The organism is Nocardioides sp. YIM B13467 (assembly GCF_042788075.1).
In the GTDB taxonomy this organism is placed as follows: Bacteria; Actinomycetota; Actinomycetes; order Propionibacteriales; family Nocardioidaceae; genus Nocardioides.
Map to the genome: position 1 here is coordinate 799,002 of NZ_JBHZPJ010000046.1, position 56,675 is coordinate 855,676.

Annotated in this window: 54 protein-coding genes and 1 pseudogene (2 of these 55 cut by a window edge); 21 read left to right on the plus strand and 34 right to left on the minus strand. The window is 69.5% G+C overall.

The features are described 5' to 3' along the window. The 7 genes from ACFX43_RS10970 to ACFX43_RS11000 all read right to left on the minus strand — a co-directional run. Positions 1-192 carry the beginning of an ExeM/NucH family extracellular endonuclease gene (locus ACFX43_RS10970; RefSeq protein ID WP_378820546.1) on the minus strand. It extends 1,746 nt beyond the left edge of the window, so only the first 192 of its 1,938 coding nucleotides appear in the window; the start codon lies at positions 190-192; the stop codon falls past the left edge of the window. 154 nt (positions 193-346) lie between these two features. Continuing rightward, positions 347-970 (minus strand): CDP-diacylglycerol--glycerol-3-phosphate 3-phosphatidyltransferase, encoded by a 624-nt coding sequence (gene pgsA / locus ACFX43_RS10975; RefSeq protein ID WP_378820548.1) that lies wholly within the window; start codon positions 968-970, stop codon positions 347-349. Positions 971-980: 10 nt separating this feature from the next. Next, on the minus strand, positions 981-2,408 hold the full coding sequence (gene rimO, locus ACFX43_RS10980) for a 30S ribosomal protein S12 methylthiotransferase RimO (RefSeq protein WP_378840839.1): 1,428 nt from the start codon (positions 2,406-2,408) through the stop codon (positions 981-983). A gap of 128 nt (positions 2,409-2,536) precedes the next feature. Continuing rightward, positions 2,537-2,959, minus strand: coding sequence for a universal stress protein (locus ACFX43_RS10985; RefSeq protein ID WP_378820550.1), 423 nt, complete (start codon positions 2,957-2,959; stop codon positions 2,537-2,539). After that, positions 2,959-4,482 carry a tripartite tricarboxylate transporter permease gene (locus ACFX43_RS10990; protein ID WP_378820553.1) on the minus strand — a complete coding sequence of 508 codons (1,524 nt, stop codon included), beginning with the start codon at positions 4,480-4,482 and terminating at the stop codon, positions 2,959-2,961. Before ACFX43_RS10990 ends, ACFX43_RS10985 begins: the two co-directional genes overlap by 1 nt. 10 nt (positions 4,483-4,492) lie before the next feature. Further along, positions 4,493-5,023, minus strand: coding sequence for a tripartite tricarboxylate transporter TctB family protein (locus ACFX43_RS10995; protein ID WP_378820555.1), 531 nt, complete (start codon positions 5,021-5,023; stop codon positions 4,493-4,495). Beyond that, a complete protein-coding gene (locus tag ACFX43_RS11000; protein WP_378820557.1) occupies positions 5,020-5,973 on the minus strand; it encodes a Bug family tripartite tricarboxylate transporter substrate binding protein in 954 nt (317 codons plus the stop codon). Before ACFX43_RS11000 ends, ACFX43_RS10995 begins: the two co-directional genes overlap by 4 nt. A 197-nt stretch (positions 5,974-6,170) precedes the next feature. Between ACFX43_RS11000 and ACFX43_RS11005 the strand changes: the two genes are divergently transcribed. Together ACFX43_RS11005 and ACFX43_RS11010 are read left to right on the plus strand one after the other, a co-directional pair. Then, the gene (locus ACFX43_RS11005) at positions 6,171-7,871 is read left to right on the plus strand and encodes an ATP-binding protein (protein ID WP_378820560.1); all 1,701 of its coding nucleotides are present in this window, start codon (positions 6,171-6,173) and stop codon (positions 7,869-7,871) included. After that, positions 7,868-8,593 (plus strand): response regulator, encoded by a 726-nt coding sequence (locus ACFX43_RS11010; protein ID WP_378820563.1) that lies wholly within the window; start codon positions 7,868-7,870, stop codon positions 8,591-8,593. The genes ACFX43_RS11005 and ACFX43_RS11010 overlap by 4 nt, the downstream gene beginning before the upstream one ends. Before the next feature lie 10 nt (positions 8,594-8,603). Here ACFX43_RS11010 and ACFX43_RS11015 read toward each other — a convergent pair whose 3' ends face one another. The 4 genes from ACFX43_RS11015 to ACFX43_RS11030 form a co-directional block, all read right to left on the minus strand. After that, the gene (locus tag ACFX43_RS11015) at positions 8,604-9,620 is read right to left on the minus strand and encodes a LacI family DNA-binding transcriptional regulator (protein WP_378820566.1); all 1,017 of its coding nucleotides are present in this window, start codon (positions 9,618-9,620) and stop codon (positions 8,604-8,606) included. Between the two features lie 23 nt (positions 9,621-9,643). Then, positions 9,644-11,014 (minus strand): glycoside hydrolase family 16 protein, encoded by a 1,371-nt coding sequence (locus ACFX43_RS11020; protein ID WP_378820568.1) that lies wholly within the window; start codon positions 11,012-11,014, stop codon positions 9,644-9,646. Between the two features lie 208 nt (positions 11,015-11,222). After that, positions 11,223-13,103: a helix-turn-helix domain-containing protein gene (locus ACFX43_RS11025; RefSeq protein WP_378820571.1), complete on the minus strand. Its 1,881-nt coding sequence runs from the start codon at positions 13,101-13,103 to the stop codon at positions 11,223-11,225. Continuing rightward, a complete protein-coding gene (locus ACFX43_RS11030; protein ID WP_378820575.1) occupies positions 13,100-15,772 on the minus strand; it encodes a DNA translocase FtsK 4TM domain-containing protein in 2,673 nt (890 codons plus the stop codon). Before ACFX43_RS11030 ends, ACFX43_RS11025 begins: the two co-directional genes overlap by 4 nt. A gap of 76 nt (positions 15,773-15,848) precedes the next feature. Here ACFX43_RS11030 and ACFX43_RS11035 point away from each other — a divergent pair, with 76 nt between their 5' ends. After that, a complete protein-coding gene (locus ACFX43_RS11035) occupies positions 15,849-16,514 on the plus strand; it encodes a lysoplasmalogenase (RefSeq protein ID WP_378820578.1) in 666 nt (221 codons plus the stop codon). Here the strand turns inward: ACFX43_RS11035 and ACFX43_RS11040 are convergent. The 8 genes from ACFX43_RS11040 to gcvT form a co-directional block, all read right to left on the minus strand. Further along, entirely contained in the window at positions 16,501-18,186 is a 1,686-nt protein-coding gene (locus ACFX43_RS11040; RefSeq protein WP_378820581.1) for a ribonuclease J, read from the minus strand. The genes ACFX43_RS11035 and ACFX43_RS11040 overlap by 14 nt on opposite strands. An 11-nt stretch (positions 18,187-18,197) precedes the next feature. After that, complete coding sequence (dapA, locus tag ACFX43_RS11045) at positions 18,198-19,085, minus strand: 4-hydroxy-tetrahydrodipicolinate synthase (protein WP_378820584.1); 888 nt, start codon at positions 19,083-19,085, stop codon at positions 18,198-18,200. Between the two features lie 16 nt (positions 19,086-19,101). After that, positions 19,102-20,040, minus strand: a complete 939-nt coding sequence (locus ACFX43_RS11050; RefSeq protein WP_378820587.1) for an LLM class F420-dependent oxidoreductase — start codon at positions 20,038-20,040, stop codon at positions 19,102-19,104. Positions 20,041-20,078: 38 nt separating this feature from the next. Continuing rightward, on the minus strand, positions 20,079-20,570 hold the full coding sequence (locus ACFX43_RS11055) for a dihydrofolate reductase (RefSeq protein WP_378820590.1): 492 nt from the start codon (positions 20,568-20,570) through the stop codon (positions 20,079-20,081). Then, the gene (locus ACFX43_RS11060; protein ID WP_378820592.1) at positions 20,560-21,354 is read right to left on the minus strand and encodes a thymidylate synthase; all 795 of its coding nucleotides are present in this window, start codon (positions 21,352-21,354) and stop codon (positions 20,560-20,562) included. The genes ACFX43_RS11055 and ACFX43_RS11060 overlap by 11 nt, the downstream gene beginning before the upstream one ends. A gap of 14 nt (positions 21,355-21,368) precedes the next feature. Further along, the gene (locus ACFX43_RS11065) at positions 21,369-22,199 is read right to left on the minus strand and encodes a PhzF family phenazine biosynthesis protein (protein WP_378820594.1); all 831 of its coding nucleotides are present in this window, start codon (positions 22,197-22,199) and stop codon (positions 21,369-21,371) included. Positions 22,200-22,229: 30 nt separating this feature from the next. Continuing rightward, complete coding sequence (locus ACFX43_RS11070) at positions 22,230-22,487, minus strand: hypothetical protein (protein WP_355022011.1); 258 nt, start codon at positions 22,485-22,487, stop codon at positions 22,230-22,232. Positions 22,488-22,569: 82 nt separating this feature from the next. Then, positions 22,570-23,712, minus strand: a complete 1,143-nt coding sequence (gene gcvT, locus ACFX43_RS11075) for a glycine cleavage system aminomethyltransferase GcvT (protein WP_378820597.1) — start codon at positions 23,710-23,712, stop codon at positions 22,570-22,572. 77 nt (positions 23,713-23,789) lie between these two features. Here gcvT and ACFX43_RS11080 point away from each other — a divergent pair, with 77 nt between their 5' ends. Together ACFX43_RS11080 and sucB are read left to right on the plus strand one after the other, a co-directional pair. Further along, the gene (locus ACFX43_RS11080; protein WP_378820600.1) at positions 23,790-25,316 is read left to right on the plus strand and encodes a leucyl aminopeptidase; all 1,527 of its coding nucleotides are present in this window, start codon (positions 23,790-23,792) and stop codon (positions 25,314-25,316) included. A 216-nt stretch (positions 25,317-25,532) separates the two neighbouring features. Then, positions 25,533-27,335: a 2-oxoglutarate dehydrogenase, E2 component, dihydrolipoamide succinyltransferase gene (sucB, locus tag ACFX43_RS11085; protein WP_378820602.1), complete on the plus strand. Its 1,803-nt coding sequence runs from the start codon at positions 25,533-25,535 to the stop codon at positions 27,333-27,335. Between the two features lie 68 nt (positions 27,336-27,403). Here the strand turns inward: sucB and ACFX43_RS11090 are convergent, their stop codons facing one another. Further along, positions 27,404-28,135 carry a hypothetical protein gene (locus ACFX43_RS11090; RefSeq protein ID WP_378820605.1) on the minus strand — a complete coding sequence of 244 codons (732 nt, stop codon included), beginning with the start codon at positions 28,133-28,135 and terminating at the stop codon, positions 27,404-27,406. A 197-nt stretch (positions 28,136-28,332) separates the two neighbouring features. Here ACFX43_RS11090 and lipB point away from each other — a divergent pair, with 197 nt between their 5' ends. The 3 genes from lipB (at position 28,333) to ACFX43_RS11105 (ending at position 30,838) form a co-directional block, all read left to right on the plus strand. Next, positions 28,333-29,070 carry a lipoyl(octanoyl) transferase LipB gene (gene lipB, locus ACFX43_RS11095; protein WP_378820607.1) on the plus strand — a complete coding sequence of 246 codons (738 nt, stop codon included), beginning with the start codon at positions 28,333-28,335 and terminating at the stop codon, positions 29,068-29,070. A gap of 81 nt (positions 29,071-29,151) precedes the next feature. After that, the gene (gene lipA / locus ACFX43_RS11100; RefSeq protein WP_091040837.1) at positions 29,152-30,096 is read left to right on the plus strand and encodes a lipoyl synthase; all 945 of its coding nucleotides are present in this window, start codon (positions 29,152-29,154) and stop codon (positions 30,094-30,096) included. Between the two features lie 31 nt (positions 30,097-30,127). After that, positions 30,128-30,838 (plus strand): DUF4191 domain-containing protein, encoded by a 711-nt coding sequence (locus ACFX43_RS11105; protein WP_378820610.1) that lies wholly within the window; start codon positions 30,128-30,130, stop codon positions 30,836-30,838. Positions 30,839-30,841: 3 nt separating this feature from the next. Here the strand turns inward: ACFX43_RS11105 and ACFX43_RS11110 are convergent, their stop codons facing one another. From ACFX43_RS11110 to ACFX43_RS11120, 3 genes are all read right to left on the minus strand, one after another. Next, positions 30,842-31,681 carry a class I SAM-dependent methyltransferase gene (locus ACFX43_RS11110; protein ID WP_378820613.1) on the minus strand — a complete coding sequence of 280 codons (840 nt, stop codon included), beginning with the start codon at positions 31,679-31,681 and terminating at the stop codon, positions 30,842-30,844. Between the two features lie 74 nt (positions 31,682-31,755). Further along, entirely contained in the window at positions 31,756-32,538 is a 783-nt protein-coding gene (locus ACFX43_RS11115) for a DUF6612 family protein (protein WP_378820616.1), read from the minus strand. 64 nt (positions 32,539-32,602) lie between these two features. Then, entirely contained in the window at positions 32,603-33,076 is a 474-nt protein-coding gene (locus tag ACFX43_RS11120) for an RDD family protein (RefSeq protein WP_378820619.1), read from the minus strand. Between the two features lie 212 nt (positions 33,077-33,288). Here ACFX43_RS11120 and glnA point away from each other — a divergent pair, with 212 nt between their 5' ends. After that, on the plus strand, positions 33,289-34,710 hold the full coding sequence (glnA, locus tag ACFX43_RS11125; RefSeq protein WP_160022394.1) for a type I glutamate--ammonia ligase: 1,422 nt from the start codon (positions 33,289-33,291) through the stop codon (positions 34,708-34,710). Between the two features lie 109 nt (positions 34,711-34,819). Here the strand turns inward: glnA and ACFX43_RS11130 are convergent. The 5 genes and pseudogenes from ACFX43_RS11130 to ACFX43_RS11150 form a co-directional block, all read right to left on the minus strand. After that, positions 34,820-35,119: pseudogene (locus tag ACFX43_RS11130) on the minus strand (putative quinol monooxygenase). Positions 35,120-35,605: 486 nt separating this feature from the next. After that, positions 35,606-36,280: an MBL fold metallo-hydrolase gene (locus ACFX43_RS11135; protein WP_378820623.1), complete on the minus strand. Its 675-nt coding sequence runs from the start codon at positions 36,278-36,280 to the stop codon at positions 35,606-35,608. Further along, entirely contained in the window at positions 36,280-37,047 is a 768-nt protein-coding gene (locus tag ACFX43_RS11140) for a zinc-binding dehydrogenase (RefSeq protein WP_378840842.1), read from the minus strand. The genes ACFX43_RS11135 and ACFX43_RS11140 overlap by 1 nt, the downstream gene beginning before the upstream one ends. Further along, positions 37,025-37,396 (minus strand): alcohol dehydrogenase catalytic domain-containing protein, encoded by a 372-nt coding sequence (locus ACFX43_RS11145; RefSeq protein WP_378820625.1) that lies wholly within the window; start codon positions 37,394-37,396, stop codon positions 37,025-37,027. Before ACFX43_RS11145 ends, ACFX43_RS11140 begins: the two co-directional genes overlap by 23 nt. 53 nt (positions 37,397-37,449) lie before the next feature. After that, entirely contained in the window at positions 37,450-37,953 is a 504-nt protein-coding gene (locus ACFX43_RS11150; protein WP_378820627.1) for a flavin reductase family protein, read from the minus strand. A gap of 345 nt (positions 37,954-38,298) precedes the next feature. Here ACFX43_RS11150 and ACFX43_RS11155 point away from each other — a divergent pair, with 345 nt between their 5' ends. The 9 genes from ACFX43_RS11155 to ACFX43_RS11195 all read left to right on the plus strand — a co-directional run bounded on the left by ACFX43_RS11155 (position 38,299) and on the right by ACFX43_RS11195 (position 45,545). Beyond that, entirely contained in the window at positions 38,299-38,823 is a 525-nt protein-coding gene (locus ACFX43_RS11155) for a DoxX family protein (RefSeq protein ID WP_378820629.1), read from the plus strand. A gap of 65 nt (positions 38,824-38,888) precedes the next feature. Next, on the plus strand, positions 38,889-39,464 hold the full coding sequence (locus tag ACFX43_RS11160; protein WP_378820632.1) for a nuclear transport factor 2 family protein: 576 nt from the start codon (positions 38,889-38,891) through the stop codon (positions 39,462-39,464). 105 nt (positions 39,465-39,569) lie between these two features. Further along, positions 39,570-41,057: a CoA-acylating methylmalonate-semialdehyde dehydrogenase gene (locus ACFX43_RS11165; protein WP_378820634.1), complete on the plus strand. Its 1,488-nt coding sequence runs from the start codon at positions 39,570-39,572 to the stop codon at positions 41,055-41,057. 28 nt (positions 41,058-41,085) lie between these two features. Beyond that, positions 41,086-41,916, plus strand: coding sequence for a fumarylacetoacetate hydrolase family protein (locus ACFX43_RS11170; RefSeq protein WP_378820637.1), 831 nt, complete (start codon positions 41,086-41,088; stop codon positions 41,914-41,916). Further along, positions 41,913-42,125 carry an acyl-CoA dehydrogenase family protein gene (locus ACFX43_RS11175; RefSeq protein WP_378820640.1) on the plus strand — a complete coding sequence of 71 codons (213 nt, stop codon included), beginning with the start codon at positions 41,913-41,915 and terminating at the stop codon, positions 42,123-42,125. Before ACFX43_RS11170 ends, ACFX43_RS11175 begins: the two co-directional genes overlap by 4 nt. Positions 42,126-42,189: 64 nt before the next feature. After that, entirely contained in the window at positions 42,190-43,425 is a 1,236-nt protein-coding gene (locus tag ACFX43_RS11180) for an acyl-CoA dehydrogenase family protein (protein ID WP_378820643.1), read from the plus strand. Between the two features lie 21 nt (positions 43,426-43,446). Then, positions 43,447-43,794, plus strand: a complete 348-nt coding sequence (locus tag ACFX43_RS11185; protein ID WP_378820647.1) for an ABC-2 family transporter protein — start codon at positions 43,447-43,449, stop codon at positions 43,792-43,794. Further along, positions 43,787-44,596 carry an ABC transporter permease gene (locus ACFX43_RS11190; protein WP_378820648.1) on the plus strand — a complete coding sequence of 270 codons (810 nt, stop codon included), beginning with the start codon at positions 43,787-43,789 and terminating at the stop codon, positions 44,594-44,596. Before ACFX43_RS11185 ends, ACFX43_RS11190 begins: the two co-directional genes overlap by 8 nt. Position 44,597: 1 nt before the next feature. Then, positions 44,598-45,545, plus strand: coding sequence for an ATP-binding cassette domain-containing protein (locus tag ACFX43_RS11195; protein ID WP_378820651.1), 948 nt, complete (start codon positions 44,598-44,600; stop codon positions 45,543-45,545). A gap of 12 nt (positions 45,546-45,557) precedes the next feature. Here ACFX43_RS11195 and ACFX43_RS11200 read toward each other — a convergent pair whose 3' ends face one another. From ACFX43_RS11200 to ACFX43_RS11210, 3 genes are read right to left on the minus strand one after another with little or no spacing between them, the layout of a single operon-like run. Beyond that, positions 45,558-46,931: a condensation domain-containing protein gene (locus ACFX43_RS11200; RefSeq protein WP_378820654.1), complete on the minus strand. Its 1,374-nt coding sequence runs from the start codon at positions 46,929-46,931 to the stop codon at positions 45,558-45,560. Next, the gene (locus tag ACFX43_RS11205; protein WP_378820657.1) at positions 46,912-48,354 is read right to left on the minus strand and encodes a condensation domain-containing protein; all 1,443 of its coding nucleotides are present in this window, start codon (positions 48,352-48,354) and stop codon (positions 46,912-46,914) included. The genes ACFX43_RS11200 and ACFX43_RS11205 overlap by 20 nt, the downstream gene beginning before the upstream one ends. Further along, the gene (locus tag ACFX43_RS11210) at positions 48,351-49,736 is read right to left on the minus strand and encodes a condensation domain-containing protein (RefSeq protein WP_378820660.1); all 1,386 of its coding nucleotides are present in this window, start codon (positions 49,734-49,736) and stop codon (positions 48,351-48,353) included. The genes ACFX43_RS11205 and ACFX43_RS11210 overlap by 4 nt, the downstream gene beginning before the upstream one ends. Positions 49,737-50,052: 316 nt before the next feature. Between ACFX43_RS11210 and ACFX43_RS11215 the strand changes: the two genes are divergently transcribed. The 3 genes from ACFX43_RS11215 to ACFX43_RS11225 are packed head-to-tail and all read left to right on the plus strand — an operon-like array spanning position 50,053 to position 53,773. Further along, on the plus strand, positions 50,053-51,402 hold the full coding sequence (locus ACFX43_RS11215; RefSeq protein ID WP_378820663.1) for a hypothetical protein: 1,350 nt from the start codon (positions 50,053-50,055) through the stop codon (positions 51,400-51,402). A 1-nt stretch (position 51,403) separates the two neighbouring features. Beyond that, the gene (locus ACFX43_RS11220) at positions 51,404-52,819 is read left to right on the plus strand and encodes a hypothetical protein (protein ID WP_378820666.1); all 1,416 of its coding nucleotides are present in this window, start codon (positions 51,404-51,406) and stop codon (positions 52,817-52,819) included. 12 nt (positions 52,820-52,831) lie between these two features. After that, positions 52,832-53,773, plus strand: a complete 942-nt coding sequence (locus ACFX43_RS11225) for an alpha/beta hydrolase (protein WP_378820668.1) — start codon at positions 52,832-52,834, stop codon at positions 53,771-53,773. 16 nt (positions 53,774-53,789) lie between these two features. Here ACFX43_RS11225 and ACFX43_RS11230 read toward each other — a convergent pair whose 3' ends face one another. The 3 genes in view from ACFX43_RS11230 to ACFX43_RS11240 are tightly spaced (at most 40 nt apart) and all read right to left on the minus strand, a layout consistent with a single transcriptional unit that may run on beyond the window. Further along, complete coding sequence (locus ACFX43_RS11230; RefSeq protein ID WP_378820670.1) at positions 53,790-55,319, minus strand: amino acid permease; 1,530 nt, start codon at positions 55,317-55,319, stop codon at positions 53,790-53,792. A gap of 40 nt (positions 55,320-55,359) precedes the next feature. Further along, positions 55,360-56,118, minus strand: coding sequence for an ethanolamine ammonia-lyase subunit EutC (gene eutC, locus ACFX43_RS11235; protein WP_378820673.1), 759 nt, complete (start codon positions 56,116-56,118; stop codon positions 55,360-55,362). Further along, positions 56,115-56,675: the 3' end of an ethanolamine ammonia-lyase subunit EutB gene (locus tag ACFX43_RS11240; RefSeq protein ID WP_378820675.1), read on the minus strand. Its footprint extends 840 nt past the window's final position; 561 of the gene's 1,401 nt are visible here — the last part of the coding sequence; its start codon lies beyond the right edge, outside the window; the stop codon is at positions 56,115-56,117. Before ACFX43_RS11240 ends, eutC begins: the two co-directional genes overlap by 4 nt.

Here is a 56,675-nt window from a genome sequence, read left to right on the forward strand (position 1 = left end):
GGTGACGATGCCGCTGGTCGTGACGGTCTGTCCGACGAGCGGGCTGGCGGTGCCGGTGCCCTGGATGTCGGCGATGGCGACGGCCTCGGCCGTCGTGGCGGCGCGCGCGGTCGGGATGGCGACCGCTCCGATGCCGGCGACGGCGGCCGTCAGGCCGACCACCGAACCGAGCACCTGACGTGCTGAGAACATGGATGACTCCCCGCATGGAAGTAGAAGGCGATGGGCGGTCTGCCCGATTCAGCACCGACCGAAACCACGCGACCATAACGCGGCGTACGCCCTCGCGGCGGGGATCTTGGATGAACGTCCGGTAACGGAGTTACAACTACCCGAAATTGGAGAACTACGAGGAGCGGAGCGCGGCGCGCTGCTTCCACACGCCGTGGAAGAACTGCGCACCCGACCACATCGTCAGCGCGACCGCGACCGCGAGGCAGATCTGGAAGGCGTAGAAGAGGAGCTCCCAGACCAGGGCGTCACCGAAGGCACCGCCGTGGGCCGAACCGTGCGGGAGCGGAAGCAGCAGGCCGCCGAGGGCGACCGCCTGCACCGTGGTCTTGATCTTGCCGAGCTGGTCGGCGGCGATCACGATCTTCTTGAGCACCGAGAGGCGCAGCAACGTGACGCTCCACTCACGCAGCAGCACGATGATCGTCACCCACCACCAGATGTCCCCGACGATCGAGAGGCCGATGAAGGCCATGCCGGTGACCGCCTTGTCGGCGATCGGGTCGGCGATCTTGCCGAAGTCGGTGATCAGGTTGTGCTTGCGAGCCAGGTCGCCGTCGATCTTGTCGGTGATCATCGCCAGCGCGAAGATCACGAAGGAGACCCAGCGCAGCGTCGGGTTGTCGCCGCCGTCCGCCAGCAGCGCCCACGCGAAGAACGGCACGGCGAGGATCCGCAGCGTGGTCAGCGCGTTGGGTACGTTCCAGTTGCTGGTCTTCTCGGCCGTCGTCTCGTTCACGGGCTGCACCTTAACCGTTCACCGACGCGACCAGGTCAACGCCTTCGGAGGCGATGACGGTCGCGTTCACGAGGTCGCCCGGACGTACGCCCTCGACGTCTCCTTCGAGGGAGGTCATCCCGTCGACCTCGGGCCCCTGGTGAGCGGCCCGGCCGAGGCGATGTGCTGAGCTTGTCGAAGTGATCTCGCCGTCCTCGACCTCCTCGACGAGCACGATGACCTGCTCGCCGATCCGCTCCTCGGCGCGCTGGGCGGTGAGCTCCTCGACGAGCTCGTTGACGTGCTCGACGCGGGCGCGGATCTCGTCTGCGTCCAGCTTGAGCGACTCGTCGAAGCCGGCGGCCTCGGTGCCCTCCTCGTCGGAGTAGCCGAAGACGCCGGTGACGTCCATGCGCGCGGCGACCAGGAAGTCGGTCAGGATCTCGAGGTCCTCCTCGGTCTCACCCGGGAAGCCGACGATGACGTTGGAGCGCACCCCGGCCTCGGGAGCGTAGCCGCGGATCTGCTCGAGCAGGCCGAGGAAGCTCTCCGGGTCGCCGAACCGCTTCATCCGGCGAAGGACGGCGTTGGAGGCGTGCTGGAAGCTCAGGTCGAAGTAGGGCGTCACGCCGGGCGTGGTGGCGATGACCTTCAGCAGGTCGGGCCGGGTCTCGGCGGGCTGCAGGTAGGAGACGCGTACGCGCTCGATGCCGTCGATGGCGGCCAGCTCCGGCAGGAGCGTCTCGAGCAGCCGGATGTCGCCGAGGTCCTTGCCGTAGGAGGTGGAGTTCTCCGAGACCAGGAAGAGCTCCTTGACCCCCTGCTGGGCCAGCCACTGGCCCTCGTGGAGCACGTCGGAGGGGCGCCGCGACACGAACGAGCCGCGGAACTGCGGGATCGCGCAGAAGGTGCAGCGCCGGTCGCAGCCGCTGGCGAGCTTCAGCGGCGCCCACGGGGCGTCATCTAGGCGGGTACGTCCCGCGAAACCGGGCACCTGGTCGACGGCGGCCATGCCGGGGACCGAGATGGCCGAGGCGTCGCGCTCGACCGGGGAGATCGGGAGCAGCAGGCGCCGGTCCTGCGGGGTGTGCGGGTGGTGGGCCTCGCCGCTGAGGATGGAGCGGAGCTTGGCGGCGATGTCGGGGTAGTCGTCGAAACCGAGCACCGCGTCGGCCTCGGGGAGCTCGGCGGCCAGGTCCTTGCCGTAGCGCTCGGCCATGCAGCCGACCGCGACGACGGCCTGCGCCTTGCCCGTCTCCTTGAGGTCGGCGGCCTCGAGCAGCGTGTCGACCGAGTCCTTCTTCGCCTGCTCGACGAAGCCGCAGGTGTTGACGACCACGGTGTCGGCCTCGTCCGGGTCGGCGACCAGGCGGAAGCCTCCCGCCGTCAGCCGGCCGGCGAGCTCCTCGGAGTCCACCTCGTTGCGGGTGCACCCGAGGGTCACCATGGCGACGGACACGAGTGGCTGGTCAGCCTGCTGGTCGGTCGGCGCGGTCTCGGCGGAGGGTTCGGTGGCAGTGCTCATCACCGTGAAGTATGACGGGCACACACCCCGGAGACCGAACCCTCGCGCCGGACCGGCGTGGATCACTCGGGCACGGAGCCCGGCTTCACGGAGAGGACCGGGCAGGACGCGCCGAGCAGGATCCGCTGCGCGACGCTGCCCATCAGCAGCTTGCCGACCGGCGTACGCCGCCGCAGACCGACCACGACCAGCTTGGCGTCGAGCTGCTCAGCGGCGTCGAGGACGGCGCCGGCGACGTCCGGGTCGATGGACTGCCGGATCTCGTGCGGCCGGCCCGACTCGGTGAGCCGGCGTTCGAGCTCGGCGACCTGCTCGTCGAGGGCGTAGCGGTCGTCGACCAGGGCGTCGCCCCGGGAGGCGTTGACGACCACGACGCCACGGTCACGACGCTCGGCGTCGGCCAGCGCCCAGTCGAGCGCGACCGCGCCGTAGACGTCGGGCGCCCACGCCACGACCACCCAGCCACCTGCGGGAGTCTCACTCATCAGTCCACCAGCTCCTTCTCGTCCTCGACGTCGGCCGACTGCTCGGCCCGTGCCCGGACCCGGGCGATGAACGGCCGGCCCAGGATGAACAACGCGATCAGGATGTAGATGACCACCGCGAGCGGCTCGCTCAGCAGCCCACGGTAGTCACCGCCCGAGATCGTCAGGGCCTCACGCAGCTTGCTCTCCATCAGCGGCCCCAGGATGACGCCCAGGATCAGCGGCAGCACGGGCAGGCCGAAGCGGCGCATCATCAGCCCGAGCAGACCGAAGGCGACCAGCAGCGCGATGTCGAACGGGTCCAGGTTGGTGGCGTACGCACCCAGGCAGGCGAAGAACAGGATGCCTGCGTAGAGCTGCGGTCTCGGGATCCGCAGCAGCCGGGCCCAGAGCGGCGCCAGCGGCAGGTTGAGCACCAGCAGCAGGGTGTTGCCGATCAGGAGGCTGGCCAGCAGCGTCCACACCAGGTCGGCGTGGTCGGTCATCAGCTGCGGGCCCGGGGTGATGCCGTAGCCCTGGAGCGCGGAGAGCATCACCGCGGCGGTGGCGGTCACCGGCAGGCCGAGGGCCAGCATCGGCACGAACATGCCGGCGGCCGAGGCGTTGTTGGCCGCCTCCGGCCCGGCGACACCCTCGATCGCGCCACGGCCGAAGTCGCCGCGCTTGGAGAGCTTCCGCTCGGTCAGGTACGAGAGGAACGTCGGGATCTCCGCGCCACCGGCAGGAAGCGCGCCGAACGGGAACCCGAAGGCGGTGCCGCGCAGCCACGGCTTCCAAGAGCGGCCCCAGTCGTCGCGTCCCATCCAGGGCCGGCCGACCGGAACCACGTGCGCCGGGCGTCGGCGCAGGTGGGCGGCCACCCACAGGGCCTCGCCGAGGGCGAAGATGCCGACCGCGACGACCACGATGTCGAGCCGGTCGACGAGCTGGGTCACCCCGAAGGTGAGCCGCGGCTGGCCGGTGTTGAGGTCGAGACCGACCAGGCCGATCGTCAGGCCGAGGAACAGCGCGGCGAAGCCGCGCAGGGCCGAGGTGCCGAGCACCGTCGTGGTCATGACCAGGGCCAGGACCATCAGCGCGAAGTATGAGGGCGCACCCAGGTTGACGGCCACGTCGGCAAGGGCCGGCGAGAAGAAGGCCACCAGGATGGTGCCGATGGTGCCGGCGACGAACGAGCCGACCGCGGCGGTGGCCAGCGCCTGCGCGCCACGCCCCGCTCTGGCCATCCGATTGCCTTCCAGCGCCGTCATCACCGAGGCGGACTCCCCCGGCGTGTTCAGCAGGATCGAGGTGGTGGAGCCGCCGTACATGCCGCCGTAGTAGAGGCCGGCGAACATGATGAACGCGCTGGTCGGCTCGAGCCGGTACGTCACGGGCAGCAGCAGCGCGATGGCCATCGCCGGCCCGATACCGGGCAGCACGCCGACGAAGGTGCCCAGCAGCACGCCGATGGCGGCGTAGAGCAGGTTCATCGGGGTCAGGGCGGACTCGAGTCCACCCATGAGAAGTTCGAAGTTCTCCATCAGTCAGTCCTCACAGGATCCCGTCGAGTACGCCAGGGGTGAGCGGGATGCCCAGACCGACGTAGAAGGCGTACCAGCTGGCGACCGAGAGGACGAGCCCGACGATCACGTCCCGCACGATCGTTCGGCTGCCGAGGCACCAGGCGGCGCCGGCGAACAGCGCCGCGCCCGAGATCGCCCAGCCGAGCAGGTTGACGGTCGCGACCGTGAACAGCAGGACCGCGACCAGCTTGAGGACCGTCAGCCAGTCGGCCGATGAGCTCAGGTCGACGTCCTCGCCCTCCTCGGGCTCCGGCTGGGAGCCACGGGCGGTGGCGACCGCCAGCAGCACACCGACGACGACAAGGCCGGCGCCGATGACGTACGGGAAGACGCGGGGGCCGACCGGGTCGGCGAAGCCGACCTCCAGGCCGGTGGCGTCGATGACGGTGTAGATCCCGACGACGACCAGGAACAGGGCCAGGCCGTACTGGGCGACGTCGACCCGGCGCGCGGGGCTCTTGGGCTCGGGGGGTTGGGTTTCGGTTTCGTGGACGCTCACAGCAGATCCAGCTCCTTCAGGGTCGAGGCGACGCGCTGGTCCTGCTCGACCAGCAGGTCGTCGAAGTCGTCGCCGGTGACGAAGGCGTCGGTCCAGCCGTTGTCCTTCAGCGCCTGCTGCCACTGCTTCGAGTCGTGCATCCGGGTGAGCAGGTCGATCAGCTCCTGCCGGCGCTCGTCGCTGATGCCCGGCGGGGCGAGTACGCCGCGCCAGTTGAGGAAGACCAGGTCGATGCCGCTCTCGGTCAGCGTGGGTGCGTCGGCGAAGACGCCGGTGCCGCGCTCGTCGCCCGAGACGGCCAGGACCCGCAGCTCGCCGGCCTCCACCTGCCCCTCGAACTCGGCGAGACCGGAGAAGCCGACCTCGATCTTGTGACCGAGCAGCGCGCTGGTGAGCGGACCACCACCGTCGTAGGGGACGTACTTGACCTCCTTCGGGTCGATGCCCGCGGCCTCGGCCAGCTGCATCGGGAAGAGGTGGTCGGGGCCACCGGGCGAGGAGCCGCCGCCGACCACGATGGACTCGGGGTCCTCGGCCCAGGCCTTCACCAGGTCGTCGATGGTCTTGAACGGCGAGTCGGCCGGAACCAGCACGCCCTCCTGCTCCTCGATGAGCTGGGCGATCGGGGTGGCGTCCTGGGGCCGGGCGTCCACGCCGAAGGAGTAGGTGGAGCCGACCACGCCCAGACCGATGGTCATGAGCAGGTTGCCGTTGCCCTCCTCACTCATCAGGCGGGACATCGCGACGGAACCGCCGGCGCCCAGGATGTTGGTCACCTGGATGTCGCCGCCGGTCATGTTGTCGCGGTCGAGGACCCCCACGGCCGCCCGGCCGGTCTGGTCGTAGCCGCCACCGGGGCTGTTCGGGATCCACATGTCGAGGTCACGGGACTGCTCGCCACTGGTCACGCCGCAGGCCGATGCCGCGGCGAGCAGGCAGGTCACGAGCACGACGGCGAGGGCACGGGTACGGCGTATGCTCGCTGCCCGGCCCCGCTGCGTCGGCAGCGGCGGTCGGGGCGGGGACTGCGATGTCGGCGTCGACAACGGCTGGCCTCCAGACTCAGGGGAAAGAAACGGTCAGTGGCGATGGTCACAGCCCGGGGTGACCGCCGTCACCATTGGGCAACCAAAGGAGGTTGTGTAACTTGTGGTCACAGGGACCGCGGCGCCACCTGTCGCTGGCCGGGCAGGTGCTGCTGCTGCAGCTCTCGGTGCTGCTGCTCGTCGTCGTGGCGACCAGCATCGTCTCCCTGCGGCAGAGCGACGCCGACTTCCGTGACTCCCGCGAGGACCGGCTGCGCGCCGCCGCGGAGAGCCTGGCCGGGATCGCGGCGGTCCAGGACGGGCTGACCAGCAGCACCCCCGACCGGCAGGCCCTGGGCTTCTACCTGCAGACCCGGGCCGCCGACGCGGGCGCCGACACCGCCTACCTCACCGCGCTCGACGGCACCGTCCTCGTTGCCACCGACCCCACCAGGGTCGGCGAGACCCTCGATCTGGGCAGGCGCGAGACGGGCCGGGCCTGGTCCGGCGACATCGACGACGCCGGCCGCCGGGCGATCGCCGCCCAGGTCCCGGTCTACGGCGGTGGCTCGACCGGTGCGGACGCCGAGGCGCCGCGTCCGGTCGGCGTGGTCGTGGTGACCGAGGACTATCCGCCGCTGACCGAGCGCCTCGCCCGCACCTGGGCCGACGCCCTCACGGTGCTGCTGGCCGGTCTTGCGCTCGGCGTTCTTGGGTCATGGCTACTGGCGCGGCTGATCAAGCGGCGTACGCGTGGGCTGGAGCCGCGCGACATCGCCGCCCTCGCCGACCACCGCGAGGGTCTGCTGCGCTCGATCCGCGAGGGGGTGCTGGCCGTGGGCGCCGACGGGCGGGTCAGCCTGATGAGTGACAGCGCCCGCGAGCTGCTCGGGCTGACCTCGGACCCGACCGGGCACCGGCTCGACGAGCTCGACCTGCCCGCCGAGACCCTCGCCCTGCTCAGCGGGCCCGAGGAGGTGCACGACGCGCCGCTGGTCGCCGGTGAGCGGGTGCTCGTGCTCAACCGCAACCGGGTCCACCACGACGGCCGCCCCGCCGGCACCGTCACCACGCTGCGCGACCGCACCGAGCTGGTGGCGCTGCAGAGCGAGCTCAACGCCCGCGAGAGCGTCACCGAGACCCTGCGGGCGCAGACCCACGAGTTCAGCAACCAGCTGCACACCATCACCGGGCTCCTCGAGCTGGAGGAGTACGCCGAGGTGGGCCAGTTCGTCACCGGGCTGACCGCCCGCCGGGCGGCGCTGAGCGACCACATCACCTCCCGGATCGACGACCCCGCGGTGGCCGCGCTGCTCATCGCCAAGGCCAGCCTGGCCGCCGAACGACGGGTCAGCATCGACCTGGAGACGTCGAGCGCGCTGCCGCGGCTCACCCCCGACGGCTCCGCCGACGTGGTCACCGTCCTCGGCAACCTGGTCGACAACGCCGTCGACGCGGCCGCGCTGGTCGGGCCGCTCGACGGTCGGGTCGGCGTACGCCTGACGGCCGAGGGCGAGACCGTGACCGTCCGCGTCTCCGACACCGGCGGCGGGGTGCCGGCCGAGCGTCTGCCCGAGATCTTCCGGCGCGGCTTCAGCACCAAGCCGCGCGACGCCAGCGGCCGCGGTGTCGGGCTCGCGCTGGTGCAGCTGGTGTGCCGTGCACGCGGCGGCGAGGTCGAGGTGGAGAATAGCGGGTCGGCGCTGCCGATCGCCTCTGGCTCCGCTTCGGCCGAGCGCCCCGGAGCGGTCTTCATCGCGACCCTGCCGGGCGCCGTGCCGCTCGCCCCACCCACCACCACCGCCCCCGAGGAGGCCCGATGACGTCCGCACCGGAGCTCACCGTGCTCGTGGTCGAGGACGACTTCATGGTGGCCTCGATCCACACCCGCTTCGTCGAGCGCGTCGAGGGGTTCCGGGTCGTCGGCGTGGCCGCCACCGGCTCCCAGGCGCTCGAGGAGACCGCCCGCCTCTCCCCCGACGTGCTGCTGCTCGACGTGCACCTTCCCGACTTCAGCGGCATCGAGCTGCTGCGCCGGCTGCGCGGACGAGGAGACGACGCCGACGTCATCGTCATCACCGCCGCCCGCGAGGCCGACACGGTGCGGGCCGCCGCGGCCGGTGGCGCCGCCCACTACGTGGTCAAGCCGTTCCCGTTCGAGGACCTGGCCGCCCGGCTGGATGACGTACGCCGCTCCCGCGAGGCGCTCGCCCGGATCGGGCAACGGGCCGAAGGAACCGAGGGTGCCGAGCACCGCGACGAGGTCCAGGCCGGCATCGACGAGGTCTTCAGCCACCAGGGCGCACGCGAGACTCGTGAGCGGCTGCCGAAGGGGCTCAGCGCGGAGACCGCCCGCGCCGTGCTGGCCGCGCTGCAGACCGCCGGTGAGCTCAGCGCCACCGAGTGCGCCGACGCGATCGGCGTCTCCCGGGTGAGCGCGCGCCGCTATCTCGAGCACTTCGCGAGCACGGGCCGGATCGGCGTACGTCTCAACTACGGCACCGCTGGGCGACCCGAGCGGCGCTACCGCGCGGGTGATGCCTGAGGCTGCTGCCTCAGGCGGACTCGCGGATCACCAGCCTCGTCGGGAGCACGACGGACGCCTCGACCTCCTCCCCCGCCACCAGGCGGAGGATCTGCTCGGCCAGGCGGGTGCCGATCTCGTGGATCGGCTGGTGCACCGTCGTCAGCGGCGGGTCGGTGAACCGGGCCGCCTCGACGTCGTCGAACCCGATCACCGCCACGTCGTCGGGCACCCGGCGGCCGAGCCGGCGCAGCGTACGCAGGGCGCCGTCGGCCATCAGGTCGGAGGCCGCGAAGACGGCGTCGATGCGGGGATCGCGCTCCAGCAGCCGCTCCATCGCGTCGATGCCGGACTGGCGCATGAAGTCGCCCTCCTCGACCAGCGGCACCGCCCCCGGCAGCGCCTCGAGACCGGTGAGGTAGCCGGCCAGGCGCTCGCGCCCGGCGACCATGTCCTGCGGCCCGGCGATGGTCGCGATCCGGCGCCGGCCGAGACCGACGAGGTGGTTCATCGCCGCTTCGACGCCGCTGGCGTGCTCGACGTCGATGAACGGCACCGTCGCCTCGCCCAGCGGCCGCCCGCTGGTGACGACCGGGACGCCTGCCGCCCGCAGCTCCTCGGGCAGAGTGTCGGCGCCATGCATCGATGCCAGCACGACACCGTCGACGGTGCGGCCGTGCACGTAGCGGAGGATCCGGTCGTGGCTCGACTGCGTCGAGGCGAGCAGCAGCACCAGCTGTTTGTCCGCCTTCTCCAGCGCCTCGCCGACACCGCGGATCACGCCGGGGAAGAAGGCGTCGTCGGAGAAGACCCGGGTCGCGGACTCCGGCAGGATCAGAGCGATGGAGTCCGTACGCTGCGTCACCAGGCTCCGCGCCGCCGGGTTCGGCACGTAGCCGAGGTCGGCGATGGCCTGGCGGATGCTCTCGGCGATGTCGGGGCGCACGGTCGTGGAGCCGTTGACGACGCGCGAGACCGTCGCTCGCGAGGCCCCGGCCGCCCGCGCCACCGTCTCCAGCGTCGGCCGGCCGGCCGGGGTCTCGTTCATGAGTGGAACCTATCGCCTCCCGCTCACCGGGAGAACGTGAACCAGTTGAGGTTGACGAAGTCGGCCGGCTGGCCGCTGGTGAACCGCAGGAACACCGTGTGCGTGCCGGTCACCCCGCTGATGCTGCCCGGGACCGTACGCCAGCTCTGCCAGCCTCCGGTGTTGGCCACCGAGAAGCTGCCGATCGGGGCGTTGTTCACGTTGTCGAGGCGTACCTCGACCAGGCCGCTGACCCCCGCGGGCGCGCCGGAGGCGACTCGCGCGGAGAACGTACGGGCGGCGCTCGAGCCGAAGTTCACGCCGTCGTAGCGGAGCCAGTCGCCGTTGCCGAGGTAGCCGACGTTCTGACCGCCGCCGGTGTCGGTGGTCGCCTCGGTCTGGGTGCCGCTCTGGGCGTTGTAGGACTCGGCCTGGATGGTGGCGTAGGCGTCCCGGTTGCCCGGGACGGGCGGGTCGGTGGGCTCGGTGGTTCCGTCGCCCTTGGAGTAGACCGCGACGTAGTCGACCAGCATCGGCACGCCGGAGGCGGTCGCCGAGGTCGGGTTGCCGGGCCAGCCGCCGCCGATCGCGACGTTGAGGATGATGAAGAAGCCGTGGTTGGTCGCGTTGTTCCAGGTCGTCGCGTCGACCTGGTCCGAGCGGACCGTGTGGTAGAGCGTGTTGTCGACGTAGAACCGGATCTGCTGCGGGCTGGTGCTGCGGTCCCACTCCATCGCGTAGGTGTGGAACGACGACTGGCAGGTCGAGCCCGGGCAGCCCTGGAGGGTCCCGCCGAGGCCGGTGGTCTCGTTGCACGGCCCGCCGGGCGAGGTGCCGCAGTGCAGCGTGCCCCAGACCTGGTTGGCGCCGTTGACGTTCTCCATGATGTCGATCTCGCCGATGCCCGGCCAGTTCCAGTAGTTGCCGCGGAAGGGCTCGCCCAGCATCCAGAACGCCGGCCAGATGCCCTGGGCGGCCGCGCCGGTGACGTTCGGCATCTGGATGCGGCCCTCGACGCGGAGCACGCCGCCGGACGGCGGCTGGAAGTCGGTACGGGTGGTCTCGATGCGCCCGGAGGTCCAGTTGCCGGCGCCGTCGCGGATCGGCTTGATGACGAGGTTGCCGTTGCCGTCCTGGTAGACGTTCTGGGTGCTGTCGCTGTGGTAGGCGATCTCCCCGGTGCCCCAGTTGGCGGCGCCGCCGGGGTAGGAGTGGCCGATGTCGTACATCCAGTTGTTGGTGTTGATCCGCGACCCGGCCGCGCCGGTGAAGTCGTCGCTCCAGACCTTCGTCCAGCCTGCTGGGGTGCCCGGCTCCGACGCCTCCGACGCCTGCCCGAACGACGTCAGCGGGATCGCCACCGCGACCACGCCGGCCGCGATCACAGCGGCTCCTAATGACTTGAGACTTCTCATGATGACTCGCTTCCCGATGAATGAGCGATGAGTCTGGCGACTCGTGAGAGCGCTCTCTCGAGTGTCATGGTCCCAAAGCCGATGTGACCTGCGTCACCGAATACCGATCTCTTTAACAACCCGCCGAGTCGGCTCGTTCTGACCGAGAAAAGCGCCGAGTCGGCTCGTCATGACGAGCCGACTCGGCCTCCTTGGAGTGGGGAGCGTGCTAGCCGGCGGTGTAGGTGCGCTGAGCGGCTTCGCCGGTCTTGCCGAGGGCCTTGGCCTTGCCGTCGCCGACGGCGACCTTGAGGGAGCCGTCGGAGGTCTGTACGCGCAGGGGCGGCGTCACCTGGAGCGACTTGGACTCGCCGAAGGCGAGGTCGCCGCTGAAGACCACCTTGCCGCGCGAGTCGCGGACGACCACGTGGGCACCGCCGCCGGCGGCGGAGATGGTCACCGGGACGGGCGAGGACTTGCCGTAGGGGCTGTCGGTGCCGGCGGAGCCGTCGAGCTGGATCGCGCCGGCCTCGGGCTCGTGCTGGGTGCCGTCGATGACCAGGCGCGCGACCGACCAGACCAGGATGACCGCCATGACCGCGGCGACCAGGACCGACCAGGACGGACCGCCACGCATCCGCCGGACCGGACGGATCGCCGCGCTGTGGGCGAGCTCGGCCTCGAAGACGGCGCGCGGGCTGACCGGGCCGGAGGCGTACTTCTCGTCATAGGTGCGCAGCAGCGGCGCGACCTCGATCCCGAGGACACGCGCCAGCGTACGCAGGTGGCCACGGGCGTAGAAGTCGCCGCCGCAGGGGCCGAAGTCGTCGACCTCGATCGCCTCGATGACGTGCGGGCGGATCCGGGTCCACTCGGCCAGGCCGTCCATGTCCAGGGCGAGCCGGCGGCGGGCCGCGGCGATCTCGGCACCGATCTCGGGGACCTTGGTCGGCACCACCTCGGTGGGCTCGTCGTCGACGCCATCGATCGCGAGCGCCTTGACGCCCTCGTCGGGCACCGCGATCGGACGTACGCCCTCGGGCTCGGAGTCCTCGACGTCCTCGTCGACATCCGCGTCCTCGATGTCCGCGTCGGCGAACGCGGCCTCTGCCAGGTCCAGCTGGAGCGCGTTGGCACCGTGGACGGCGATGGTCTCCTGCGGCTCCTCGGGTACGTAGCGTACGTCCACCCGGACCGCCGTCGAGGGCTCGCGCAGCGGGGCGACCGGCTCTGCCTTCGCCTCGGCCACGAGATTCACTTCGGGCTCGGGCTCGGGGTCGGTCTTCGGCGTCGTCTCGTCCTGGTTCGTGTCCCGGTCCACCTGGTCCTGCTCCGCCTCGTCCACCACGTCTGCGGCATTGATATCAGGCTCGTCCAAGACCCGGAGCATCCGGGGGTTGGTGTCTCCGGCCCGCTCGGAGAGGAGCGGGCGGACCGCGGTGTCACCGTCGTCCGAGGCGGCATCGGCAGTGTGGTCTTCGGCGCTCTCGTCGGCGTCCGTCTCCGGCTCCTCCACCTCGAGCGCGGGGTCGATCTCGACGACCTCGACGCCGTCGGCGGCAACGATCGCGATGGCCTCGGTGACGTCGTCACCGGCGCCCAGGACGCGGGTGGAGAGGCCGAGCGGGAGCGAGAACGGGAGGCCGTAGAGGCGCTCGGTCAGCATCGCCTGGCGCCGGGCGGTCGGCGAGAGCTCCTCGAGCACCTCGTCCTCGTCGTGCAGCAGCACGCCGATGCGGCCGTCCTTCCAGAACCGCTCGATCCCGTCCGGACGAGGGGTGTGCTCGACGGACTCGATCTTCGACCACGGGATGCCCTGCCAGGTCTGGCCGAAGCGGAGGCGCACGCCCTGCTCGTCCACGAGCAGCAGCGGCATCCGGGAGTCCCAGGCCGTCCAGCCCTGCACCGCCGCGACGGCGAGCAGGATCAGGCCGACCAGGTAGCCCTCGATGCCGCCGCGCAGCACGAAGGCGATGCCGACGAGCAGCGACGCGAGCGCCACCACCAGCGCGAGGCGGCCGTTGCGGCGTACCTCGACGACGTCGACGTCGTGGGTCTCGACGGTCTCGGCAGGGTCGACGGCCTCGACCGCCGGTGAATTCTCGCTCACATCTCCCCCTGGATCGTTGCGATGACGCCGTCGATCTCGTCCGGCTTGACGAGTACGTCGCGTGCCTTGGAGCCCTCCGAGGGACCGACCACCCCGCGCGACTCCAGGATATCCATCAGGCGGCCGGCCTTGGCGAACCCGACGCGGAGTTTGCGCTGCAGCATCGAGGTCGACCCGAACTGGGTCGAGACGATCAGCTCGATCGCCTGAATGACCAGGTCCATGTCGTCGCCGATGTCGTCGTCCAGCACCCGCTTGGACTCCGCCGGGGCGGTCACGTCCTCGCGGTAGGACGGCTCCAGCTGGCCCTTGACGCTCTTGACGACCGCGTTGACCTCGCTCTCCGAGACCCACGAGCCCTGCACACGGATCGGCTTGGAGGAGCCCATCGGCAGGAACAGCCCGTCACCCTGGCCGACCAGCTTCTCCGCACCGGGCTGGTCGAGGATGACGCGCGAGTCAGCCAGCGACGAGGTGGCGAACGCGAGCCGCGAGGGCACGTTGGCCTTGATCAGACCCGTGACCACGTCGACCGAGGGCCGCTGCGTGGCCAGCACCAGGTGGATGCCGGCGGCACGGGCGAGCTGGGTGATGCGTACGACCGCATCCTCGACGTCGCGCGGGGCGACCATCATCAGGTCGGCGAGCTCGTCGACGATGACCAGCAGGTAGGGGTATGGCGACAGGACCCGCTCGGAGTCGGGCGGGAGCTGCACCTTCCCGGCGCGTACGGCCTTGTTGAAGTCGTCGACATGACGGAAGCCGAAGTTGGCCAGGTCGTCGTAGCGCATGTCCATCTCGCGTACGACCCAGGCCAGCGCCTCGGCGGCCTTCTTCGGGTTGGTGATGATCGGCGTGATCAGGTGCGGCACGCCCTCGTAGGAGTTGAGCTCGACCCGCTTGGGGTCGACCATGATCATCCGCACCTCGTCGGGCGTGGCCCGCATCAGCACCGAGGTGATCATCGAGTTGATGAAGGACGACTTACCCGAACCGGTCGCACCGGCGACCAGCAGGTGAGGCATCTTGGCGAGGTTGGCGACCACGAAGCCGCCCTCGACGTCCTTGCCGACCCCGGTGATCATCGGGTGGTGGTCGCCGCGCGCGGCGTTGGAGCGGAGTACGTCGCCGAGGGTGACGATCTCCTTGTCGATGTTCGGGATCTCCACGCCGACGGCCGACTTGCCGGGGATCGGCGAGAGGATGCGTACGTCGGCGGAGGCCACCGCGTAGGCGATGTTCTTCTGGATGCCGGTGATCTTCTCGACCTTCACGCCGGCACCGAGCTCCACGATGTAGCGGGTGACCGTCGGGCCACGGGTGTAGCCGGTGACCGCGGCATCGATGTTGAACTCCTCGAGCACCGCCTGGAGCCGGCTGACGATGTCGTCGGAGGCCTTGGATCGGGCCTTGTGCGGCGAGCCGGGCTTGAGCAGGTCGCTGCCCGGGAGCGTGTACGTCACGTCGCCGGCGAGCATCAGCTGCTCGACGCGCTGGGGCAGCTCGGCGTGCGGCGGCGGCTCGAGGTCGCGCCGCTTGCCGGGCTTCGGGGCGGTGTCTGCGACGGCGGGCAGGAGCCCGGCCGCGTCGCTCGGGGCCACCTCGTCCGGCTGGGTGTCGGCGTCCGAGTCGTCGTCGAGGGCGAGCGCGATGTCGAGCCCGTCCTTCTTGCGCTTCTTCTTCGGCTTCTCCTCCTCGAGGAGCGGCGTCTCGTAGGGCTCGAAGCCCTCCGGGTCGAAGGTGTCGTCGTCGGCGAAGAGCTTGTTGCCCCGGCGCACCCGCCGGATGTTGGTGCCGCTCTCGCTCATCTCCTCGGGCGGCGTCAGGCCGAGCGCCCGGTCGCGCAGCTCCACGAGGCGACTCGGCACCTGGTAGAGCGGGGTCCCGGTGATCACCAGGATCCCGAAGACGACGAGAAGGGACAGGAGTACGACGACCACGGCCGTCGAGCGCAGGACGTCGAGCAGCAGGCTGGCCACGACGTAGCCGATCGCGCCGCCGGCCCACTGCAGCTCGGTGCTGTCGCCCGAGGTGGGCTGCGGGTTGCCGTTGGCGATCTGGATGATGCCGAGCGTGGCCATCAGGAACGCGGCCCAGCCGATCGCGAGCCGGCCGACCGGAGCGGCGTTGACCGGGTCGCGCATCAGCCGGGCACCGGCGACGACGAGCCCGACCGGCACCAGCCAGCCGACCTTGCCGACGACGCCGGCCACGGCGATGCGGACCACGTCGAAGAACTGCCCGCCGAGCTGGAACCAGACGCCGGCGGCGACGAGGACGGAGAGGCCGATCAGGAACAGGCCGGCACCGTCGCGCCGGTGCTCCGGCTCGAGGTCGCTGGCGGCCTGGCCACCGACACGGAAGATGGCCGCCACTCCCCCGGCGATCGCCAGCCACAGGCTCGCGATGGTCGAGAAGATGGCGTCGAAGAGGACCGCGATCGGGCTGGGCCCGTTGCGCACGGCACGAGGTGGCGTACGGTTCGTCGTCTTCCGGTTGGTCGACTTTGCGGCGGGACGGCGCTTGTTCTGGCCCTTGTTCGGCGCTGCCTTTGAGCGGGCCCGGCTCGTGGCCGTTGCTCGCTTTGTCGTGGTCGTACTCCGGGGACGGGTGCTCTTGGTGGTGGTCGAGCTCCGCGAACCCGGCGGGGAAGACGTACGGGTCGCCATACAAGCAGGGTATTTGACCGAGCGGCCTGGCTCCGGGACCCCATGGGGGTGTGTTGCATCGGTGTAGTTTGCCGCCATGCAGAGCCTCGCAGTCCTCATCGCCCTTCTCACCGCCGCCGATGCCGTGGCGGACTGGACCTGCGTGTGGTTCGGTTGGCGGCGGATCCACTACGTCGCCAAGCCCCTGGTGATGGTGGGGCTGATGGTGTTGGTGGGGCTCGTCAGCGACGGCGAGCCGGCAGCGTGGTGGCTGGTCGTCGCGCTCTTCTTCGGGATGCTCGGCGACATCTCGATGATCGGGTCCTCGGCGCGGCGGTTCCTAGGCGGCGTGGCGCTCTTCTTCGTCGGCCACCTGGCGTACGCCGTGACCTTCCTCACCCTCGGCCTGGAGACCCCCGCGTGGTCCTGGGCCGGGATCGCGGTCGCGATCGTGCTGGCGATCCCGATGGGCCGGGTGCTCCGCGGCGCCCGGGAGATGGGCGGCACGCCGATGGCGGCGGCCCTGGCGGCGTACTCGCTGGTGATCGCCACCATGCTCGTGCTCGGCTGGATGACCGGGAGTGTGTGGATCGCCGTGGGCGCGCTGATCTTCGTCGTCAGCGACACCCTGATCGGGCTCAACCTCGCCGAGCACGGCAACGAGCCGCCGCGCCTGACCAACGTGCAGATCATGGTGACCTATCACGTCGGCCAGGCGCTGATCACGGCTGGCGTGCTGCTGGCGCTCCCTACGCCTCGATGACGACCGGGACGATCATCGGGCGGCGACGGTGGGTGCTGGAGACCCAGCGCCCGAAGGTACGCCGGATGGCCTGCTGCAGCTGGTAGGTGTCGGTCGCGCCCTCCGAGATGGCCCGGTTGACCGCCTTGATGATCGGCTGCTTGATCGGCTCGAAGGCGTTGTCGGGCCAGACGTGGCCGCGGGCGTGGATCTCGGGGCCGCTGGCGACAATGCCCTTGACCGAGTCGACCACGACGATGATCGAGACGAAGCCCTCCTCGGACAGGATGCGGCGGTCCTTGAGCTCGGACTCGGTGACGTCGCCGACGGTGGTGCCGTCGACGAAGACGTAGCCGCACTCGACCTTGCCGGCGATCTCGGCCTTGCCGTCGATGAGGTCGACGACCACGCCGTCCTCGGCGTAGACGACGCTCTCCACACCGGTCTGGCGGGCCAGGTCACCGTTGGCGAGCAGGTGGCGCACCTCGCCGTGGACGGGCATCACGTTGCGCGGGCGGACGATGTTGTAGCAGTAGAGCAGCTCGCCGGCGCTGGCGTGGCCGGAGACGTGCACCAGGGCGTTGCCCTTGTGGACCACGTTGGCGCCGAGTCGGGCGAGGCCGTTGATCACCCGGTAGACCGAGTTCTCGTTGCCGGGGATCAGGCTCGAGGCGAGCAGCACGGTGTCGCCCGGCTCGATGTGGACGAAGTTGTGGGTGCCGTTGGCGATCCGCGACAGCGCCGACATCGGCTCGCCCTGCGAGCCGGTCGAGACCATGACGACCCGCTCAGGCGGCAGCTCGGCGAGCTCCTTGGCGTCGACGATGACGTCCTCGGGCACGTGCAGGTAGCCCAGGTCGGAGGCGATCTGCATGTTGCGGACCATCGAGCGACCGACGTACGCCACCTTGCGGCCGTGAGCGACCGCGCTGTCGAGCACCTGCTGGACGCGGTGCACGTGAGAGGCGAAGCAGGCCACGATGATGCGCTGGTCGGACTCGCGGAAGACCTGCTCGATCGCGGGCGCGATCTTCTTCTCCGCGGTCGTGAAGCCGGGGACCTCGGCGTTGGTGGAGTCGGTGAGGAACAGGTCCACACCCTCCTCGCCGAGCCGGGCGAACGCGCGCAGGTCGGTGATCCGGCCGTCCAGCGGCAGCTGGTCCATCTTGAAGTCGCCGGTGTGCAGCACGAGTCCGGCGCCGGTGCGGATCGCGACCGCGAGCGCGTCCGGGATGGAGTGGTTGACGGCGACGAACTCGAGCTCGAACGGCCCGAAGGAGATCGTGTCGCCCTCGCGTACCTTGTGCTGGACGGTCTCGCGCAGGCGGTGCTCGCGCAGCTTGGAGCCGAGCAGGGCCAGGGTCAGCTCGGAGCCGACCAGCGGGATGTTCTGACGCTCGCGGAGCAGGTAGGGCGTCGCGCCGATGTGGTCCTCGTGGCCGTGGGTCAGGACCAGCGCCTCGATGTCGCCGAGCCGGTCACGGATCGGGCCGAAGTCGGGCAGGATCAGGTCGACCCCGGGCTGCTGCTCCTCGGGGAACAGCACGCCGCAGTCGACGATCAGCAGCCGGCCGTCGTACTCGAAGACGGTCATGTTGCGGCCGACCTCGCCGAGGCCGCCGAGAGGGGTGACCCGCAGGCCGCCCTTGGGGAGCTTGCCGGGTTCGGTCAGCTCCGGGTGTGGGTGAGACAAAGGCGTTCCTTCTAGAGAAGGCCAGAGGCCTCCAGCCCGGCTCGCAGCGCCTCGACCTCGTCGCTGTCGAGAGCCACCAGGGGCCCTCGTACGTTGCGGTTGTCGATCACGCCGGTCAGCTCGAGAGCGGCCTTGGCGGTGGTGGCTCCGTAGTTCGGGACGCCCATGATGGCGTCGATCGCGGGGAGCATCCGCGCATAAGTCTTGCGGGCGGTCTCGATGTCGCTCGCCGCGAAGGCGTCGATCATCGTCCGCGTCTGGTCGCCGAGCACATGGGCGGCGACGCTGATCACGCCGACGGCGCCGTGCGCCAGCCAGGCGAGGGTGAGCGCGTCGTCACCGGAGTAGATCGAGTAGCCGAGGTCGAGCAGCCTGGTGCCGCGCGGGAAGTCGCCGGCGGCCTCCTTGACCGCGACGACGGTGTCCCAGGTGATCGCCTCGCGGTAGGTGTCGAGGGTGATCGGCGAGCCGGTGCGGCCGGGGACGTCGTAGAGGATGACCGGGGTGTCGGTCGCGGAGACGACGGTGCGGAAGTGCTCGCGGATGCCGCGCTCGCCCGGCTTGTTGTAGTAGGGCGTCACCAGCAGCAGGCCGTCGGCGCCGATCGACGCCGCCTGCTTGGCGAGCTCGACGGTGGTGCGGGTGTCGTTGGTGCCGATGCCGGCCACGATCTTGGCGCGGTCGTCGACGGCGTCCTTGACCGCGGCCAGGATCTCGCCGTCCTCGGCCGGAGTGGTGGTCGGCGACTCGCCGGTGGTGCCGGAGACGACGATGCCGTCGTGGCCGTGGTCGACCAGGTGCTTGGCGACTTTCTGGGTCTGCTCCAGGTCGACCGAGCCATCGTCGTTGAACATCGTGACGAGTGCGGAGAGCACGGTGCCGAAGGGAGCATCAGTCATGGCGTACAGACTATCGTCAGACGCGCTGCATGACCTCGTCGGCTACGAGTGCGAGATGGTCGAGATCGCTCAGGTCGAGCACCTGGAGGTAGAGACGGGTCGCGCCGACGTCCTCGAACCGCTTGATCTTGGCGACCACCTCGTCCGGGGTGCCGGCCAGGCCGTTCTCGCGCAGCTCGGCGGGCTCGCGGCCGATCGCCCGCGCACGGCTGGCGATCTCGTCCTCGTCGCGGCCGACGCAGAGCACCTGGGCGGCGGAGTAGATCATCGAGTCGTCCCGGCCGGCAGCCTCGACGAAGCGCCCGACGTTCTCGAACAGCGCCTGGGATTCCTCGACGGAGACGAAGGCGGCGTTGAACTCGTCGGCGAAGGTCGCGGCCAGCGTCGGCGTACGCTTCTTGCCGCCGCCGCCCACGATCACCGGGATCGAGCCGGCGTGGCCACGGGTCTGGACCGGCTTCGGCAGGCCCGGGCTCTCCTTGATCGTGTAGTGCTTCCCGTTGAAGTCGAAGGTCTCCCCCGGCTCGGTCGCCCACAGCCCGGTGATGATCTCGAGCTGCTCCTCGAGCTTGTCGAACCGCTCCCCCAGGGCCGGGAACGGGATCCCGTACGCCTCGTGCTCCTCCTCGAACCAGCCGGCCCCCAGGCCGAGCTCGACCCGGCCCTCGGACATGTCGTCCACGTTGGCCGCCTGGATGGCCAGCACGCCCGGGAGGCGGAAGGTCGCCGAGGTGACCAGCGTGCCGAGCCGGATCGTGCTCGTGTCGCGGGCCAGGCCGGCGAGCGTCGTCCACGCGTCGCTCGGTCCGGGCAGCCCGTCGACCGAGCCCATCTTCAGATAGTGATCGGAGCGGAAGAACGCCCCGAACCCCAGCTCCTCGGCTTTCTGGGCGACCGCGAGGATGTCGGCGTAGGACGCCCCCTGCTGGGGCTCGGTGAAGATGCGCAGCTCCATGCCGTTCACCTTAGAGGGGCGAGACACCTACTCGCGCGTCAGGGAGCACGGGCGAGAAAGACGCGGTCGTACGCCTCGTGCGGCTCGCGCTTGGTCTCGACCCACTCGGCCTCGTCGAAGGGCGGGTAGAGGACATCGCCCTCGGGAGTCAGGTGGACGCGGGTGATGACCTGCTCGGTGGCGTACGGCAGAGCTGCTTCGTAGACCTGCGCGCCGCCGGCGATGACCGTGTCGCCCTGCTCCTTCGCGGCCAGGGCGAGGGCGGAGTCGATGTCGTGGGCGACCAGCACGCCGTCGTACGACCAGGTTTGGTCACGGGTCAGCACGACCGTGGTGCGGCCCGGGAGGGGGCGGCCGATGGACTCGAAGGTGGTGCGGCCCATGACGAGCGTGTGGCCCATCGTGATCGCCTTGAACTCGGCCTGCTCGCCGGGGATCTTCCAGGGGATGTCGGGTCCGTTGCCGATGACGCCGTTGTCGGCGACGGCCGCGACCATCACGACGCGCCCCGAACCGGCCTCAGACGGCAACGGGTGCCTTGATGCCGGGGGCAGGGTCGTAGCCCTCCACCGTGATGTCCTCGAGCTCGAACGCGTCGATGTCCTTGACATCCGGGTTCAGCCGCAGCGTCGGCAGCGGCCTCGGCTCGCGGGTGAGCTGGAGGCGGGCCTGCTCGAGGTGGTTGCTGTAGAGGTGGGCGTCGCCGAGCGTGTGCACGAAGTCACCGACCTCGAGCCCGGTCACGTGAGCGACCATGTGGGTGAGCAAGGCGTAGGAGGCGATGTTGAACGGCACCCCCAGGAACACGTCCGCGGAGCGCTGGTAGAGCTGCAGGCTCAGCTTGCCGTCGGCGACGTAGAACTGGCACAGCGTGTGGCACGGCGGCAGCGCCATGTCGTCGATGTCGGCCGGGTTCCAGGCGCTGATCACGTGGCGGCGGCTGTCGGGGTCGGTGCGGATCTGGTCGATGATCTTGGCGATCTGGTCGACGTGACGCCCGTCCGGAGTCGGCCAGGAACGCCACTGGTAGCCGTAGACCGGCCCCAGGTCGCCGTTCTCATCGGCCCATTCGTCCCAGATCGTGATGCCCCGCTCCTGGAGCCAGCGCACGTTGGTGTCGCCACGCAGGAACCAGAGCAGCTCCCCGAAGACCGAGCGGGTGTGGACCTTCTTCGTCGTCAGCAGCGGGAAACCCTCGCTGAGGTCGTATCGGGTCTGGTGACCGAAGACGCTGATCGTGCCCGTCCCGGTGCGGTCGGACTTCTCCACGCCCTCGTCGAGGATGCGGGTCAACAGATCGAGGTAGGACTGCACAGCCCCAGCCTAGGTCAGACCTCCACCGTCCCATGGATGGTGGTCAGTGTGTCTCCGCCCACCCACACCTGATCCCCGACCCGCTCGACGTGCACACGTCCCTTCCGCCTCATGGCGGTCCCCTGAGAAGCGACGTACGCCTCCGGTAGCTGCGACCCAGCCAGCCACTGCCCCAGCGCGGCGTTGAGCGACCCGGTGACCGGGTCCTCGAAGGCGACGCCGTCGGCCGGGAAGTACGCCCGGACCTCGACCGCGCACTCGCTGCCCTCGGGGTAGCGCCCGACGAGGCCGACCTTGTGACTCCCCAGAGCGGCGTGGTCGGGCGTCACGGCGAGCACAGCCTCCGCGTCGGCGAGCATCACTCCGACCCAGCCCGGCCCGTTGTCGCACCACCGCGCGTCCTTGATGTCGCCGCGCTCGATCTGCAGGCCGTTGGCGATGGCACCCAGAGTGTCCTCGTCGACCTCGCCACCCCGGCGCAGCTCCGGCGCGGCGAAGGCGATCCGGTCGTCACTGCGCAGCTCGACCAGACCGACGCCGCACTCCTGCACCAGGCTGGCGCCCTTGGGCTTCCCGCCCGCCTCCAGCCACGCGTGTGCCGACCCGAGCGTCGGGTGTCCCGCGAACGGCAGCTCGCCGCTGACCGTGAAGATCCGCAGCCGGTAGTCGGCAGCCGGGTCCGTCGGGGTCAGCAGGAACGTGGTCTCGGACAGGTTGGTCCACCGCGCGAAGGCAGCCATCTGCTCGTCGGTCAGGCCGTCGGCCCCGTGTACGACGGCGACCGGGTTGCCCAGCAGGGGCTCGTTGGTGAAGACGTCGACCTGGCGGAACTCGTAGGCACTCACCCGCGAGAGCCTAGCCGTGGCCGGAGAGCCTCAGGCGGTCAGCTTCATCGGACCGTAGACCTGCCGGTCGTGCTCGAAGAGCACCACCGCGGCCACGCCCGCGTCCAGGAGGTCCTGCCAGACCTCGCCCACCCATGACTCGGCGTCGCTCTGGTTGGCGAAGCGCTGGCCGGCGAGGTCCCCGTCGACCGACACCTCGGCACCCGAGGCGTCGACGAGCTGCCACCACCACGGCCGGTCCGCGGCGGTGGGCTGCTTGAACACCGAGGGAACGTCCGGGATGCTCATGCCGCCACCTCCGTAGCGCAAGCGCCAGAATACGGACGCGGCGGCATGAATGACTGAATGGTCGCTCGCTGGCGCTCGCTCATCAGCCCTCCCGAACGTGCGAGGGAACGAAGGGAGGCTTGGTGAGCTGGAAGATCTCGCGGCGGCCGCGTACGTCGATGCCGATCTCGGCCTCGGGGTTGACCGTGGTCGAGACGAGCACCAGGCCGACGCCCTTCTTCAGCGTGGGCGAGAAGGTGCCGGAGGTGACCTCGCCGACCGGCACGTCGGCGGTCAGGGACGCGGTCATGTGTGGACGTGGGATGCCTCGGCCGACAGCGACTATGCCGCGCAGGGCGCGCTTCGGGCCGGCCTCCTTCTCGGCGACCAGCTTGTCGCGGCCCCAGAAGGCATCCTTCTTCCAGCCGACGGCCCAGCCGAGGCCGGCCTCGTTGGGGGTGACGTCGAGGGCGATGTCCTGGCCGTGGAGCGGGTAGCCCATCTCCGTACGCAGGGTGTCGCGGGCGCCGAGCCCGCACGGCACCGCGCCGAGCTCCTCGCCCCGGGACAGCAGCGCGTCCCAGAGCGCGCCGGCGGCCTCGTTGGCGACGATCAGCTCGTAGCCACGCTCACCCGAGTAGCCGGAGCGGCACACCACGACGCCGATCTCGTCACCGAGTATGTCGGGGGCGGCCGCCTCCACGAAGGACATGTATTCGTGACCGGCCGGCAGCCCGACCGCCTCGAGCAGCTCGTCGGACTTCGGCCCCTGGACGGCGAGCACCGCGTAGTCGCGGTGGTGGTCGGCGAGGTTGATCCCCTCGGGCGCGGCCTCCTGGAGCCGACGCACGACCTCCGGGGTGTTGGCGGCGTTGGGAACGATCAGGACGTGCTCGTCGTCGCGGTAGTAGGCGATCAGGTCGTCGACGATGCCGCCGGTCGCCTCGTCGCAGCACAGTGTGTACTGGGCCTTGCCCGGCTTGATCCGGTTGAGGTCGTTGGTGAAGGACGCGTTGACGAAGTCGGCCGCACCCGGCCCGCTGATCATGACCTTGCCCAGGTGGCTGACGTCGAAGACCCCGACGGCTTCACGGACCGCCGTGTGCTCCTTGACGACGCCGGAATACTCCAGCGGCATCGACCAGCCGCCGAACTCACCGAACTTCGCGCCGAGCCCGACGTGGTTTTCGTGCAGAGGGGACTGGAGCAGCTCCGACCCGCCCCCCGTGGAGGTCTCTTCAGCCATACCGCGAACTTATCGCACCAGGCCGACACTCCCCGGTCCGCGCCCCCTCCGGGCGCGCCACACCTAGACTGCACGGCGTGACCCTGCCTGACATCACCTACACGCTGCGTACCGCCTCCCCCGCCAAGACCCGTGCCGAGGCGGTCGTCGTCGGTATCGGCCAGGGCGCGAAGGCTGTCGAGGTGACCGCCGGCGCGGAGGACGTCAAGGCCGCCTACGGTCGCCGGTGGCGCGGGATGCTCGCCACCCTCGGCGTCAGCGGCAAGGCCGGCGAGATCACCCGCCTGCCCGCAGGGAACGAGATCGGCGCCCAGCTCCTCGTGCTGGTCGGGCTCGGCAAGCCCGGTGCGGACGGGACCTACTCGGCCGATGCCGTACGCCGCGCCGCCGGCGCCGCGGCCCGCGCGGTGCCCAACGCGACGTCCGTCGCCGTGTCCCTTCCCGCCGACACCCCCGACCTGGTCCGTGCCGTCACCGAGGGCTACGTCCTCGGCGGCTACACCTACACCACCTATAAGTCGAACAGCGGCAAGTCTGGTGGGGACGGCAACGGGCCGAGCGATGTCGCGATCCTGAGCGCGATCGCGCGGCGTACGGACGCGGTCACCGCCTTCGAGGAGGCGCAGATCCTCGCGCAGGCGGTCGCCGGCACGCGCGAGTGGGTCAACATCCCGCCGGCCGACCTGACTCCCGCGGCGTTCGCCGACGCCATGGCGCACGTGGCCGGGCTGGTCGAGGGCGTCGAGACGAGCGTGTACGACGAGGAGCAGCTCGCCGAGCTCGGCTGCGGCGGCATCCTCGCGGTGGGCATGGGCTCGGCGGCCAAGCCGCGCCTGGTCGAGCTCACCTACGCCCCCGACGACGCGCGTGGCCACATCGCACTGGTCGGCAAGGGCATCACCTTCGACTCCGGCGGCCTCACCATCAAGCCGGGCAGCTCGATGTCCACGATGAAGTCGGACATGGCCGGTGCCGCCGCGGTGGCCCAGGCGACCTTCGCGATCGCCCGCCTCGGGCTGCCGGTGAAGGTCTCCGCGTTCGTGCCGATGGCGGAGAACATGGTCTCCGGCTCGTCCTACCGCCCGGGTGACGTGGTCACCCACTACGGCGGCACGACCGTCGAGGTCTCCAACATGGACGCCGAAGGTCGGATGATCCTCGCCGACGCCCTGGTGCGGGCCACCGAGGTCTCGCCGGACCTGATCATCGACGTCGCCACCCTCACCGGTCACATGGTGATGGCGCTGGGTGACCGGGTCAGCGGCGTACTCGGCTCCGCGGACGTCGTCGACCGTGTTCTCGCCGCCGCCGACGTCGCCGGCGAGCAGATGTGGCCGATGCCCATCCCGGAATGGATGGACGAGCGAATCCGTTCCTCCAAGGTGGCTGACCTCAACCAGCACGACTGGATCCGCTGGGGCGGTGGGCTGTACGCAGCCGCGTTCCTGCGCGAGTTCACCGGCGGTCTTCCCTGGGCCCACCTCGACATCGCCGGACCGTCCTTCAACAGTGGCGGCGCCTCCGGACATCTCACTCCCGGAGGCACGGGTGTGGCGGTGGCAACACTGGTGGACTACGTACGCGAGATGGCTACCGATCAGTAGTGGTCCGGTTGACACAGCGCTGCGGGGGTAGTGACAAGATGGGCTCCGTGATCGACGCCCTTGGCCGCACATCTGGCGGCATCATGAGTGCGTCGGGCAGGTGTCGGCCCAGACCGATGCGACTCTCTCCTCGCCGAGCCCTCGTGCTCGGTCGTGGTGACGCGCGTGTCCGGACATACAAGTAGAGCAACGAACAGACGTAGAACGAAGGAATCCATGGCCACCGAAGTAACTCTCCCGGCCCTCGGCGAGTCCGTCACCGAGGGCACCGTCACCCGCTGGCTCAAGCAGGTCGGCGACACGGTTGCGGTCGATGAGGCCCTGCTGGAGGTCTCCACCGACAAGGTCGACACCGAGATCCCCTCGCCGGTCGCCGGCACCCTGCTCGAGATCAAGGCGTCCGAGGACGACACCGTCGAGGTCGGTGGCCTGCTCGCCGTCATCGGCGCTGCCGACGAGGCCGGCGCCGATGCCGCTCCCGCGGAGCCCGCCGCGCCCGTGGCCGAGCCCGAGGCTGCGGCTCCCGCCGCCGAGCCCGAGGCTCCGGCAGCTCCGGCCGAGCCCGAGGCACCCGCCGAGCCCGCCGCGCCTGCCGCTCCGGCGCCCGCCGCCGGCGGAAACGCCACCGAGGTTGCTCTCCCCGCGCTGGGTGAGTCGGTCACCGAGGGCACCGTCACCCGCTGGCTCAAGCAGGTCGGCGACACGGTCGCCGTCGACGACGCGCTGCTCGAGGTCTCCACCGACAAGGTCGACACCGAGATCCCCTCGCCGGTCGCCGGCACCCTGCTCGAGATCAAGGTCGCCGAGGACGAGACCGTCGAGGTCGGCGCCGTGCTGGCGCTCGTCGGTGACGCCGGCGCCGCCCCGGCCTCCGAGCCCGCGCCCGCCGCCCCGGCCCCGGAGCCCACCCCCGAGCCCGAGCCGGCTCCTGCCCCGGAGCCTGCTCCGGCCGCCGCCGCACCCGCGCCGGCTCCGGCCGCGCCCGCTCCGGCCGCGCCCGCCCCGGCCGCGCCCGCCCCCTCTGCTCCGGCTCCTGCGGCCCCGGCCCACGCCGCGCCGTCCACCGACGGTTCCCCGGCCATCCAGCCCGGCGGCTACGTGACCCCGCTCGTACGCAAGCTCGCGGCCCAGCACAACGTCGACCTCGACACCGTCCAGGGTTCGGGCGTCGGTGGCCGCGTCCGCAAGGAGGACATCCTCCAGGCGGCCGCCGCGAAGTCGGCTCCGGCCGCTGCCCCGGCAGCCGCCGCTCCGGCGGCCTCGGCTGCTCCGGCTGCTTCCTCCGCCGCCCCCGCGGCCCCGTCGCCGCTGCGTGGCACCACCGAGAAGATCTCGCGTCTGCGCAAGGTGATCGCCGAGCGGATGACCGAGTCGCTGCACACCGCGGCTCAACTGACCCAGGTCATGGAGGTCGATGTCACCAACATCGCCCGCCTCCGCGAGGCCAACAAGGCCGGGTTCCTGCAGCGCGAGGGCGTCAAGCTGACCTACCTGCCGTTCTTCGCCAAGGCCGCGATCGACGCGCTCAAGGTGCACCCGAAGCTCAACGCCGGGATCGACATCGAGGCCGGCACGGTCACCTACTACGACCGCGAGAACATCGCCTTCGCCGTCGACACCGAGAAGGGTCTGCTGACCCCCGTCGTCAAGGACGCGGGCGACCTCTCGATCGCCGGCATCGCGAAGAAGATCGCGGACGTCGCGGACCGCACGCGCAACAACAAGATCACCCCGGACGAGCTCTCCGGCGGCACCTTCACGATCACCAACCTGGGATCGTTCGGTGCGCTCTTCGACACCCCGATCATCAACCAGCCGCAGGTCGCCATCCTCGGCCCGGGTGCTGTCGTGAAGCGTCCGGTCGTCATCGACGACCCGGACCTCGGCGAGACGATCGCGGTGCGCTACATGGTCAACGTCGCGCTGACCTACGACCACCGTCTGGTCGACGGCGCCGACGCCGGCCGCTTCCTCCAGGACGTCAAGAAGCGCCTCGAGGCGGCTCAGTTCGAGCTCTGAGCATGCAGAGACGCCCCGGAGCCGACGGCTCCGGGGCGTCTCTCATTTCATGAGATCAGGCGTACGGGTCAGGCGTCGTCCATCAACTCTTCGGCCGCCGGCTCGGTGACGGTGAGCTTCTCCCCGTGCTTGCTGAGGTCCATCTTGATCTCGTTGCCCGTTCCCATGGCCATGGTCAGGCGGATCGGCTGGCCCGCTGGGTCGAACCAGCCCTCGAGAGTGCCGTCGCCCTCTCCGGTGACGTCCTCATCGACCGCGAACGAGTAGTGCGCGAGATCTGCGCCGTCGACGTCCTCCTGCCCGACATAGGTGGTCGAGTCGTCATCTGCCTCTCCACGCAGGTCCTCGAAGAGGCTGTACGGGCTCGGCACCAGCGCGGAGACCAACCCGCTGAACATGCCGTCGTCCTTCATCCACTCCTTGTCGTTGTCCATCCGCACGTAGGTCGTCTCGTCGATGGCGATGATCTCCATGACGGTCTGGCCATCGGCCTCGTCCACCGTCAGCTTCGTCTGGGAGACCACCGGCTCACGCTGGTAATCACCTTCACTGGAGGCGCTGACACTCGCTCCGTCCTCGACGGCCTTGATGCCCATCTCGACATGGATCGTCGACATTGCCTCAGCTGCGGTGTCGATCAGCTGCTCGGCCTCGGCCTTCGTCAGCTTGGCGCCGGCCTCGAACCCCGGCCCTTCCGCGGCGGCCTCGCCAGCCTTCTCCGAGCTCCCACCGCACGCGGCGAGGGTGGACATCGCGCTGAGCGCGAGAGCGGCCGCCGCGAGTCGGTGACCGTACTTCATGGTGTGCACTTCTGTGTGCCTTTCAAGACTGATCCGGAGACCGATCGCTCCCGAGCGCAGTCAGTCGAAACACGCGCATTCTGCGCACAATCTCTTTACCTCCGCGGGGATATCGCCAAACCGTTATCCGGCCGAGCCGGCGTTCCACGATTCCGGGCACTGCCCGTCCGGCTCGGCCCGGGGCGTACGATCTCGGTGTGACTGAGCTGCGCTTCGTTGAGGTCGGGACGATCGACTACCTGGACGCCTGGGAGCTGCAGAAGCAGGTCCATCAACGCGTCGTCGACCGCGAAGAGCCCGACACGGTGCTGCTGCTCGAGCACCCGCCGACCTACACCGCGGGGAAGCGTACGAAGCCGGAGGACCGGCCTGCGGATCCCGGCGGCGCCCCGGTGATCGACGTCGACCGCGGTGGCGAGGTGACCTTCCACGGCCCCGGCCAGATCGTCGCCTACCCGATCGTGCGGCTGCCGGAGAAGGTCAAGGTCGTCGACTTCGTACGCCGCCTGGAGCAGGCGATGATCCGCACCTGCGCCGAGTTCGGCGTCACCGCCTACCGTGTCCCCGGCCGCAGCGGCGTGTGGCTGCCCGCTGGCGAGACTCCTGACGGCGTACGCCGCCTGGAGCGCAAGGTCGGTGCGATCGGGCTGCGGGTCAGCCAGCACGTGACCATGCACGGCATCGCGCTGAACTGCGACGTCGACCTGGGCTGGTACGAGCGGTTCGTGCCGTGCGGTATCTCCGACGCCGGAGTCACCACCCTCTCGATCGAGGCCGGGCGGCAGATCGGCAACGCCGAGGCGATGCCGGTGCTCCACGCGCAGATCGCGGAGATGCTCTCCTGGCGCGACTACGAGCAGGGCCCGAGCCTCGAGGCCAAGCCGGACCCGGCGAAGACGCCACGGGTTCCGCTGCTCTCCCCCAGCCTGGGCTGAGCGGGCCGGCGACGGTCGGTGTGACCGACCAGTAGCCGCCTGCCTTCGAGGTTCCACCACCACGCGGCGTACCCTTGTGGGGTGACTCAAGCTCCTGCCCCAGAAGGTCGCAAGCTCCTCCGTCTCGAGGTCCGCAACGCGCAGACTCCGATCGAACGCAAACCGGAGTGGATCAAGACCAAAGCGAAGATGGGGCCGGAATACAAGGAGCTCACCGCGCTGGTGAAGTCCGAGGGCCTGCACACGGTGTGCCAGGAGGCCGGCTGCCCCAACATCTTCGAGTGCTGGGAGGACCGCGAGGCCACCTTCCTCATCGGTGGCGACCAGTGCACCCGGCGCTGCGACTTCTGCCAGATCGACACCGGCAAGCCGACCGACCTCGACCGCGACGAGCCCCGCCGCGTTGCCGAGTCCGTGCAGACCATGGGCCTGAAGTACGCCACCATCACCGGCGTCGCCCGTGACGACCTCGCCGACGGTGGTGCCTGGCTCTACGCCGAGACCGTCAAGCAGATCCACGAGCTCAACCCCGAGACCGGCGTCGAGAACCTCATCCCCGACTTCAACGGCATCCCGGAGCTTCTCCAGGAGGTCTTCGAGTCCCGTCCCGAGGTCCTCGCGCACAACGTCGAGACCGTCCCGCGGATCTTCAAGCGGATCCGTCCGGCGTTCCGCTACGAGCGTTCGCTCGACGTGATCACCCAGGCTCGCGACTTCGGCCTGGTCACCAAGTCCAACCTGATCCTCGGCATGGGCGAGACCCGCGAAGAGGTCTCCGAGGCGCTGCGCGACCTGCACGCGGCCGGCTGCGAGCTGATCACGATCACGCAGTACCTGCGCCCGAGCGTGCGCCACCACCCGGTCGAGCGGTGGGTCAAGCCCGAGGAGTTCATCGAGCTCCAGGCCGAGGCCGAGGAGATCGGCTTCTCCGGCGTCATGTCCGGTCCGCTCGTTCGTTCGTCCTACCGCGCCGGTCGGCTGTACCGTCAGGCGATCGAGGCGCGCGACGCCTCCTCCGTGGCCTGAGTCCCTGCGTACGAGAAACTGAAAGAGGAAGATGTCCCAGACCGACCCGAGCAGCATGAGTCGCCGCCAGCAGATGGTGGAGACCTACAAGCTCACCAAGCAGTCAGACCCCAAGATCGGCCTCATCCTCGGCTCGATCTTCGTGGTCGTCGCCGCGGTCGCCGGCGTGATCTTCTGGTTCCTGCCCGGCGAGGGCATCTTCTCCTGGATCTTCACGATCGTCGGCGCTCTGCTGGCCGGCCTCCTCGCTGCGATGGTGGTCTTCTCGCGGCGCGCGCAGAAGGTGATGTACGCCCGGCTCGAGGGCCAGGTCGGTGGCGGCTACGCCGCCCTGACCATGCTCCGCCGAGGCTGGACCGTCACCCAGGCCGTGGGTGTCGAGCCGCGCAGCCAGACGCTGGTCCACCGCGTGGTCGGTCCTCCGGGAGTCGTCCTCGTCGGCGAGGGCAACAGCCCGAGCAAGGTGCGCTCGCTGCTGGCCAGCACCAAGCGCACCCACGCCCGCGTCCTGTCCGAGGTGCCGATCACGACCGTCGTGGCCGGCAACGGTGAGGACGAGGTGCCGCTGCCGCAGCTGACCAAGCACGTCACCAAGATCGGCCGCAACGTCTCCGGCCCCGAGATCACCGACATCCTCAACCGCCTCAAGGCCGTCGACGCCACCCGCGGCACCATGCCGATCCCGAAGGGCCCGGTCCCGACCTCGATGAAGGGCATGCGCGGCAACCTCCGCGGCCGCTGACCGTCACAGCCGGCGTGCCCGGATCGCGTAGAGAAGCGGGATCCGGGGCGCCTGCTCGGGCAGCCTGAACCAGCCGTCCTCCCCCGCCACCATGGACGGGAAACGGGGCCACGGCAGCCGCTCGTCCTCGCGTACGACCTCGATCCGTAGACCGGCGCCCGCGAGAGCGGTGACGACCTCGCCGACCCCGTGACGCCACTCGTACGCCGTCGTGGCGGTGCTCAGGGCCGGGCCGTCGGTGTAGGTGTGGGTCGAGTCCTTCGCGATCGCGCCCCGGCCCGCGAGGTAGTCGTGGCGCAGTTCCAGGGAGTCCTCCCGCCCCGGCTCCGGCACCTCGCCGAGAGCGTCGAGGAGCGGGTGGAACTCGGCCAGGTAGAGAAACCCGCCGGGCTTGAGCAGATCGTGGACGACCCGCGCCCACAGGTCGATGTCGGGTAGGTAGCAGACCGCGCCCTTGCCCGTGTAGACGACGTCGAACCGGCCGGCGCCCAGGACCTCGACGGCGTCGTGGACGTCGGCCTCGTGGTAGTCGACGGCCAGCCCGCGCTCGGCGGCGATCCGGCGCGCCGCGGCCACGGCCTCGGCCGAGATGTCCAGCCCGTACGTCACCGCTCCCCGCTGCGCGAACGCCACCGTCTCGGTGCCGAGATGACACTGCAGATGCACGACCTCGCGGCCGGACAGCTCACCGAGGTCGCTCCACTCGTAGTCGGCGAACCACGACTCCGCGGGCCGCGACCCGTCGATGCCGTAGAAGGCGCTGGCGACGTGGATCGGCGTACGAGCGTCCCAGTTGGCCCGGTTGGCCTCGATCTGCCGGGTGATTTCGTGGTCGAGAGTCATGCAGACACGGTCCCACGAACGGCACAGGGCCGGTCCCCGTTCGGGGACCGGCCCTGCTGCGTACGAACTGGCTGTCAGCCGGCCATGCTCGGCATGTCGGTGACCTGGTCCGCCGGCGGCGCTTCGATGGTCACGTCCTCGCCGTGCTTGGACAGGACCATCTCGACGGTGCCCATGTCGCCCATGCCGACCTCGGCCTTGCGGAGCAGGCCGTCGCCGTCGACCCAGATGTCCTGGTCGATCGTCTTGGGCATGCCCTTGGTGCTGTCGGCGCCGAGGCTCTCGGCGAGCCCCGCGGAGTCGACGGTGAAGCTGTAGTGCTTGGTGTCGGTGCCGTCCAGCTTCTCCTCGCCCTCGAACTTGGAGGACTTGATGGACTCCTCCATGCCCTCGAAGAACGCGAGCGGGTTGCTCATCGACTCCAGGCTGGTGCCGCCCATCTTGGCGAGGTCTTCGGTGCTCGCGGTCACCCACGAGTCGCCCATCATGCCCTTGATGTAGATCTTCTCGTCGACAAGGATCGTCTCCAGATCCATGTTCATCGAGCCACCACTCATCTTCATGGTGGAGTGCTGCGCCGGCGGCTCCTTCTGGATGTCGCCCTCGCCGGTCATCGAGACCGTCTGACCCGACGCCTTCGCGTCCATCTTCGTGGTGAAGTGGGCGGTGTCGATGTCGGTCGCCTTCTTCATCACCTCGGTCATCTCCTCGGCCGAGACCGAGTCACCCTCGCTGGCGCCGCCGGCCCCACCACCGCCACCGCAGGCCACCAGGCCCGAGAGCGATACGGCCAGCACGCCTGCCACAGCGGCGCGGCGCCAGAGGCCACGTGGCCCGAGAGTACGGTTGAGCGTCATTGAGCTTCCCTTCGTGTTTGCCGCTGCTTGCGGCTGACCGGTCAAACCTACCCCCGGATGCCTCTCAACCAACCCGGCGAAACACGTGTCGATAGGTCTGAAGCGTGACGGTCGCCGTACCTGCCGCCAGATCGTGGAGCCCGCGCCGGTCAGGACGGAAGACCAGCGGCGGTACGACGAGGACGACCAGGATCTGACGGGCGATGCTCCGCAGCGGATCGAGCGGGCGTAGGTCCGGCTCACCGGCCGTGACCCGCACCGTACGCAGGCGAGTGACGAGCTTGCCGAAGGAGCCGCCGCCGAGCGTGGTGAAGACCGCCGTCTGCACGATGAAGACGACCAGGATCCACAGGTTGTCGGTCGGCCGGGGGTCGACACCGGCGAGCAGCGACCCGAACGGCAGGGCCCGTACGCCGAGGAAGACCGACGCCACCAGCGACGACGCGAGCCAGTCGATGAACAGGGCCAGGACGCGCCTGCCCCAGCTCGCGGTGTCATAAGGCAGAGTGGGCGTCGCAGGAGTGGCGGAACTGGTCACGTCGTAAGCGTAGGCGGCAACGTCTTGAGGGGTGAGATCCGGGATGGTTGCCGATCAAATCACACAACCTGTTACATGCCTGAAACATTTGCGACACTCCTGTGCAACCGTCCCTTCGTAATTTGCGTGGCACGGTCGGATCCATGAGGGTCCGGCCTCGATCGCGAGAGACCTATCTGGCTCTGCCCGACCGGGTGAGCCAAGGAGGATTGATGTTCAGCACTGACGACGAACTCTTGAAGTTCATCTCTGACGAGGGGGTCGAGTTCGTCGACATCCGTTTCGTCGACCTGCCTGGCGTCCAGCAGCACTTCACGGTGCCCGTGTCGTCGTTCAACCTGGAGCCGATGGCCTTCGACGGTTCGTCGATCCGTGGTTTCCAGACGATCAACGAGTCCGACATGGCGCTCTACCCGGACGTCACGACTGCGTACATCGACCCGTTCCGCGCCGCGAAGACCCTCGCGCTGATGTACTTCGTGCACGACCCGATCACCGGGGAGGCCTACTCTCGCGACCCGCGCAACATCGCGCGCAAGGCCCTGGCGTACCTCGCCTCGACCGGCATCGGTGACACCGCGTTCTTCGCTCCCGAGGCGGAGTTCTTCATCTTCGACAAGGTCGCCTACAACACCTCCGAGGGCGAGTCGTTCTACAAGATCGACTCCGTCGAGGCCTGGTGGAACTCGGGTGCCGACAAGAACCCCGACGGCTCGGACAACCTGGGCTACAAGACGCGCTACAAGGGCGGCTACTTCCCGGTCTCCCCCACCGACCACTTCGCCGACCTGCGCGACACGATGGTCAAGAACCTCGAGGCCTCCGGCCTGCTCGTCGAGCGCGCCCACCACGAGGTCGGCACCGCCGGCCAGGCGGAGATCAACTACAAGTTCGACACGCTGCTCAAGGCTGCCGACGATGTCATGAAGTTCAAGTACATCGTCAAGAACACCGCCTGGGAGGCCGGCAAGACGGTCACCTTCATGCCGAAGCCCGTCTTCGGTGACAACGGCTCGGGCATGCACGTCCACCAGTCGATCTGGAACGCCGGCGAGCCGCTGTTCTACGACGAGACCGGCTACGGCGGCCTCTCCGACATGGCCCGCTGGTACATCGGCGGCATCCTGAAGCACGCCCCGTCGGTGCTGGCGTTCACCAACCCGACCGTGAACTCCTTCCACCGCCTGGTCCCGGGCTTCGAGGCTCCGATCTCGCTGGTCTACTCCTCGCGCAACCGCTCCGCCGCGGTCCGCATCCCGATCACCGGCACCAACCCGAAGGCCAAGCGCGTCGAGACCCGGTTCCCGGACCCGTCCTCGAACCCGTACCTCGCCTTCTCGGCCCTGCTCCTCGCCGGCATCGACGGTATCCAGAACAAGATCGAGCCGCCGGCTCCGATCGACAAGGACATCTACGAGCTTCCGCCGGACGAGATGGCCGAGATCAACCAGGTGCCGACCTCCCTCGGTGCCGTCCTGTCGGCTCTGGAGAGCGACCACGACTTCCTCACCGTGGGCGACGTCTTCACCCCCGACCTGATCGAGACCTGGATCGACTACAAGACCAACGACGAGATCCTCCCGATCCAGCTCCGCCCGCACCCGCACGAGTTCGAGCTCTACTACGACATCTAAATCCTGGGTTTCGGTGACCTGCTGACCTGCAGCGAGTCGGACTCTGAAACCCAGAACTCCCTCGGATGACGTCAGTCATCCGAGGGAGTTCTGGGTTTGGAACGCCGCGTCAGCCCGGGAACTTGTCAGCGAGTATGTCGATCTTCTCGATCTGCGGCTCGGAGAAGAGAACGCCGGTGTTGGGCCCGAGCGCCTGGCCGACACCGCCGGCGAGGTGCGCGTCTCGGGCTTCGTCGTTCGGGAACACGTCGTACACGCCGAAGGTCGATGGGCCGAACTGGATGGCGAACCAGGCGATGGTGCCCGGCTCTTCCACCACGATCGACCGCGCTCCGGTGAGGAACCCTGCGAGTTCCTTCTCCTTGCCAGGCTAGGCCTCGAGGCGCACGAGCAAAGCTTTGGTCAGCATGGGTTGGACTCCTTCGTCTCTGAAGGTGCACAGCTTCGGCCTGACGGCCAGCGAGTGGCAGTACCCCACGACCACCATACAAACTCATGTGTCCGACGTCACCCGCAAGCAGTCGCCCCGCAAAATAGGGCGATGTGGCCAGCAGACCGGCGAGGTGGGCGAGAGTGCGGGCCAGGGTCCTGGTCAGAATCTGCGGCACCGCTATGCGACGTAAGCGCGTCGATCACCACCCACAGGTCGACAAGGATCAGCAACGTCCAGGCGACCACGCACGCCACAATCGCAGCGGAGCGGCCGCGATCGACAGGGAGTCCCGCGCTCGACGTCAACGGATCACCGGCGTCCGCGTCGACCGAAGGCCTCACCACCGGCAATGGTGGTCGCAGCATCGAGCGTCGACGCCATCCACCCAACGCGCCATCGAGTCCTGCGCCTTGGTAGGTGTGAGCTGGGGCCCGGCGTGGAACGCATGTCGTCACAACCCGACTACGGGGCGGCTTCTTCGCCAGGCAGACGGGTCCGGCGTCGGGCGAGGAGGCGATAGCGTTCGGCGGCGATGGTGGTGTCCGCGCCGTGCCCGGGATGCACCACGGTGTCGTGGGGAAGGCTGAGGAGCCGGCGGAGGATCGATTCCTCGAGGGTTCTTCGGTCGCTGTAGGAACGCCCGGTCGCCCCGGGACCGCCGTGGAAGAGGGTGTCACCGGTGAACACGCAACCCAGGTCGGGTGCATGCAGGCACACCGCTCCGGGGGCGTGACCAGGTGTGTGGAGGACATGGAGGCTGGTCCCTCCCACCGAGATCGTCATCTGGTCTGCCAGGTCGACATCCCACCGCGTGGGGTCGGAATCGTCGATGTTGCCGTGCGTGAGCTCCCACAGCGGCCTGTCGTCGGGATGCAACATGATGGGCGCCACGAGCCGCTTCCGAAGTGCCGGTGCAACGCGGACGTGGTCGTCGTGGGCGTGGGTGCACACGATGGCTTTGACCGTGCGCTCCCCCACGACGGCGAGGATGTCGTCGACCGAATGCGGTGCGTCGACGATGACGCACTCGTCGTCGTCTCCGATCACCCAGATGTTGTTGTCGACGTCGAAGGTCTCACCGTCGAGGGAGAAGGTGCCAGCCGTGACCGCGTGGTCGACCTGGACGTCACCGGCCATCAGAGGACCACCACGGACCGCAGCACGTCGCCGTTGTGCATCATGTCGAAGGCGGCCTCGATGTCTCCGAGGCCGATCTCCTCGGTCACGAACGCGTCGAGGTCGAGCCGTCCCTGGCGATAGAGGTCGACCAGCATCGGGAAGTCGCGGCTGGGCAGGCAATCGCCGTACCAGCTGGACTTCAGCGCTCCGCCGCGACCGAACACGTCGATCAGCGGGATGTCCGGTACCTTCATGTCCGGCGTCGGGACGCCGACCAGGACCACCGTGCCGGCCAGATCACGAGCGTAGAACGCCTGCTTCCACGTCTCCGGCCGGCCCGCTGCATCGACCACCACGTCGGCGCCATCGGCGCCGTCGTAAGTCTCCGCGCAGATCCGCTTGATCTCCTCGACCGGGTCGACCTGCGAGGAGTCGACAGTGTGGGTCGCCCCCATCTCCTTGGCCTTGGCCAGCTTCCTGGCCTCGATGTCGACCGCGATGATCGGGCTTGCGCCAGCGAGGGCGGCGCCGGCGATGGCGGCGACACCCACACCACCGCAGCCGATGACCGCAATGCTCCGGCCGCGGGTGACGGCGCCGGTATTGATGGCGGCGCCGATGCCGGCCATGACGCCACAGCCGAGGAGGCCGACCGCGGCAGGACGCGCATCGGCGTCGACCTTGGTGCACTGGCCCGCCGCCACCAAGGTCTTCTCCGCGAAGGCGCCGATCCCGAGCGCGGGGCTGAGCTCGGCGCCGGCATCAGGGCCATCTGCAAGCGTCATCTTCTGCTCGGCGTTGTGCGTGGCGAAGCAGTAGTGCGCATCGCCCCGGCTGGCAGGCACGACACTCACCGCAGATCGCACGCCAGTTGAGCACCACGAAGTCGCCCGGCGCGACGCGGCTCACATCCGGGCCGACCGACTCCACCACACCGGCGGCCTCGTGCCCCAGCAGGAACGGAAACTCGTCGTTGATGCCGCCCTCACGGTAGTGGAGGTCGGTGTGGCACACCCCGCAGGTCATCACCTGCACGACCACCTCGCCGGGACCCGGGTCAGGGACATTGATGTTCACGATCTCGACCGGAGCTCCCTTCGAACGGGCGATGACGGCGCGGACGGTCTGGGGCACAGCAGTTCTCCTTGGCTGGGAACAAACGGAGGATGGGATCGAGACAGGGCTGATCAGTCGCCGAGCCAGGTCAGCAGCGGGTGGCGCGTGGCGCTGTTCGCACCGGACAGAGTGCGCAGAGCGCCGCGGGCGAACACCAATGGCTCGCACTGAGGGCGCTCGACGGCCAGGTCCAGTACGCGCCCCAGGATCATCTGGTGATCTCCCGCTGGGGTCACGGACTCAAGCTCACAGTCGAGGATCGCCAGGGACTTGCGGATCCGCGGGTTTCCGCGGCGTCCGGGATCCCATTCGACCTTCCGAAAGCGGTCGCCCTGCCGGCGGGCGAAGACATCGCACACCCACTGCTGGTCGTGGGCGAGCACGTTCACAGCAAACGAGCCCGCGTCGCTGAGTGCCTTCATGGTCGAAGAGCTCTCCATCGCGAAGAAGGCGATCAGCGGTGGCTCGAGCGATACCGAGACCAGGCTCCCGATGGTGCACCCGACCGGCTGGTCGCCCTCGGTCGTGGTCACGACGGCAACCGATGTCGGCACGTGGCCGAGCACATGACGCATGTGTGAAGGATCCATCCTCGGGGATGCCTCTCGTTCCGCTTGCAGCAGCATTGCTCCTCCTGGTTCCGGTGAGATGCCTAGTGAAGACGGTCACACCTCACCCTCGCTTGTGCGCTGCGTCACAGGGTGGGGCGGGCGATTGGTGGATGCGTGCAATCGCCCGGCATCGCTTGACGGCTTCTGTCAGGGATCTCATCCGATTGCCTTCTCCGTCCAACCCGGGGCCTCGCATTCGTACCGAGGCAGCAAGAACCGCAGACGGTCCAGGGCGCAGTCTGTCCATCACCTGCTGTGACCGCCGTCTCATTCGGGGGTCACTTCCCTACCTCAAACCAAGGAGGCGTCATGGACCTGGGACTGCTGATCCTCAGGGTTCTGATCGGCTCGTTGCTCGTCGCACATGCAGCTCAGAAGTCGTTGGGCTGGTTCTCGGGGCCTGGCATCGACGGCGCGACAGCCATCTTCGACAAGCTCGGTCAGCGGCCGGCACGGGCGATGGTGCTGGTCGCCGTGGCCTGTGAGTCCACGGGAGGCGTGCTGGTCTTGACCGGCCTAGCGACTCCGCTCGGCGCCGCGGTCTGTGTCGGCACGATGATCGTGGCCGGCGCCTCGATGCAGAGGGTGTCCGGAAGCTTCTGGAACGCCACCGGTGGCGGCGAGTACCCGTATGTACTTGCCGTAGTCAGCGCATCGATCGGCTTCGCTGGCGCAGGCTCCTACTCGTTGGACCGCGTCCTCAGCTCTCCCTGGTACAACCCGAGCGCGACGAACGCAGCCCTGATCGGGCTGGGCGTCCTCGTCGCGGCGGCCGTCGCGGCGACGCCGACTCTGCTTCGGAGCCGTACGCGGACGGCCGCCGAGTCCTCATGAGGACTCGGCACACCCAACCCCCTTATGACCGACCCGTTCCCTTCCACTCAACTCAGGAGAACTCGATGACTCAGACCACCGACCCTCAGGTCTCGGCCAACGCCCTTGCCGACGAGCTCGCCGCCGACCGGCGCACCGACGCCGAACTGACTCGTGAAGAGGTGATCGCCCGGAACCTCGCCGCCGTCGAGGCGCACTTCCACAACGAGAACCCGGACGACGTCGACAAGGCGATCGCCCTCTACACCGACGACATCACATGGGAGGCGCCGTCGCGGGGAATGGTCTACACCGACCCCGCGGACGTCCGCGCCGCCTACTTGGACATCTTCAAGACGTTGGTCTACGACAAGACCATCGCCTTGCGCAGGTTCGCGACGGAGCAGTTCGTCTTCGACGACCAGATCGCCCACGTGACCGTCGTCGGCGACAAGATGCCGAACCTGCGGTTCCCGATCGGGACCAAGCTCAGCGTTCGGCTCGTCCACTGCTTCCAGATGCGCGACGGCAAGATCGCACGCGAGATCGCCTATGAGACCTGGCGCGAACGTGACGGTGTTCTCGACCACGACAGCATCCCGGATGACGCCGTTGTCGAACTCTTCGACCAGACGGTCGGAAAGCACGCACCCTCAGCGTGAAGCGACCCTGCCGGCCCGTCGCCCGCGAGCGCCAGCCGGCAGCGAGCTACACCAGCCTCCCGAATTCGAACGCCCACGCCACTCTGCATGACGAGGAAGAGAACCTTGCACGCCACTATTCCGCACTGGATCAACGGACGACCCTATCTCGATGCCGCCGCGCCGAAGCTGCCGGTCGAGGACCCAGCGACCGGGGAGCAGGTCGCCGAGGTGACCTTGGCCGACGACGCCACCGTGAAGATCGCCGTCGACGCTGCCCTCGGCGCGGCCGCCGGCTGGGCCGCACTCCCCGCAGCACGCCGCGCACAGGCACTCTACGCCTTCCGCGAACTCGTGCGTGATCACATCGACGAACTCGCGGCCATGATCACCACTCAGCACGGCAAGACCCTCGATGACGCGCGCGGTGAGGTCACTCGCGGTCTTGACGCCGTCGAGCTCGCCTGCGGCGTGCCAGGCCTGATGAAGGGCGAGATGTCGGAGCAGACCGGTCGCAACATCGACACGTACTCCACCCTGCATCCTCTCGGCGTCGTCGTCGGAATCACCCCGTTCAACTTCCCGGTGATGATCCCGCTGATGATGGCCTCGGTGGCGATCGCGGCCGGCAACGCCTTCGTCCTCAAACCCAGCGAGCAGGATCCTGGCCCGGCGCTTCGGATCGCCGAGCTCGCCCAGGAAGCCGGAATCCCCGACGGCATCTTCACCATCGTCAACGGTCAGCGGGAGTGCGTCGAGGCCTTGGTCGACCACCCCGACGTCGCCGCTGTGTCTTTCGTCGGCTCCACCCCGATCGCGCACTCGATCTACCGGCGCGCCGCCGAAGCCGGCAAGCGGGCACAAGCGTTCGGTGGAGCCAAGAACCATCTGGTCGTGATGCCGGATGCCCCGATCGAGTCGGCGGCCGACGCGATCTCCTCTGCGGCGTTCGGAGCGGCGGGGCAGAGGTGCATGGCGATCTCGGTAGCGGTAGCAGTCGGCGACATCGCCGATGACCTGGTGGCGGCGCTGAAGCAACGGACCGAGGGCATCCGGGTCGGCCCTGGCACTGATCCCGCAACGGAGGTCGGTCCCGTAGTCAGCCGGGTCGCCCGGGACCGGATCCGACACCTGGTCAGCGGCGCTGTCGACGCCGGCGCTGTGCCGGTTGTCGACCGGAGCCGAATCGAGGTCGGCGGACACCCAGGCGGTCACTTCGTCGGCCCCGTCCTGCTGGACCAGGTTGCTCCCGACTCTGAACTCTACCGTACGGAGGTCTTCGGACCGGTCCTCGCTGTGGTGCGCGTGGACACCCTGGACGAGGCCCTGGAGCTGATCCGCACTCACGAGTACGGCAACGGAGCGTCGATCTTCACCCGCTCGGGCAACGCGGCCCACCGATTCCAACGGGAGGCGAGCGCCGGGATGGTCGGCATCAACGTCCCGATCCCAGTCCCGGTCTCCACCTACGCCGTCGCCGGATGGAAGCGGTCGCGGTTCGGCGACACCGGTCTGACCAACGCGTCGTGGACCTTCTACACCCAGCCGAAGTACGTCACCAGCCGGTGGGACGACACGGTCGCCGGCATGGACTTCGGCTTCCGGCCGAACTGACATCGACCCCCACGAACAGGGAGACCAAATGCGCATCATCGGATACGACCACCAAGGTGTGCGTCACCTCGGCGCGCTGACCCATCTGGACAAGGTGGTGCCGCTCGGCACCGCTGACAATTTCTACCGCGACCCCGCCGCAGCGATGGCCCGCCAGAGCGACCGTTCGCCCCTCGACCTGGCCAAGCTCACACAGGTTCCGTTCGTGCCGCTCACTGCTCGGATCTTCTGCGTGGGCATCAACTACCACTCCCACGCGGGGGAATCAAAGGACGTCGCTGGATTAGACCTGCCAACGGTGCCGATGATCTTCGGTCGCTGGCAACAGTCGCTGGTCGTCAACGGAGCGCCGGTCCCACAGCCGCTCAACGAGGGCCTGGACTGGGAAGTCGAGCTCGCAGCAGTCATCAAGGACGAGGTCTTCGCTGCGGGCCAAGACGCCCTCGACCACGTTCTCGGGTACACCGCCTTCAACGATCTGAGCGCGCGCAAGAAGCAGATCGCCACAACCCAGTTCACCCTCGGCAAGAACCCTGATCGCAGCGGCCCCATCGGCCCGGCCCTGGTGACGCCGGACGAGATCGACCCGACGAACCTCGAGGTCCGCACACGGGTCAACGGGGTGGAGAAGCAGGCCGGCAACACCCGCGACCTCATCCACAGCGTGGCGGACATCATCCGCTACATCACCGACACCGTCACGCTGCTCCCTGGCGACGTCATCGCCACCGGCACGCCCGGCGGTGTCGGCGTCGGACGCACACCTCAGGAGTTCCTCTACGCCGGCGATGTCGTCGAGGTCGAGGTCGAAGGTGTCGGAGTCCTCCGGAACCGGATCGTGACGAGGGCAGAGCTTTGACCCGCCCATCCCCTGGTGCTGGTCTCGACGGCGGAGCGGCGTTTCCCGAACCCGAGGCGGCGATGGCGAAGCTCCGCGGCGCCGCGCTCGCCGTCCCCGTCGAGGCGATCTACCGCGACTCCAAGATCGGCGAGATCTACGAAGGAGCCAACGAGGTCCACCAGTGGGTCATCGCGCGTCAGATCCGCGGCCGAGAACTCACGGGCTGACCGTCAGCAAACCCTCAACGCATATATCCAACTCGATCAGTCATCAGTAGAGAAGGGAACCACAATGACCACCACCGAAGAGCATCCCACCTACACACCGACCCGAACGACCAGTTCCGACGTGAGCGCCGGGCACGAGGCGCTCATCGAGCGCGCGCGGAGCCTGGTGCCTCTCCTCGCGGAGCACGCCGACGCGACCGAGAAGGCCCGACGGCTCGTTCCCGAAGTCGAGCAGGCCCTGCGAGACGCCGGCATGTTCAAGCTCACTGTGCCGCGACGCTTCGGCGGACACCAGGCCGACATGCGCACCTACATCGCCGTCACTTCCGAACTCGCCCGGGGATGCAGCTCTGCCGCGTGGGTCACGATGATCCTTGGCGGCGGCGCCTTCAGCACCTCCCTGTTCTCCGATCGCGCCCAGATGGACGTGTGGGGAGAGGCCCCGGACGCCGCCGTGGCCGGTGTTCTCACCCCGTCTGCGACCAGCCGCAAGGTCGAGGGCGGTCACGTCGTCTCCGGCCGGTGGATGTGGAACTCCGGGTGCTACAACGCTCAGTGGACCGTGCTCGCCGCGCCGATCAACGACGAGAACGGGCAGATGGTCGACCTCGGTCTTCTTCTCGTGCCCTACAGCGACCTCACGATCGAGGACACCTGGTACGTCGCCGGCATGCAGGGAACCGGGTCCAACACGGCCGTCGGGGACGAGATCTTCGTGCCCGACCACCGCATCATCTCCATGCTCGGCCTCTCGGTCGGCCAGCACGCCTCGGAGCACCCGGAGGAAGTCGAGTACCAGGCACCCCCAGTCACCGCCCTGACCCTGGCCATCCTCGGCCCGCAGCTCGGCATCGCCCAAGCAGCGCTCGAGCGCACTCGCGAGACCCTTGCCAAGGGGAAGCCGATCGCCTACTCCACCTACCAGCGCTCGATCGACGCGCCCTCGTACCAACTCAACTTCGCTGACGCGACGTCGCTCATCGACACGGCCAAGCTGCACGCGTTCCGTGCTGCTGACGACATCGACGCCTGGGGCCGCGCCGGCGAGTTCCCCGCTGATCTCGGCCGAGCGCGGGTCCGAATGGACATCGCCGTCGCGGCCACCCGTCTGCGTGAGGCAGTCGACCTGCTCCTCAACATCGGCGGTGCCGGCAGCTTCGCACAGGCGAATCCGATCAACCGCATCTGGAGGGACCTCGAGACCGCCAGCCGTCACGGCTACATCAACTCCGACCTGTCGCGTGAGATCTACGCCCGCGCACTGCTGGGGATCGAGCCGCAGGTCAGCCAGGCGTTCTGACCTCCAAAGCAGGCACCAGTGGTGGGGGGGGAACAANTCAGCTTCGCGGTCCGGTTCCTCTTCGCCGCCGGCGCGTTCTGGCTCCTGGACGCGACCGGTCCGCGGGTCCTGCTGAGCGTGCTGGCCACCTTCTTCAGCGGGCTGACGCTGCCGCTCAACCTCTTCCCCGACGGCCTGCGCCAAGTCGCGCTGGCGCTGCCGTTCGCCTCCTACATCCAGACCCCGGCCGACATCTGGCTGGGCCGTCACACCGGGCTCGACATGCTCGCCGCGATCGGGCTGCAGGTCGTGTGGGCGGTCGTCCTGCTGGCGACGTGCGCGCTCGTGCTGCGCGCGGCGACCCGCAAGGTGGTGGTCCAGGGTGGTTGAGCACGTTGCTCACGCGGTGCGCGCCTACTGGCTCATCGCGGCGCTGTGGATCCGGGCGGCGATGGCCTATCCGGTCTCGTTCTGGACGATGACGGTCGGTGGCGTACTCATCACCTTCCTCGACTTCGTGGCGATCTGGCTGATGTTCAGCCACATCGACACCTACGGCGGCTTCACGCTGCGCGAGATCGCCCTGCTCTACGGGGTCACCTCGATCGCGTTCCGGGTCGCCGACATGCTGGTCGGGAGCGTTGAGAAGATCGGTCAGAAGGTACGCAGCGGCGATCTCGACGCGATGATGACCAAGCCGGTCCCGGTGCTGGTGCAGCTGTGTGCCGACCGGTTCGAGCTGCGCCGGCTCGGCCAGATCGCCCAGGGCATCGCGGTGTTCGCGTGGGCGGCGCCGATCGTGGACTGGACCCCACAGCGCCTGCTGGTGCTCGTGGTGGCGCTCGTCTCGGGCGTGGTCATCTACTTCTGCGTGTTCGTGACCTTCTCGACGATCCAGTTCTGGACCACGGACGCCTCGGAGTTCGCCAACGCCTTCACCTACGGCGGCAACACGATCATGCAGTACCCGATGACGATCTTCCCGCGCGAGGTCGTCCGGTCACTGACCTACCTGCTGCCGCTGGCGTTCGTGAACTGGTATCCGTGCCTGTTCCTGCTCGGCCTCCACGACCCGTTCGGGGCACCGGACTGGTTCCGCTTCGCCTCACCCCTGGCCGCGCTGGCGCTGGTCGGCGTGACCACGCTGGTGTGGCGTCAGGGGCTTCGTCGTTATCGATCCACCGGGAGCTGATGTGGCACTGATCGAGGTGCGGGACCTGTCCCGAGAGTTCACGATCCGCAAGAAGGCGGGTCGTTTGAGGCGTACGTCGGTGGTCAAGCACGCCGTCCACGACCTCTCCTTCGAGATCGACGCCGGCGAGATGGTCGGCTACATCGGCCCCAACGGCGCCGGGAAGTCGACCACGATCAAGATGCTCACCGGGATCCTGGTGCCCTCCGGCGGGTCGGCGCGGGTGGCGGGCCTGGAGCCCTCCCGCCAGCGCCGGGAGCTGGCCCGGCGGATCGGGGTGGTCTTCGGGCAGCGTACGTCGCTGTGGTGGGACCTGCCGCTGCGCGACTCGTTCGAGCTGCTGCGGCGGATCTACCGGATCCCCGACAAGACCTTCCGCCGCAACCTCGAGGACCACGTCGCGCTGCTCGACCTCGGCGACCTGTTGGACACCCCGGTGCGGCAGCTGAGCCTGGGACAGCGAATGCGTGGCGACATCGCCGCGGCGCTGCTCCACGACCCCGAGATCCTCTATCTCGACGAGCCGACGATCGGTCTCGACGTCATCTCCAAAGGGCGCTTGCGGGAGTTCCTGCGCGCCCTCAACCACGAGCGTGGGACGACCCTGATGCTCACCACGCACGACCTGCAGGACATCGAGGCGCTGTGCGACCGGGTCATCGTCATCGACCACGGCACCGCCGTCTTCGACGGCCCCCTGCCGTCGTTGCGAGCCAACGGCGACGCCTCCCGCACCCTCGTGGTCGACCTCGTCGACGAGGCCTCCCCCATCGCCATCGAGGGCGCTCGGGTCGTGAAGGTCGAGGGCCCCCGCCAGTGGCTCTCCTTCCCCGCCGGCGCCTCCGCCGCCCCGCTGGTCGCGCAGGTCGCCGCTGCGTACGACGTCGCCGACCTGTCCATCCACGAGCCCGACATCGAGGACGTCATCCGGCAGCTCTACTCGCGCTGACCCTGGCGGGACTCAGGGCTCGACGCGCAGGACGGCGAGGTCGTCGGGCTGGTGGGAGAGCTCGGCGAGTGTCTGGCGCAGACGGTCCAGGAGGGAGTCGACGGACGCTGCCGCCACCACGGTGTCGGGGTAGCGGACGCGGACGGCGAGGCCGGTGTGGGTGCGGGAGAACCAGATCTGTACGTCGTCGGCCAGGGTCGAGGCGGAGATGTGCTGCGCGTCGCGGTCGAGGTGGGCCGAGCCGCCGGGGACGTGGCGGTAGTCGACCCAGGAGACGACGAAGACGTCGTTGCGGGTCTGCACCAGCGGCTCGGTGAGCGAGCCGAGGACCTGGTCGAGCGGCACCGACCCGAGGCGTACGCCATGACGGACCGCGTCGCCGGCCTCGGCCAGGCCCAGATCGGTGAGCGAGGCCGGCACGGTGAGCGGGACGGTGGTGGTGTACCAGCCGATCGAGCGGGTCAGCGGTTCCGCGGAGCGGGTGGAGACCGGCGCCATCGTGTCCAGCCGGTCACCGCCGCCGAGGTCGGAGATCGCGGTGGCGAGGGCCGCGAGCACGGCGGCGTACGTCGAGGCGCCGCTGTTGCGGGCGCGGACGCCGATGCGATCCATCAGGCCGGCGTCGGCCAGCGGGGCAACGGCGGTGGCCTGGGCGGCCCGCTCTCCCGGCTCGAGGCCGAGCGGCAGCGGGAAGGTCGGCAGCCGGTGGCCGAGGCCGCCGAGGAACTCACCCCAGCCGCGCAGCAGGGGATTGTCGGCGGCGACCCAGGCTGGGCCGTCGGCTCCCTGCTCGACGGCTTCGAGGAACGACCTCACCGGCGGCAGCGACGGCTCGTCGCCGCCCTCGGTGAAGGTGGCGTAGAGGTGGGCCAGCTCCTCGACCGCGACGGCGACCGAGTGGGCGTCGCAGTGCAGGTGGTCCATGCCGAGGACGATCGTGGAGCGGTCGGGGCGGGAGATCGCGGCCGGCAGGAAGGCCGGGTAGGCGAACGGCCCGCACCGCTCGTCGAGGGCGGCGTGCAGAGCGGCGCGGGTCTCCTCGACGGTGCTGGTGTGGCCGACGGAGGTCACCGACCAGGTCAGGGTGCCGGGGTGGTGCCGGCGGGCCTGGAGCCCCTCGGACCCGGCGACGACCTCGAGCTGCAGGCTGCCGTGGCGGGCGAGGAAGGCGCGCCAGGTGCGGGAGAGCGCGACCGGCTCGATGGGCCCGTCGACGTCGAAGGCGGCGGCCAGCCAGACGGTCGGCGCTCCGGCCATCGCGCCGGCGAGGTGGTTGCGCTGGTTGAGCGAGAGCTCGGCGGGCGCGCCGTGGTCGGGGGCGGAGAGGTCCCAGCGAAGCAGCGTGCCCGGCCGGGGCTCCCAGAGGTCAGCGGTCGTGACCAGCATGTTCGGTTCCGATGATCTGGTCGGCATCGACAGGGCGCACCGGCAGGCCGAGGTCGGCGATCACGTCGTGGAGAGCCTCGAAGTAGGTCGCCACCGCCCGTCCACCCTGCTCGGTGTCGGGGCTCTGGGTGGCCAGCTCGAAGCGGTCGGCGAAGCGGTTGACCCACAGGCTCGCGTTGGCGGTGCGGCCCTCGCCGGTGAAGTGCAGACCGGTGTCGAACGGGGTGGTTCCGGCACCGGGGAACTTGCGTACGTCGAGGTAGGAGACCATCTGCGGGCTGGCCAGCTCGGTCGGCGCGAGCACCCCGCCGGCGACCATCGCACCCAGCGCCACGTGGACCGGGGTGCGGGCCAGCTCGCGGGCGGTGCCGAAGGCCTTCTCCGCCGCGAGCACGGTCTCGGGGAAGGTCTCCCCCAGCGCCATCGAGACGGGGGCGAAGTTGCAGAACCATCCGTGGGACATCGCGGTCTGCTGCGACCGGGTGCCCAGCACGGTGATCCCGAGGTAGTCCGAGCTGCCGGTCAGGCGCTGCTCGACATGGGCCAGGAGCGCGAAGACGCCGCTGGTGAACCGGCCGCCGGCGGCACGGCAGACCTCCTCGAGCGCGTCCACCGCCTCACCCTCGAGTGCGGTCCAGGTTCGGATCCGGACCGGCGCGGTCTCACCCGGGGCCAGCCCGAGGTCGACCGGGAACCGTGGCAGCCGGCCGCCGTGACGCGAGACGATGTCGACCCACTCTCGCACCGCCGGTGTCTCCGCGTCGCACCCGGCGGCGAGCTGCTGCTCGGCGGCTGCGTACGTCACGAAGCTGTCGGCTTCCGGCAGCTCCGGCGACGGGGCTCCCAGGGCCGCGGCATAGGCGGCGCCGAGCTCGGCCGGGACCATCAGCTGCGAGGCGCCGTCCGTGAAGGCGTGGTCGCAGCCCCAGAAGTAGGTGAAGCCCTCCTCGCGCACGATCGCGCCGAGCAGGAACGGTGTCCAGGAGTCGGGGCGGCACTGCTCGTCCCACAGGCCGACGAGCAGGTCCTGCCATCCAACGGCCCAGTCGGAGGGCGCCGCGACCTCGACGGCCTCGAAGGCGATCGCGTCGGCTGGCACGAGGTGTCGCACCGGCCTGGCGCCGGAGAGGTCGAACCAGGTGCGCAGCCCCTCGTGGCGGCCGACGAACGAGGTCAACGCCTCGATGTAGGCCGCCTCGTCGAAGGCGACGTCGAACTCGCCGCAGGTCCCGGTCCAGGCCCGGTGCACGCCGCCGGAGGCGACCTTGGCGCGGTAGGCGTTGAGATGGTCGGCCTGCAGGAAGGAGGGGGCTCCAGGAGAGACCGGCGCGGCATCGGCCACCGCTCGGCACTCCGGCGTCGGGCGCAGCACGATCACCCGGCCGGGCGCCGGAGCGAGCTCCGCGAGCGCCCCGATCCTCATGCCGTGCCCTCCAGCTCGGCGGTCTCGGGCTGCGCGATCTCCTCCAACAGCCCGCTCATCCCGCTGATCAGGTCGCGCACGACCCGTTCGGCGGCGACCGTCTCGGGGTAGCGCGTCGAAACGTTGAGACCGTCCCGGTCACGCACGAGCCACAGGTAGACCTCGTCGTCGGCGCGGACGGGGGCCCGCAGCGTACGGGCGTCCCACTGCTTCCAGTGCTCGGCCCCGGAGATGAAGCGGGTGTCGACGAAGGTCACCACAAAGTGCGGAGCGTCGTCGACACCGAGAAGGTCGGCGACCCGTGCGAACGGCTGCGGGACCAGCGGCTTCGCCGCGGCGAGCGCGGCCTGGACGCGGCCGGCGACCTCGGGCAGCGTGGCCGCACCGGTGATGTCGAGGGTGATCGGGACGAGGCCGACGTACCAGCCGACCGCGGCGGCGTGCTCGGCGGTGTAGCGGGTGTGCATGGGCGCCACGAAACGCATCCGCTCCACGCCGTGCTGAGCCCGCAGGACGTACGCCATCGCGCCCATCATCCCTGCCTGGAAGGAGACGCCGGTGGCCTTGCACAGCTCGCCCAGGACCCGGGCCTGGCGGGGGTCGCCGAGCCACTGCGACAGGCTGGCCTGCGGCAGCGGCTCCGCCGAGGCGGGTACGTCGGTGATGCCCGTGACCGGGAAGTCCGCGAACCGCAGAGTGCCGTCAGGACCGGTCAGCCAGTCGCGCCAGACCCGCACCGACTCGCTCTCCAGCGACATCGCCTCGCCGGTGAGCCACTCTTCGGCGGCGTGGTCGACGTGGCTGCCGGTCGTGGCCGCGGCCAGGTCCGCGAACGGCTCGCCGGCCAGCGCCCGCTCGTAGAGCGAGGCGATCTCCTCGAACCAGAGCAGCTGGGAGTAGGCGTCCATGACGCCGTGGTCGGCACCGAAGACCAGGGTGAAGCCGTCGGCGTCGGCCACGGTCGCGAAGACGACGTAGGGCCAGGCCGAGGGGTCGATGTGATCGGCGAGGAAGTCCGAGACGCAGCCCCGGGCGTCCTCGCCGTCGAACCGGCCGAGAACGGTGGTGGTCACCGACACGTCGGCGGCAGCGACCGCACGGCGCCGACGGCCGGCCGGCGTCTCCTCGACGGTGCCGCGCAGCGCCTCGTGACGTCCGATCCAGGCCTGGAGCGCGAGGCCGAGCGCCTCGGTGTCGAGCTGCCCGTGCAACCGCATGATCGAGCCGATCCAGGAGCCCGCCTCGGCGGTGTCGAGGTGCAGCTCGTGGTTGTGGGACAGTCTGCGGTCGTCGTCGACCCAGGCGCTCGGCTCCGCGGTGGGGATCCACGCGGTCACCTCGCCCGGGGGTACGTCGTACGCGGACAGCTCGGTGTACTCCATCGGAGGTGGAGTTCCTCTCTGAGGTGGGGGGCTCATTGCGGCAAAACGCCATCTCGGGGACCCGAACGAACCTCAAGAACGCCGTAGCCCGAGAAGGCGACCCGCCTGGGACGACAGCGATGTCGTCCCACGTCGCGGCCTATTGTGCACACAGGTGTGCACTCAAATTCGACCACCCCCTGACGTGGCAATTCCCACACACTTTTATTGCCCCCGGGGGTTTACATGACGTATCAAACTCCGCTTGACTCCTCCCTCTGCGCGCGCTACCCATACGTCTTTACCCGGCCGCCCGCCCTATCTCGAGGACTCCCCCATGCCCGCTGCCACCCGTGCACCGATCGACAACTCCGGCCGCCTGCAGTTCGCCGACGACCTCTTCGCCCGCCGTCATCGCGGGCTCGGAAGTCCGATCGCCAACCAGTGGATCTGGCGGCTCAACAGCCCCTACGACGCCGACCGGCTGCGCTACATCGCGGCCGGCCTGGCCGAGGGCGGGCTCTCGCGGAAGCTGCACCGGGCGAGGTTCCCCGGAGCCCGCGACCTGTGGACCAACGCGGACCGCGAGTCGATCGAGCTCTACGAGGAGATCCTCCCCGTCGCCGAGATCACCGACTGGCTCCAGGAGCGTCACAGCGACCACCTCGACCCCCACGAGGGCCTGACCTACCGGCTCACCGCGATCAACCTCGACGACGGCACCTCGGTGGTCTCGATGCTGCTCGCCCACGCGGTCGGCGACGGCGGCTCCGTCCTCGACGCCGTGTCCCGGGCCTCCCGCAGCGAGCCGCTGCGGCTGCCGCCCGCGCCCGCCAAGGGCTGGGACCGCCTCCGTGCCGAGGCCGCCGACAGTCGCGCGCAGTGGCGAGCCGTCCGCGACTGGACCAAGGCACGCCGTCAGGCGAAGAAGGACGGCACCGCGGCCCTGGCGACCAAGGCGCCCCGCGTCTACCCGGAGGCCATCCCGAACCCGACGCCCGAGGCCTGGCGGATGCCGCGGATGATCTCCGAGTTCGACACCGAGACGATGACGAAGATCGCCGCCGAGCACGGCGGCTCGACCAACGCCTGGTTCATCAACGTCGTCGCCGACCTGCTCGTCCGCATCGACCACGTGCCGGTCGACCGCGGCGACGTCCCGGTCTCGCTGCCGATGAGCGACTTCCAGCCGGGGGACGTACGCTCCAACTCGACGCGCGTGGCCATGGTCGAGGTGCCCCGCGAGGTGCTCGACAAGCGCGATCTCGCCGAGATCAAGAAGCTCTCCAAGGCGGCCTACATCCGCCTCGGCCAGGCCGGACCGGGGCTGGTCCCGGTGCCGCTGGCGATGATGCAGATGCTGCCCGACGCCGTGCTCGACAAGCTCCCGCAGCCGCCGGCCGCGGCGTGCATGGCCTCCAACCTTCCCCAGCTCCCCGACGACTACCGCTACGCGATGGGTGATGACGTACGCCTCGTGGCCGGCCTCGCCGGCTACCAGAACGCGACCGCCCAGGACGCCTACGACGTCGGCGGCGGGATCATCTCCTGGCTGATCCAGTCGGGACCGCGTACGACGCTCAACCTGGTCGCCGCCGAGCCCGACCGCGTGCCCGACCTGGACTTCCTGAAGAAGCTGGTCGTCGAGGAGCTCGGCTCGTGGGGTCTGACCGCCGAGGTGTGGTGACGTGCCCGAGCCCGAGATGCCGCCCTCGCTGCCGCCCGCGAGCCTCGGCGCCCGCCCGGCACCGTTCGCTCCCGAGCGCACCAACCGGCTGACGTACGACGACGAGGTCTTCCTCCGCTCCGCGACCGTGATCGGCGTCCCGGTCGTGGGCCAGACCGCTTGGCGGTTCCCCACCGAGATCCCGGTCGAGGCGGTCCAGGACCTGGTCGACGAGCTGGCCAGGGGCCCGCTCAACCGCCTCGTCGTACGCCCCAAGGTCCTCGGCGCGCGCTCCCGCTGGGTGCCGGCGACGACCGCCGAGCCGGTCCGCTTGCACCCCGACCGGATCAAGCCCGAGCAGGTGGTGGGCTGGCTCGACACCACCGCCGACGAGGTGCCGTTCGACCCGGTGAAGGGTCCGCTGTGGGCGTTCTTCATGGCCTACACCACCGACGGCGACACCGTCGTGGCCTACAACGCCTCCCATATCGTCTGCGACGGCGGGATGAAGCTCGGTGCCGTGATCGCGGCCGTACGCCGCCAGCACCTGCCGCGGCTCCCCGCCCCCGACGCGGAGCTGGAGGTCACCCGCAAGGACGACTGGCGCGACGCGCGCACGATGGCACGCGCCGCCGTTCGCGGCCTGCGGGAAGCCCGGAGGGCCGGGAAGCTCCCCGTGCTGGAGGCGCAGTCCTCCGAGAAGCGGCCGGTGCCGGCTCCGCAGCCCGACGACGACATCGTCCACGAGGTCGCCAACGCCTCTGCCGACTGCCCCGTCGAGGAGTGGAACGCGGCCGCGGAGCGGGCCGGTGGCACCTCCAACGCGCTGCAGGTCGCGATCTCGGTCGAGGTGCTCCTCGAGGCCGGGATCGTACGCCCCGGCGAGCCGGTCAAGATGTCGCTGCCCGTCTCGCTACGCGGCGAGGGCGACCTGCGCTCCAACGCCACCTCGGGCGTCTCGATCGCGGTCGAGACCGAGCTGCGCGACGGCGTGGGCAGGGTCACCGACCTGGCTCACATCCGGGAGCGGTCGAAGAGGGAGTTCTCCGCGCTCTTCAAGGGCACCCGCCCCGACCCGATCGCCCACATCGCGCCGCTGGCCCAGATGATCCCGGACAGGCTCGCCAAGCCGCTGCTCAAGGGAGTCGTCACGCCGCTCGGTCTCGCCTCCAACCTGGGCCGGCCCGACCCCGACTTCGTGGCGCCGTTCGGCGTCGCCGCCGACTCGATCGTCTTCCGCGCCCTCGCGCTCGGCGCGACCCGCGCCGAGCTGCGCCGGATGCGCGGCGGGGTGACGTCGTGGTGGTGCGAGGCCGGCGAGACCTGCACCTTCAGCATCCGCGCACTCGACCCCGACGCGGTCCCCGACTCGGTGAGGCTGAAGGAGATCGTGACCACCGTCTACGGACGCTGGGGCCTGAATCCAACGTTCTGGTGAGAGGATGCGGTCATGACGATCGACGTACTCGGTGAGCCCTACACCGTGGAGACCATCGACCTCGCGGACGACTTCGAGGGCACGGTCGTGGCCACGCTGGTCAAGCGTCCCGCCGACGGCGACGCCAAGGGCGCCGTCCTCTACGTCCACGGCTTCTCCGACTACTTCTTCCAGAAGGAGTACGCCGAGTGGTGGACCGCCCGCGGCTACGACTTCTACGGCCTGGACCTGCGCAAGTACGGTCGCTCGCTGCGGGAGCACCAGTCGGGGACGTACGTCGGTGACCTCGTCGAGTACTTCGACGAGATCGACGCCGCCTGGGAGCGGATCACCGAGCGCGACGGCCACTCGCACATCATGCTCAGCGCCCACTCCACCGGCGGCCTCACGGTCTCGCTGTGGGCCGACGACCGCCAGCCCGACGCGCTGGCCGGGATGGTGCTCAACTCGCCGTGGCTCGACCTGCAGGGCTCGTTCCTGCTGCGCTCGGTCGCCAGCCCGGTGGTGCGCCGGGTCGGCCACCGGGCCCCGATGCGTGAGCTCGGCCGCGATGTGAGCGGCTTCTACACCATGTCGCTCCACGTCGAGCACGACGGCGAGTGGGAGTTCGACCTCGGCCTCAAGCCGGTCGGCTCCTACCCGATCCGGCTCGGCTGGCTCAAGGCGATCCGCGACGGCCACGCCCGGCTCCACCGCGGTCTGAACGTGAAGGCTCCGGTGCTGGTCCTCTCCTCCGACCGCTCCAGCAAGCCGAAGGCGATGGGCGAGCTCGTGCACTCGACCGACATCGTGCTCGACGTGCGTCAGATCCGCCGCTGGTCGACCGCCATCGGCAGCCACGTCACCTACATCGCGGTCCCCGGGGCGAAGCACGACGTGATCCTGTCGCGCCCCGAGGTCCGCAAGCAGGCGTACGCCGAGATCGAGCGGTGGCTGGCGGCGTACGGCGTCTGAGCCCGGCTGAACCGGGTCAGTCGAGGGTCGTCTTCGGGCCCTTGAACCACCTGTGCGCGGACAGCCTCCACCACAGGCCGAGGACGACCAGCGAGCCGACCGTGAGGATCGGCGCGTAGTTGACCGACGCCCAGGAGAAGTCGTCGCTGGTGATCCAGCCGGACGGCACGAACGGCAGGATGAAGTAGACCGAGATGATCGCGATCTCGGCGACGGCGACCAGGTTGAGCCACTTGTAGTGCCGGCCGAGTGTCCACTGCCCGGTCTCGAAGGAGTCCCCGGCCCGCCAGCGCAGAAAGATCGGGATGGCGAAGGCCAGGTAGAGGCCGATCACCGCGACCGAGGTGATCGCGTAGAAGGCCAGCGGGATGCCGCCGACGCCCCACAGCGCGGGAAGCGTGATGACCGCGCCGACGACCGCCACCAAGAGCACCGCGTTCACCGGGACCTTCCTGGTCGGGCTGACCTTCGCCCACAGCGACGAGCCGGGCACCGCCCCGTCGCGGGCGAAGGCGTACGTCATCCGGGACGCGCTGGTGAGACAGGCGGTCGCGCAGAAGAGCTGGCCGGCGGTGGAGATCAGCAGCACCACGAAGTGCCAGGAGGTGGGCAGCGCCTGGCCGAAGATCACGTCGACCGCGCCGCCGCCCGCGCTCACGCCCTCGGGGTCCTGGACCGCGAAGAGGAAGGCCAGCAGCAGGACGTACCCGCCGACCGCGGAGTAGAAGATCGAACGCCAGATGCCCTTCGCGGCGCCGTCGGCGGCGCCCTGGGTCTCCTCGGAGAGGTGGGCGGAGGCGTCGAACCCGGTGATCGTGTACTGCGTCAGCAGGAACCCGAGCGGGAGCACCAGGAACCAGTACTTCGCGTCGGAGTAGCCGGAGTTGTTGATCCGCTCGGTGAAGACGTAGGCGAAGCTCTGATGGTCGTCCGGGACGATGACGAGCACCAGGACCACGATCGCGGCGCCGGCGACGTGCCACCACACGGAGATGTTGTTGATGACGGCCAGCAGGTGGCTGGAGTAGATGTTGGCGAGCGCGGCCAGCACCAGGATGGCCAGGAAGATCAGGTAGACCCGGCCCAGGGAGTAGCCCTCGGCCCAGCTCTCGCTCAGTGTCGAGAGGGTGAGGTCGAGGAAGGTGGCGGCGCCGTACGCGACGCTCGCGGTGACCGCGAGCAGGCCGATCAGGTTGAGCCACCCGGTGAAGAAGCCGGCCGCCGGACCGCCGAGCTTGGCCGCCCACCAGTAGATGCCGCCCGAGGTCGGGTACGCCGAGACCAGCTCGGACATGGTGAACCCGATGATCAGGATGAGGCCTGCGATGATCGGCCAGCCCCACGAGATGGCCACCGGTCCGCCGTTGTTCCAGGCCTGGCCGAACGTGGTGAAGCATCCGGCCAGGATCGAGATGATCGAGAACGAGATGGCGAAGTTCGAGAACCCCGACCAGGTGCGGGACAGCTCCTGCTTGTAGCCGAGACGGGCGAGATGTGCTTCGTCGTCGAGCTGGGTCGTCTCGACGGTTTCAGGTGCCTCGGACATGGCACGCCTCCGGATTTCGTGGGGGTGGATGTGCCTGAGGCTAGAAAAGGTCCGTGGCGGTCGTGGACGCGCCAGGTAACGGCGCTGTGAAAGATCCGTCCTTGAGCGCCACCCCGGTCGCGCCGAGCGCCCGGGCCCCGGCGACCAGGCTCGCGATGGTGCGTGCGGCGGTCGCATGGTCCAGACCGTGGGGTGGACGGATGTTGGAGACGCAGTTGCGGGCCGAGTCGAGGACGCCCGGCCGTGGGTCCCAGGTGAGGTAGGCGCCCAGCGAGTCGCTGGAGGAGAGACCCGGCCGCTCCCCGATCAGCACCAGGGCCAGCCGCGCACCCAGCGCGCGGCCGATGTGGTCGCCCAGCGCCACCCGGGCCTGGGTTGCGACCACCGGCGCGGCGAGGGTCGTGGCGCTGTCGAGGAGCGGAACCAGATGCTCCAGGAGCGGCACCGCGTGCTTCGCCACCGCCTCGGCGGAGAGGCCGTCGGCGACGACGACCGCGATCTCGGCCCCACCCGGTCCGAGCTCCAGGTCGGCGCCGGGCACCCGGCCGAGGTCCGGCCGGGTCAGGTAGGTGGCCCGGTCCGGTGCCGCGGAGGCGACCACCCGTGGCGTACCCAGCCCCAGGCCGTCGAGCGCGTCGAGGAGCGCTTCGACGTCGAGCGGGAGATGGACGGCGTCGCGAGCGGCGGCATGGGCGGCACCGAAGGAGAGGACCTCGGCGGTCGGGACCGAGTTGCCGGCCCGACCGAGACCGATCCGTGCCGGCGTGGCCCGGCGCAGCCCCTCCCAGAACTCGCTCACTGGGCCAGCTCCTTCAGCACCGTCGCGGCCGGGTCGATGTCGCGTACGGAACCGTCCGGGTCGAGCAGGCCTGCCGAGGCCAGCCACTCCTCGAGCTCCGGCGCGGGGCGTTTGCCGAGGACCTGGCGGGCGTAGAGGGCGTCGTGGAAGGAGGTCGACTGGTAGCCGAGCATGACGTCGTCGGCACCCGGGACGGCCATGACGTACGTGCATCCGGCGACGCCGAGCAGGGTGAGCAGGTTGTCCATGTCGTCGGAGTCGGCCTCGGCATGGTTGGTGTAGCAGACGTCGACGCCCATCGGCACGCCCAGCACCTTGCCGCAGAAGTGGTCCTCCAGCCCGGCGCGGATGATCTGCTTGCCGTCGTAGAGGTACTCGGGTCCGATGAAGCCGACCACCGTGTTGACCAGGAACGGCCTGAACGCCCGCGCCACGCCGTACGCCCTGGCCTCCAGGGTCTGCTGGTCGACCGGCCTGCCGCCGCTGCCGAGGTGGGCACCGGTGGAGAGCGCCGAGCCCTGGCCAGTCTCGAAGTACATCACCTCGTTCCCCACGGT

Coding starts and splice junctions, on each gene's coding strand:
- ACFX43_RS10985 (WP_378820550.1), bottom strand. CDS start 2,959: ATGAGTGAGACTCCCGCAGGTGGCTGGGTGGTCGTGGCGTGGGCGCCC.
- ACFX43_RS10990 (WP_378820553.1), bottom strand. CDS start 4,482: ATGGAGAACTTCGAACTTCTCATGGGTGGACTCGAGTCCGCCCTGACC.
- ACFX43_RS11010 (WP_378820563.1), top strand. CDS start 7,868: ATGACGTCCGCACCGGAGCTCACCGTGCTCGTGGTCGAGGACGACTTC.
- ACFX43_RS11015 (WP_378820566.1), bottom strand. CDS start 9,620: ATGAACGAGACCCCGGCCGGCCGGCCGACGCTGGAGACGGTGGCGCGG.
- ACFX43_RS11020 (WP_378820568.1), bottom strand. CDS start 11,014: ATGAGAAGTCTCAAGTCATTAGGAGCCGCTGTGATCGCGGCCGGCGTG.
- ACFX43_RS11030 (WP_378820575.1), bottom strand. CDS start 15,772: ATGGCGACCCGTACGTCTTCCCCGCCGGGTTCGCGGAGCTCGACCACC.
- ACFX43_RS11035 (WP_378820578.1), top strand. CDS start 15,849: ATGCAGAGCCTCGCAGTCCTCATCGCCCTTCTCACCGCCGCCGATGCC.
- dapA (WP_378820584.1), bottom strand. CDS start 19,085: ATGACTGATGCTCCCTTCGGCACCGTGCTCTCCGCACTCGTCACGATG.
- ACFX43_RS11050 (WP_378820587.1), bottom strand. CDS start 20,040: ATGGAGCTGCGCATCTTCACCGAGCCCCAGCAGGGGGCGTCCTACGCC.
- ACFX43_RS11070 (WP_355022011.1), bottom strand. CDS start 22,487: ATGAGCATCCCGGACGTTCCCTCGGTGTTCAAGCAGCCCACCGCCGCG.
- gcvT (WP_378820597.1), bottom strand. CDS start 23,712: ATGGCTGAAGAGACCTCCACGGGGGGCGGGTCGGAGCTGCTCCAGTCC.
- sucB (WP_378820602.1), top strand. CDS start 25,533: ATGGCCACCGAAGTAACTCTCCCGGCCCTCGGCGAGTCCGTCACCGAG.
- ACFX43_RS11090 (WP_378820605.1), bottom strand. CDS start 28,135: ATGAAGTACGGTCACCGACTCGCGGCGGCCGCTCTCGCGCTCAGCGCG.
- ACFX43_RS11105 (WP_378820610.1), top strand. CDS start 30,128: ATGTCCCAGACCGACCCGAGCAGCATGAGTCGCCGCCAGCAGATGGTG.
- ACFX43_RS11110 (WP_378820613.1), bottom strand. CDS start 31,681: ATGACTCTCGACCACGAAATCACCCGGCAGATCGAGGCCAACCGGGCC.
- ACFX43_RS11115 (WP_378820616.1), bottom strand. CDS start 32,538: ATGACGCTCAACCGTACTCTCGGGCCACGTGGCCTCTGGCGCCGCGCC.
- glnA (WP_160022394.1), top strand. CDS start 33,289: ATGTTCAGCACTGACGACGAACTCTTGAAGTTCATCTCTGACGAGGGG.
- ACFX43_RS11135 (WP_378820623.1), bottom strand. CDS start 36,280: ATGGCCGGTGACGTCCAGGTCGACCACGCGGTCACGGCTGGCACCTTC.
- ACFX43_RS11140 (WP_378840842.1), bottom strand. CDS start 37,047: ATGACGCTTGCAGATGGCCCTGATGCCGGCGCCGAGCTCAGCCCCGCG.
- ACFX43_RS11150 (WP_378820627.1), bottom strand. CDS start 37,953: ATGCGTCATGTGCTCGGCCACGTGCCGACATCGGTTGCCGTCGTGACC.
- ACFX43_RS11155 (WP_378820629.1), top strand. CDS start 38,299: ATGGACCTGGGACTGCTGATCCTCAGGGTTCTGATCGGCTCGTTGCTC.
- ACFX43_RS11160 (WP_378820632.1), top strand. CDS start 38,889: ATGACTCAGACCACCGACCCTCAGGTCTCGGCCAACGCCCTTGCCGAC.
- ACFX43_RS11170 (WP_378820637.1), top strand. CDS start 41,086: ATGCGCATCATCGGATACGACCACCAAGGTGTGCGTCACCTCGGCGCG.
- ACFX43_RS11180 (WP_378820643.1), top strand. CDS start 42,190: ATGACCACCACCGAAGAGCATCCCACCTACACACCGACCCGAACGACC.
- ACFX43_RS11200 (WP_378820654.1), bottom strand. CDS start 46,931: ATGCTGGTCACGACCGCTGACCTCTGGGAGCCCCGGCCGGGCACGCTG.
- ACFX43_RS11205 (WP_378820657.1), bottom strand. CDS start 48,354: ATGAGGATCGGGGCGCTCGCGGAGCTCGCTCCGGCGCCCGGCCGGGTG.
- ACFX43_RS11210 (WP_378820660.1), bottom strand. CDS start 49,736: ATGGAGTACACCGAGCTGTCCGCGTACGACGTACCCCCGGGCGAGGTG.
- ACFX43_RS11215 (WP_378820663.1), top strand. CDS start 50,053: ATGCCCGCTGCCACCCGTGCACCGATCGACAACTCCGGCCGCCTGCAG.
- ACFX43_RS11225 (WP_378820668.1), top strand. CDS start 52,832: ATGACGATCGACGTACTCGGTGAGCCCTACACCGTGGAGACCATCGAC.
- ACFX43_RS11230 (WP_378820670.1), bottom strand. CDS start 55,319: ATGTCCGAGGCACCTGAAACCGTCGAGACGACCCAGCTCGACGACGAA.